The sequence below is a fragment of the Mycobacterium sp. SMC-17 genome (assembly GCF_045310915.1).
Lineage (GTDB): Bacteria > Actinomycetota > Actinomycetes > Mycobacteriales > Mycobacteriaceae > Mycobacterium.
On sequence record NZ_JBJIAK010000012.1, the window covers coordinates 56,227 to 110,370 of the forward strand.

At 67.6% G+C, this 54,144-nt stretch carries 65 protein-coding genes and 1 pseudogene (2 of these 66 cut by a window edge); 14 read left to right on the top strand and 52 right to left on the bottom strand.

All coding sequences use genetic code 11. From position 1 onward, the window contains the following. From ACJH7A_RS10460 to secY, 9 genes are all read right to left on the bottom strand, one after another. Nucleotides 1-133: the 5' portion of a histidinol-phosphate transaminase gene (locus ACJH7A_RS10460; RefSeq protein ID WP_064858370.1), read on the bottom strand. It extends 911 nt beyond the left edge of the window; the window shows 133 of its 1,044 coding nt (coding positions 1-133); it begins with the start codon at nt 131-133; its stop codon lies beyond the left edge, outside the window. Beyond that, nucleotides 130-1,149 carry a 3-oxoacyl-ACP synthase III family protein gene (locus tag ACJH7A_RS10465; protein WP_135356891.1) on the bottom strand — a complete coding sequence of 340 codons (1,020 nt, stop codon included), beginning with the start codon at nt 1,147-1,149 and terminating at the stop codon, nt 130-132. Before ACJH7A_RS10465 ends, ACJH7A_RS10460 begins: the two co-directional genes overlap by 4 nt. A gap of 7 nt (nt 1,150-1,156) precedes the next feature. Next, nucleotides 1,157-1,804, bottom strand: coding sequence for a hypothetical protein (locus ACJH7A_RS10470; RefSeq protein ID WP_061001782.1), 648 nt, complete (start codon nt 1,802-1,804; stop codon nt 1,157-1,159). Next, nucleotides 1,785-3,500, bottom strand: a complete 1,716-nt coding sequence (locus ACJH7A_RS10475) for a thiamine pyrophosphate-binding protein (RefSeq protein WP_135356890.1) — start codon at nt 3,498-3,500, stop codon at nt 1,785-1,787. The genes ACJH7A_RS10470 and ACJH7A_RS10475 overlap by 20 nt, the downstream gene beginning before the upstream one ends. A gap of 74 nt (nt 3,501-3,574) precedes the next feature. Next, nucleotides 3,575-4,297 (bottom strand): zf-HC2 domain-containing protein, encoded by a 723-nt coding sequence (locus ACJH7A_RS10480; protein WP_135356903.1) that lies wholly within the window; start codon nt 4,295-4,297, stop codon nt 3,575-3,577. 2 nt (nt 4,298-4,299) lie between these two features. Then, nucleotides 4,300-4,824 (bottom strand): sigma-70 family RNA polymerase sigma factor, encoded by a 525-nt coding sequence (locus ACJH7A_RS10485; RefSeq protein WP_406801911.1) that lies wholly within the window; start codon nt 4,822-4,824, stop codon nt 4,300-4,302. A 51-nt stretch (nt 4,825-4,875) separates the two neighbouring features. Then, on the bottom strand, nt 4,876-5,679 hold the full coding sequence (map, locus tag ACJH7A_RS10490) for a type I methionyl aminopeptidase (RefSeq protein ID WP_406801912.1): 804 nt from the start codon (nt 5,677-5,679) through the stop codon (nt 4,876-4,878). 29 nt (nt 5,680-5,708) lie between these two features. Further along, nucleotides 5,709-6,254 (bottom strand): adenylate kinase, encoded by a 546-nt coding sequence (locus ACJH7A_RS10495; RefSeq protein ID WP_318985765.1) that lies wholly within the window; start codon nt 6,252-6,254, stop codon nt 5,709-5,711. Further along, a complete protein-coding gene (gene secY / locus ACJH7A_RS10500; protein ID WP_029105216.1) occupies nt 6,251-7,573 on the bottom strand; it encodes a preprotein translocase subunit SecY in 1,323 nt (440 codons plus the stop codon). Before secY ends, ACJH7A_RS10495 begins: the two co-directional genes overlap by 4 nt. 327 nt (nt 7,574-7,900) lie before the next feature. Here secY and ACJH7A_RS10505 point away from each other — a divergent pair, with 327 nt between their 5' ends. Genes ACJH7A_RS10505 through ACJH7A_RS10520 form a run of 4 tightly spaced genes read left to right on the top strand, consistent with a single transcriptional unit; the run spans nt 7,901 to nt 11,645 of the window. Continuing rightward, nucleotides 7,901-8,827, top strand: coding sequence for a class I SAM-dependent methyltransferase (locus ACJH7A_RS10505; RefSeq protein WP_029105215.1), 927 nt, complete (start codon nt 7,901-7,903; stop codon nt 8,825-8,827). A 37-nt stretch (nt 8,828-8,864) separates the two neighbouring features. Continuing rightward, the gene (locus ACJH7A_RS10510; protein ID WP_406776174.1) at nt 8,865-9,767 is read left to right on the top strand and encodes a class I SAM-dependent methyltransferase; all 903 of its coding nucleotides are present in this window, start codon (nt 8,865-8,867) and stop codon (nt 9,765-9,767) included. Between the two features lie 13 nt (nt 9,768-9,780). Next, on the top strand, nt 9,781-10,692 hold the full coding sequence (locus ACJH7A_RS10515; protein WP_406776173.1) for a class I SAM-dependent methyltransferase: 912 nt from the start codon (nt 9,781-9,783) through the stop codon (nt 10,690-10,692). 5 nt (nt 10,693-10,697) lie between these two features. Further along, nucleotides 10,698-11,645 carry a class I SAM-dependent methyltransferase gene (locus ACJH7A_RS10520; protein WP_406776172.1) on the top strand — a complete coding sequence of 316 codons (948 nt, stop codon included), beginning with the start codon at nt 10,698-10,700 and terminating at the stop codon, nt 11,643-11,645. Nucleotides 11,646-11,649: 4 nt separating this feature from the next. On the opposite strand, the gene sppA is transcribed toward ACJH7A_RS10520, so the two are convergent. Beyond that, nucleotides 11,650-13,437: a signal peptide peptidase SppA gene (gene sppA / locus ACJH7A_RS10525; RefSeq protein WP_406801913.1), complete on the bottom strand. Its 1,788-nt coding sequence runs from the start codon at nt 13,435-13,437 to the stop codon at nt 11,650-11,652. 107 nt (nt 13,438-13,544) lie between these two features. Here sppA and ACJH7A_RS10530 point away from each other — a divergent pair, with 107 nt between their 5' ends. After that, a complete protein-coding gene (locus ACJH7A_RS10530; RefSeq protein ID WP_406776170.1) occupies nt 13,545-14,771 on the top strand; it encodes a serine hydrolase domain-containing protein in 1,227 nt (408 codons plus the stop codon). Between the two features lie 132 nt (nt 14,772-14,903). Here ACJH7A_RS10530 and rplO read toward each other — a convergent pair whose 3' ends face one another. The 14 genes from rplO to ACJH7A_RS10600 all read right to left on the bottom strand — a co-directional run bounded on the left by rplO (nt 14,904) and on the right by ACJH7A_RS10600 (nt 23,145). Further along, nucleotides 14,904-15,347 (bottom strand): 50S ribosomal protein L15, encoded by a 444-nt coding sequence (gene rplO / locus ACJH7A_RS10535; protein ID WP_020101429.1) that lies wholly within the window; start codon nt 15,345-15,347, stop codon nt 14,904-14,906. Further along, nucleotides 15,348-15,527 carry a 50S ribosomal protein L30 gene (gene rpmD, locus ACJH7A_RS10540; protein WP_020101428.1) on the bottom strand — a complete coding sequence of 60 codons (180 nt, stop codon included), beginning with the start codon at nt 15,525-15,527 and terminating at the stop codon, nt 15,348-15,350. 2 nt (nt 15,528-15,529) lie between these two features. Then, nucleotides 15,530-16,198, bottom strand: a complete 669-nt coding sequence (gene rpsE, locus ACJH7A_RS10545; protein ID WP_029105211.1) for a 30S ribosomal protein S5 — start codon at nt 16,196-16,198, stop codon at nt 15,530-15,532. Nucleotides 16,199-16,232: 34 nt separating this feature from the next. Beyond that, on the bottom strand, nt 16,233-16,634 hold the full coding sequence (gene rplR / locus ACJH7A_RS10550) for a 50S ribosomal protein L18 (RefSeq protein ID WP_020101426.1): 402 nt from the start codon (nt 16,632-16,634) through the stop codon (nt 16,233-16,235). 2 nt (nt 16,635-16,636) lie between these two features. Continuing rightward, a complete protein-coding gene (gene rplF / locus ACJH7A_RS10555) occupies nt 16,637-17,176 on the bottom strand; it encodes a 50S ribosomal protein L6 (RefSeq protein ID WP_226519478.1) in 540 nt (179 codons plus the stop codon). Between the two features lie 12 nt (nt 17,177-17,188). Beyond that, nucleotides 17,189-17,587, bottom strand: a complete 399-nt coding sequence (gene rpsH / locus ACJH7A_RS10560; protein ID WP_020101424.1) for a 30S ribosomal protein S8 — start codon at nt 17,585-17,587, stop codon at nt 17,189-17,191. Between the two features lie 512 nt (nt 17,588-18,099). Then, nucleotides 18,100-18,285: a type Z 30S ribosomal protein S14 gene (locus ACJH7A_RS10565; protein ID WP_005197641.1), complete on the bottom strand. Its 186-nt coding sequence runs from the start codon at nt 18,283-18,285 to the stop codon at nt 18,100-18,102. A 2-nt stretch (nt 18,286-18,287) separates the two neighbouring features. Further along, nucleotides 18,288-18,851: a 50S ribosomal protein L5 gene (rplE, locus tag ACJH7A_RS10570; RefSeq protein WP_020101422.1), complete on the bottom strand. Its 564-nt coding sequence runs from the start codon at nt 18,849-18,851 to the stop codon at nt 18,288-18,290. A 1-nt stretch (nt 18,852) separates the two neighbouring features. Continuing rightward, nucleotides 18,853-19,170 (bottom strand): 50S ribosomal protein L24, encoded by a 318-nt coding sequence (gene rplX, locus ACJH7A_RS10575; RefSeq protein ID WP_020101421.1) that lies wholly within the window; start codon nt 19,168-19,170, stop codon nt 18,853-18,855. Beyond that, complete coding sequence (gene rplN / locus ACJH7A_RS10580) at nt 19,170-19,538, bottom strand: 50S ribosomal protein L14 (protein ID WP_020101420.1); 369 nt, start codon at nt 19,536-19,538, stop codon at nt 19,170-19,172. Before rplN ends, rplX begins: the two co-directional genes overlap by 1 nt. Before the next feature lie 189 nt (nt 19,539-19,727). Then, nucleotides 19,728-20,792, bottom strand: a complete 1,065-nt coding sequence (locus ACJH7A_RS10585; protein ID WP_406801914.1) for an IS110 family transposase — start codon at nt 20,790-20,792, stop codon at nt 19,728-19,730. Between the two features lie 387 nt (nt 20,793-21,179). Further along, nucleotides 21,180-22,310, bottom strand: coding sequence for a YeiH family protein (locus ACJH7A_RS10590; RefSeq protein ID WP_406801915.1), 1,131 nt, complete (start codon nt 22,308-22,310; stop codon nt 21,180-21,182). Between the two features lie 4 nt (nt 22,311-22,314). Further along, nucleotides 22,315-22,440, bottom strand: coding sequence for a hypothetical protein (locus tag ACJH7A_RS10595; RefSeq protein WP_256370143.1), 126 nt, complete (start codon nt 22,438-22,440; stop codon nt 22,315-22,317). 96 nt (nt 22,441-22,536) lie between these two features. Further along, nucleotides 22,537-23,145: a TetR/AcrR family transcriptional regulator gene (locus ACJH7A_RS10600; protein ID WP_234785263.1), complete on the bottom strand. Its 609-nt coding sequence runs from the start codon at nt 23,143-23,145 to the stop codon at nt 22,537-22,539. A 76-nt stretch (nt 23,146-23,221) separates the two neighbouring features. Between ACJH7A_RS10600 and ACJH7A_RS10605 the strand changes: the two genes are divergently transcribed. Both ACJH7A_RS10605 and ACJH7A_RS10610 read left to right on the top strand, forming a co-directional pair. Beyond that, a complete protein-coding gene (locus tag ACJH7A_RS10605) occupies nt 23,222-23,875 on the top strand; it encodes an FMN-dependent NADH-azoreductase (protein ID WP_061001798.1) in 654 nt (217 codons plus the stop codon). Continuing rightward, entirely contained in the window at nt 23,872-24,192 is a 321-nt protein-coding gene (locus ACJH7A_RS10610) for a DMT family transporter (RefSeq protein WP_406801916.1), read from the top strand. The genes ACJH7A_RS10605 and ACJH7A_RS10610 overlap by 4 nt, the downstream gene beginning before the upstream one ends. Nucleotides 24,193-24,201: 9 nt before the next feature. Here the strand turns inward: ACJH7A_RS10610 and ACJH7A_RS10615 are convergent, their stop codons facing one another. From ACJH7A_RS10615 to rpsJ, 16 genes and pseudogenes are all read right to left on the bottom strand, one after another. Then, entirely contained in the window at nt 24,202-24,918 is a 717-nt protein-coding gene (locus ACJH7A_RS10615; RefSeq protein ID WP_234785273.1) for a hypothetical protein, read from the bottom strand. A 9-nt stretch (nt 24,919-24,927) separates the two neighbouring features. Beyond that, entirely contained in the window at nt 24,928-27,279 is a 2,352-nt protein-coding gene (locus tag ACJH7A_RS10620; RefSeq protein ID WP_061007425.1) for an arylsulfatase, read from the bottom strand. Nucleotides 27,280-27,394: 115 nt separating this feature from the next. Beyond that, nucleotides 27,395-28,081 (bottom strand): RskA family anti-sigma factor, encoded by a 687-nt coding sequence (locus tag ACJH7A_RS10625; protein ID WP_406801917.1) that lies wholly within the window; start codon nt 28,079-28,081, stop codon nt 27,395-27,397. Beyond that, on the bottom strand, nt 28,078-28,641 hold the full coding sequence (gene sigK / locus ACJH7A_RS10630) for an ECF RNA polymerase sigma factor SigK (RefSeq protein WP_138250453.1): 564 nt from the start codon (nt 28,639-28,641) through the stop codon (nt 28,078-28,080). The genes ACJH7A_RS10625 and sigK overlap by 4 nt, the downstream gene beginning before the upstream one ends. Nucleotides 28,642-28,671: 30 nt before the next feature. Beyond that, a pseudogene (locus tag ACJH7A_RS10635) lies at nt 28,672-29,844 on the bottom strand (cytochrome c biogenesis protein/redoxin); the annotation flags it as partial. A gap of 129 nt (nt 29,845-29,973) precedes the next feature. Continuing rightward, nucleotides 29,974-30,270, bottom strand: coding sequence for a 30S ribosomal protein S17 (gene rpsQ / locus ACJH7A_RS10640; RefSeq protein ID WP_020101408.1), 297 nt, complete (start codon nt 30,268-30,270; stop codon nt 29,974-29,976). Nucleotides 30,271-30,272: 2 nt separating this feature from the next. Further along, a complete protein-coding gene (gene rpmC, locus ACJH7A_RS10645; protein WP_020101407.1) occupies nt 30,273-30,503 on the bottom strand; it encodes a 50S ribosomal protein L29 in 231 nt (76 codons plus the stop codon). Then, a complete protein-coding gene (rplP, locus tag ACJH7A_RS10650) occupies nt 30,503-30,919 on the bottom strand; it encodes a 50S ribosomal protein L16 (RefSeq protein WP_020101406.1) in 417 nt (138 codons plus the stop codon). The genes rpmC and rplP overlap by 1 nt, the downstream gene beginning before the upstream one ends. Nucleotides 30,920-30,921: 2 nt before the next feature. Continuing rightward, nucleotides 30,922-31,737 carry a 30S ribosomal protein S3 gene (gene rpsC, locus ACJH7A_RS10655; protein ID WP_061002779.1) on the bottom strand — a complete coding sequence of 272 codons (816 nt, stop codon included), beginning with the start codon at nt 31,735-31,737 and terminating at the stop codon, nt 30,922-30,924. After that, nucleotides 31,737-32,201, bottom strand: coding sequence for a 50S ribosomal protein L22 (gene rplV, locus ACJH7A_RS10660; protein ID WP_212806912.1), 465 nt, complete (start codon nt 32,199-32,201; stop codon nt 31,737-31,739). The genes rpsC and rplV overlap by 1 nt, the downstream gene beginning before the upstream one ends. Next, nucleotides 32,201-32,482, bottom strand: coding sequence for a 30S ribosomal protein S19 (gene rpsS / locus ACJH7A_RS10665; protein WP_020101403.1), 282 nt, complete (start codon nt 32,480-32,482; stop codon nt 32,201-32,203). The genes rplV and rpsS overlap by 1 nt, the downstream gene beginning before the upstream one ends. An 18-nt stretch (nt 32,483-32,500) precedes the next feature. Then, nucleotides 32,501-33,337: a 50S ribosomal protein L2 gene (rplB, locus tag ACJH7A_RS10670; protein ID WP_061002785.1), complete on the bottom strand. Its 837-nt coding sequence runs from the start codon at nt 33,335-33,337 to the stop codon at nt 32,501-32,503. Between the two features lie 29 nt (nt 33,338-33,366). Next, nucleotides 33,367-33,669 (bottom strand): 50S ribosomal protein L23, encoded by a 303-nt coding sequence (gene rplW / locus ACJH7A_RS10675; protein WP_029119743.1) that lies wholly within the window; start codon nt 33,667-33,669, stop codon nt 33,367-33,369. Continuing rightward, nucleotides 33,669-34,322, bottom strand: a complete 654-nt coding sequence (gene rplD, locus ACJH7A_RS10680) for a 50S ribosomal protein L4 (RefSeq protein ID WP_212806913.1) — start codon at nt 34,320-34,322, stop codon at nt 33,669-33,671. Before rplD ends, rplW begins: the two co-directional genes overlap by 1 nt. After that, entirely contained in the window at nt 34,322-34,975 is a 654-nt protein-coding gene (gene rplC, locus ACJH7A_RS10685; RefSeq protein ID WP_212806914.1) for a 50S ribosomal protein L3, read from the bottom strand. Before rplC ends, rplD begins: the two co-directional genes overlap by 1 nt. Nucleotides 34,976-34,988: 13 nt before the next feature. Continuing rightward, entirely contained in the window at nt 34,989-35,294 is a 306-nt protein-coding gene (gene rpsJ, locus ACJH7A_RS10690) for a 30S ribosomal protein S10 (protein ID WP_003883485.1), read from the bottom strand. A gap of 678 nt (nt 35,295-35,972) precedes the next feature. On the opposite strand from rpsJ, the gene ACJH7A_RS10695 reads away from it, so the two are divergent. After that, a complete protein-coding gene (locus ACJH7A_RS10695) occupies nt 35,973-36,446 on the top strand; it encodes a hotdog fold domain-containing protein (RefSeq protein ID WP_212806915.1) in 474 nt (157 codons plus the stop codon). On the opposite strand, the gene ACJH7A_RS10700 is transcribed toward ACJH7A_RS10695, so the two are convergent. Both ACJH7A_RS10700 and ACJH7A_RS10705 read right to left on the bottom strand, forming a co-directional pair. Then, nucleotides 36,443-36,796 carry a nuclear transport factor 2 family protein gene (locus ACJH7A_RS10700; protein ID WP_212806916.1) on the bottom strand — a complete coding sequence of 118 codons (354 nt, stop codon included), beginning with the start codon at nt 36,794-36,796 and terminating at the stop codon, nt 36,443-36,445. The two genes, ACJH7A_RS10695 and ACJH7A_RS10700, sit on opposite strands and share 4 nt — an antisense overlap. Nucleotides 36,797-36,918: 122 nt before the next feature. After that, nucleotides 36,919-38,556 carry a carboxylesterase/lipase family protein gene (locus ACJH7A_RS10705; protein ID WP_212806917.1) on the bottom strand — a complete coding sequence of 546 codons (1,638 nt, stop codon included), beginning with the start codon at nt 38,554-38,556 and terminating at the stop codon, nt 36,919-36,921. Between the two features lie 125 nt (nt 38,557-38,681). Between ACJH7A_RS10705 and ACJH7A_RS10710 the strand changes: the two genes are divergently transcribed. After that, a complete protein-coding gene (locus ACJH7A_RS10710) occupies nt 38,682-39,932 on the top strand; it encodes a cytochrome P450 (protein ID WP_212806918.1) in 1,251 nt (416 codons plus the stop codon). Here ACJH7A_RS10710 and ACJH7A_RS10715 read toward each other — a convergent pair. Then, the gene (locus ACJH7A_RS10715) at nt 39,898-40,539 is read right to left on the bottom strand and encodes a TetR/AcrR family transcriptional regulator (protein ID WP_212806919.1); all 642 of its coding nucleotides are present in this window, start codon (nt 40,537-40,539) and stop codon (nt 39,898-39,900) included. The two genes, ACJH7A_RS10710 and ACJH7A_RS10715, sit on opposite strands and share 35 nt — an antisense overlap. An 83-nt stretch (nt 40,540-40,622) precedes the next feature. On the opposite strand from ACJH7A_RS10715, the gene ACJH7A_RS10720 reads away from it, so the two are divergent. Then, nucleotides 40,623-42,185: an MFS transporter gene (locus ACJH7A_RS10720; RefSeq protein ID WP_212806920.1), complete on the top strand. Its 1,563-nt coding sequence runs from the start codon at nt 40,623-40,625 to the stop codon at nt 42,183-42,185. A 42-nt stretch (nt 42,186-42,227) separates the two neighbouring features. Here ACJH7A_RS10720 and mftG read toward each other — a convergent pair whose 3' ends face one another. The 7 genes from mftG to mftA form a co-directional block, all read right to left on the bottom strand. Continuing rightward, nucleotides 42,228-43,637, bottom strand: a complete 1,410-nt coding sequence (gene mftG, locus ACJH7A_RS10725) for a mycofactocin system GMC family oxidoreductase MftG (RefSeq protein ID WP_406774382.1) — start codon at nt 43,635-43,637, stop codon at nt 42,228-42,230. Then, complete coding sequence (mftF, locus tag ACJH7A_RS10730) at nt 43,634-45,052, bottom strand: mycofactocin biosynthesis glycosyltransferase MftF (protein WP_406801918.1); 1,419 nt, start codon at nt 45,050-45,052, stop codon at nt 43,634-43,636. Before mftF ends, mftG begins: the two co-directional genes overlap by 4 nt. Before the next feature lie 13 nt (nt 45,053-45,065). Continuing rightward, nucleotides 45,066-45,839 carry a mycofactocin biosynthesis peptidyl-dipeptidase MftE gene (gene mftE, locus ACJH7A_RS10735; protein ID WP_234880772.1) on the bottom strand — a complete coding sequence of 258 codons (774 nt, stop codon included), beginning with the start codon at nt 45,837-45,839 and terminating at the stop codon, nt 45,066-45,068. Between the two features lie 136 nt (nt 45,840-45,975). Then, nucleotides 45,976-47,151, bottom strand: a complete 1,176-nt coding sequence (mftD, locus tag ACJH7A_RS10740; RefSeq protein ID WP_138250467.1) for a pre-mycofactocin synthase MftD — start codon at nt 47,149-47,151, stop codon at nt 45,976-45,978. 3 nt (nt 47,152-47,154) lie between these two features. Next, entirely contained in the window at nt 47,155-48,375 is a 1,221-nt protein-coding gene (gene mftC / locus ACJH7A_RS10745; RefSeq protein ID WP_138250468.1) for a mycofactocin radical SAM maturase, read from the bottom strand. Continuing rightward, on the bottom strand, nt 48,372-48,707 hold the full coding sequence (gene mftB, locus ACJH7A_RS10750) for a mycofactocin biosynthesis chaperone MftB (protein ID WP_138250469.1): 336 nt from the start codon (nt 48,705-48,707) through the stop codon (nt 48,372-48,374). Before mftB ends, mftC begins: the two co-directional genes overlap by 4 nt. 2 nt (nt 48,708-48,709) lie before the next feature. Further along, complete coding sequence (gene mftA, locus ACJH7A_RS10755; protein ID WP_020101386.1) at nt 48,710-48,805, bottom strand: mycofactocin precursor MftA; 96 nt, start codon at nt 48,803-48,805, stop codon at nt 48,710-48,712. A 101-nt stretch (nt 48,806-48,906) separates the two neighbouring features. Between mftA and mftR the strand changes: the two genes are divergently transcribed. The 3 genes from mftR (at nt 48,907) to ACJH7A_RS10770 (ending at nt 51,444) form a co-directional block, all read left to right on the top strand. Then, nucleotides 48,907-49,536: a mycofactocin system transcriptional regulator gene (gene mftR / locus ACJH7A_RS10760; protein WP_138250470.1), complete on the top strand. Its 630-nt coding sequence runs from the start codon at nt 48,907-48,909 to the stop codon at nt 49,534-49,536. Nucleotides 49,537-49,612: 76 nt separating this feature from the next. Next, nucleotides 49,613-50,170, top strand: a complete 558-nt coding sequence (locus tag ACJH7A_RS10765; protein ID WP_212806922.1) for an RNA polymerase sigma factor — start codon at nt 49,613-49,615, stop codon at nt 50,168-50,170. Between the two features lie 2 nt (nt 50,171-50,172). Then, on the top strand, nt 50,173-51,444 hold the full coding sequence (locus tag ACJH7A_RS10770) for a VOC family protein (RefSeq protein ID WP_212814627.1): 1,272 nt from the start codon (nt 50,173-50,175) through the stop codon (nt 51,442-51,444). 52 nt (nt 51,445-51,496) lie between these two features. Here the strand turns inward: ACJH7A_RS10770 and ACJH7A_RS10775 are convergent, their stop codons facing one another. Next, nucleotides 51,497-52,669 (bottom strand): NAD(P)/FAD-dependent oxidoreductase, encoded by a 1,173-nt coding sequence (locus tag ACJH7A_RS10775; RefSeq protein WP_212806923.1) that lies wholly within the window; start codon nt 52,667-52,669, stop codon nt 51,497-51,499. Between the two features lie 76 nt (nt 52,670-52,745). Next, nucleotides 52,746-53,207, bottom strand: a complete 462-nt coding sequence (locus tag ACJH7A_RS10780; RefSeq protein WP_212806924.1) for an Lrp/AsnC family transcriptional regulator — start codon at nt 53,205-53,207, stop codon at nt 52,746-52,748. Between the two features lie 121 nt (nt 53,208-53,328). Here ACJH7A_RS10780 and ddaH point away from each other — a divergent pair, with 121 nt between their 5' ends. Next, nucleotides 53,329-54,144, top strand: partial view of a dimethylargininase gene (gene ddaH, locus ACJH7A_RS10785; RefSeq protein WP_212806925.1) — the 5' portion only. It continues 63 nt past the right edge of the window; 816 of the gene's 879 nt are visible here — the first part of the coding sequence; the start codon lies at nt 53,329-53,331; its stop codon lies off the right edge, out of view.

Consider the following 54,144-nt stretch of genomic DNA (forward strand, 5'->3'; position numbering starts at 1 on the left):
CGATCGACGCGGTGAGCGCGGCCCGCACCGCAGGCAGTGGCGGGAACGGATTCTCGTTGAGCGCCAACGCCAGCGGGTCGTCCGCGGCGGGTAGCGAACCGACCGCATCGGCCAACGCGCACGTGGGCGTCATCGCTGTCCGCCCCAGCGCACGGCGGCCGCACCGGCGAAGTCACCGGCGTGCGCGAAGGCCGCCATCATCACGACGTCACCCTCGCCGACCTGTCCGTCGGTGATCGCCCGGTCCAGGTTGACGGGCACGCCGGCGGCGAACAGGTTGCCGCACTCGTCGAACGTGTCGCGGTGCTTCGACTCGGGCAGTTCCAGGGCCTCGCGCCAGTTCCGCAGGAACACGCGGTTCGGCTGATTGGTGACCAGCAGGCCGATGTCCTTGGGCGCCAGCCCGATCCGGTCGCACACCGCGTACGCCACCTCGGGCACCTGACGGTTGCCCCGGGCCAGCACTTTGGTGATCTTGCTCTCGGTGAAGCCGATGCAGCCCTCGCCGGGCCCGGCCTGCCACCATTTGCGCGGCGGGTCGACCGACATCGTCATGTCACCGGCGTATTCGCCGTAGGTGCGGCATTCGACGTCGAGGATCGGCGAAACATCAGAGGCCGCAACGAGTCCCACCGCGGCACCGTCACCGGGTACCGACGCCTGCGCCTTGGGTCGAATGGTGACCTGGTCGAAGACCTGGCCCGCCGCGTTCTGCGCCACCGCCACCAACGCGGTACGCCCCTCCCCGGAGGCGATCAACTGCTTGGCCAGCTTGAGGCCCAGGATGAAGGCCGCGCACCCGCCGTTGTGCAGGTCGATCACCCAGTTCGGCTTCATGCCAAGCCGATTGGCCATACCGCCACCGCCGCCGTAGAACGGCATGTCGGGCAACTGGGTGTGGGTGATCAGGATGTCGACGTCGGCGAGGGCGTCGGAGCCGTGCCGGTCGACGAGGCCCGCCGCCGCCCGCTCGACCATGTCGATGGCCGTCTCGTCGGGTGCCACGTGGTGGCGGAACTTCGGCGCCCGGAACATCAGGTTGTCCCGCAGGTCGTCGGAATCGGCGTACTGCGCGTAGTAGTCGGCGCTGATCGGCTCGCCCGGAAGATAGGTCGAGACGTCAAGAAGGCTGACAGCTGGTTGGCTCATGCGTCGCTCACTTCATCCAGGCCGGGGTGATCGGCAGACCGTTGCGGTGCCGGTATTCGGCAATCGCCTTGAGGTTGTCCAATTCCAGGCGGTGTCCCGCCCCGAACATGTCCCAGAAGTCCCCGACCCACACGGGTCGCTGTGCGGGCGCGGTCTCCGGGTAGGGGTTGTTGTCGTAGAACGGGTGGTGGCAGTTGGTCCACAGCACCACCGAACCCGGCTTGTTGAGCACGACCTGGGCGTCGACGACGCGCATCAGGTAGATCATCCAGAGGTGCCGGCCCTGGTCCCAGGCACAGTGGTAGTCGACGGTCATCGCCTCGCGGTTCGCCACTGTGCGCGTGTAGATTTCGGTCTCCGAGCCCAGCCGGTCGTAGGCCAGCCAGAGGCCCGGTTCCTCGGTCTCGGTGAATCCGCGCAGACTGTAGGTCCACTCCTCGAGGCTGCGGGTGTCCGCCAGGTACTCGAACAGTTCCTCCGGCGGGCAGTCGATGTAGTCGTTGACGGTGCAGTAGCCACCGAAGACGACGTCGTGCGGGTATACCGACCGCATCATCTCCATGATGATGGGCGTGGCCTTTTCCCGCGGCGCGTTCTCGATGCGGGTCACGCCGTCGATGGGTAGGGCGATGTCTTCAAGCGCGGGCAGCGACATGCTGGGAGCTCTCTTTCTGCGTCTGTTGTGTGGCGGTATCGAGAAATGGTGCGAACGTGGGGATTTCGTCGGCGGAGCATTCGACGCTGACGACCGATGGCCCGTGCCGGCTGAGCGCTTCGCTCAGCGCGCCGGCCAGCTGCGGCAGCTCGGTGACGTCCGTCGCGTGCAGGCCGGGGAACATCGCGGCCAGGCCGGCGCCCAGCCGGGCCGGGGTGAAGCGGTTGTAGCTGTAGCGGTCGCCGTAGAACAACTGTTCGCGGGTGACGCACATGGCGTGGGCGTTGTTGTTGAACAACACGAAGGTGATCGGGAGCCGGTACTCCAACGCCGTGTGCAGCTCCATGCCGTGCATGAAGAACGAGCCGTCGCCGGCCACCACCACGGTCCGGTATTGCGGCCCAGCGGTTTTCGCCCGCGCGAAGCACATGCCGATGCCGGCGCCGAAGCTGTATCCCATGCCGCCCATCCCGAGCGCCACCACGAAGCGGCCGGACCGGCGCACCGGCAGCCCGTGCACCGTCGAGGCACCGGTGTTGCCGGCGTCGACGACGATGTCGGCGCCGTCGGGCAGCAGTTCGTCGAGCAGGGCGACGGTGTCGCGGTACCGGATGCCGGGGCCGTCGTGCGGCGGCGGCTGAAGTTCGGTGTGCGGCAGCGGGTCGAGGACCCGTAGCCCGTGGGGCCGGCCGGCTCCGGTCAACGATCGGGTCAGCGCCGTCAGCGATGCCCGCAGGTTGGTCGAATTCACGTGTGTGCTCGGCACATACGGACGTTCCGCGCCGAGCGAGACCGTCTGCACCCCGGCCAGCGCGCTGTCGAGGCCGGCGCGCGCCGTCACCGCCAGGCGCGTCCCGATCACCAGACACACCGCGCTGCGGGAGATCGCGTCGACGACCCGCGGATGGCCCATCACGCCGGTGACGCCCAGCCATGACGACTGCCCCAGCCCGGGTGAGCCGCTGACGTCCTTGCCGTCAGGCACCGTGGCGACCCAGGCCCGCAGCACCGAGCGCAATTCCTCGAGCTCACGGCGGGCGTCGTCGCGGGCCACCTGCTCGCCGGCGATGATCGTGACCGGCCCCAGCGCCCGGCGCAGCACCTCGGCGATGGGACCCGGGTCTGCCAGCAACGAATCCTGCACAGCAGCAACCGGATTGACCACATCGATCATCGCCTCCTGGACGTCCTTCGGCAGCAGCAGTACCGCCGGGCCACCACCGGCCGCCGCGGTCAGCGCCTCCGCCAGCGCCGGCACGATGTCCTCCGGCTCCGTCACGCGACGGCAGTACACCGACACCGCCGAGAACAACGCCACCGCGTCCAGCGATCCGGACCGGCCACTGGTGTCCTGGAAGCTGCCGCGGCCGTCCATGCCGGTCGGCGCCTGCCCCACCAGAGCCAGCACCGGCACTCGGCTGGCCAGTGATTCACCCAGTCCCGCAACAAGATTCAGCGATCCGCCGCCCGACGTCGCGGCCACCACCCCGATCCGGGACACCGCACGGCTGTAGCCGTCGGCCATGGTGGCCGCGGAGAACTCATGCTTGGCCAGGATCGCGGTGACGTTGTCCGCGAGGAACGCCGCGTCGAACAGGTCCTCGATATTGGCCCCGTCGACACCGAAGAAATACTCGACGCCCGACGCCGCAAGTTGCGTGATGATGTGGTCCACCACCCGATGCCTGCTGACCATCTGCCACCTGCTTCCGCTCGTCTAACCACAGACACGAGGCGGATGGGCGAATGGTTCAACGCCGGTGGAAATTTTTAGAGATTGCGCTCCAGCAAAACCTTGCCGCTGTCGGCGGAAACCAGTTGTACCGCAGCAATTTCCGAAACCTGCATCGGCGTGTTACCACTCGGCAACGCGGTGGCACCGGACATGCCGAACCACGTGGCGATCTGGTTACGGCTGCCATCGCGGCCCACCACCACCATACCCAGATTGGTCGGTGGCGCGGCAGGTCCGCTGGACCAGTCGCCGTAGCTGCAGGCCATGTCGATCCGCGTGCCCCAGCCGAAGCTGCTCAGCGCGATGGTGGCGTTGAACGGTGTGGGTGCCACGTGCTCCATGGGCAGCTGCGCGACCTGCTCCTGGCTCTGGCCCCCGCCGAAGAACTCGGGCCGGACGACGGCCACCGCACCGACGGCCAGTACCGCCGCGGCCAGGCCGGCCACCGCCGTCGTCACCCAGCGGGTCCGGCGCCGGCGCCAGCGCACCTTGGCCAGTATCGAGTCGAGCACCTCGGGCCGCAACGGCGGTTCGGGCTGCTCGGCGCCGATCTCCTGCACGTCGGCCAAATCCAGTAGACCCAACAGGGCCGGCATACCGCTGAGCTCACCGACCGCGTCGCGGCACCGGGAGCAGGTCTGTAGGTGCGCTTCGTACTCACGGCGTTCGGCGCTGGACAGCGAACCCAGCACGTACGCGGCGTCCCAGGTTGCGTACCGGTCGCCGTCAAAGGGTCCGAGAGGTTCGACAATGTGCATGCTCACCGGGTAACCCCCATTTCCTGCAGATTCAGGCGCAGCGCCCGGACCGCATAATGCAGCCTCGATTTCACCGTGCCCTCGGCGATCTGAAGCTCCGCCGCGATCTGGGCGACGCTCAACTGCCGGTAGTACGCGCGCTCGATCACGGCGCGATGGTCGACGGAGAGCTGGCTCAGGGCACCCCCGAGCAACATCCGATCCAGGGCGGTATCCACCTCGTTGGTGGCGGCCGGGTCCGTCCGGTCCTCGGCCTCCACGACCTCCGACGACGTGGTTTCGTGCCGGCGCCGAGCACTGCGCTGCTCATCGATGATGAGGTTGCGCGCGACGGTGTAGAGCCAGGCCCGCGGGGACTGGTTGGCGTCGGACACGACGTCGGGGTGGCGCCACGCCCGCAGCAACGTCTCCTGCACCACGTCCTCGGCACGCGCCGAGTCCTGTGTCAGACGCAGGGCATAGCGCCAAAGGGCGCCTGCGTGCTCGTCGTAAAGCACCCGCATCATGGCGGCCTCCGGATCGCTCATGCACCAACCTCCGTCATTGACACGAGATCAGGGGCGATCCGGTTCACCGGATCAGTCGCGTAGCAGCGTCAAGATTCGGGGTCCGTCCTCGGTGACAGCAACGGTGTGTTCCCAGTGTGCGGCACGCGAGCCGTCCTTGGTGACAACTGTCCACTCGTCTTCGAGAATGACCGTCTTCGAGGTACCCAACGTCAGCATCGGCTCGATGGCCAGCACCGAACCGGGCTCGAGGAACGGGCCCCGGCCAGGAGATCCCTCGTTGGGCAGGAACGGGTCCATGTGCATCTCTTGACCGATGCCGTGCCCGCCGTAGCCTGCGACGATGCCGAACTTGCGGTCGTAACGGGCGGACGCCGCGTGGGTCCCCCGCTCGATGGCGTGCGAGACGTCGGTCAGCCGGTTACCGGGGACCATGGCGGCGATGCCGGCCTCCATGGACTCGCGGGTGGCGTCGGACAGCTTCTGGTCGGCGTCGATCAGCGGACCGACACCGAACGTCACGGCCGAGTCGCCGTGCCAGTTGTCCAGAATGGCGCCGCAGTCGATCGAGACCAGGTCACCGCTGACGAGCACCTCGTCGGCAGTCGGAATCCCGTGCACCACGCGGTCGTTGACCGACGCGCAGATGGTCGCCGGGAAGCCGTGATAGCCCAGGAACGACGGGATGCCGCCACCATCGCGGATGACGGACTCGGCGATCTGGTCCAGCTCGAGAGTGGACATCCCGGGCGCGGCGGCGTCACGAACCGCTTTCAGCGCTGCCGCCACCAGCGAACCGGCAGCCGCCATCGCGTCCAGTTCGCCGGGTGTCCGCTGCGGGACGACCTTGCGGCCGCGTCGGGGAAGACCAATCATCGATGACTACTTCAGCCGGATCGGCGGATTCAGCTGCCGAGCGCCTGCAGGGCGCGGGCGAAGACCTCGTCCAGGCTGCCGACGGCGTCGACCGAGACGAGTTCGTCCCGGTAGTAGTCCAGCAGCGGGGCGGTCTCGTCCCGGTACACCTTCATACGGTTGAGGATGACCTCTTCGGTGTCGTCGGCGCGGCCGCGGCTCTTCAACCGGGTCAGCAGCTCGGACTCCGACACGCGGAACTCCAGCACGGCGTCCAGCTTCAGGTTGCGCTTGGCCAGCATCTCCTTGAGCGCGACGGCCTGCTCGACCGAGCGGGGGAAGCCGTCGAGGATGAACCCGTCGGCAGTGTCGTCGGCGTCGAGACGGTCGTCGACCAGCGCGTTGGTCAGCTCGGCCGGGACCAGGTCGCCGGCGTCGAGGTACTTCTTGGCCTCGACACCGAGCGGGGTGCCCTTGCTGATGTTGCTACGAAACAGATCACCCGTGGAGATCTGCGGGATGCCGAACTTCTCGGCCAGCTTCTCGGCCTGAGTGCCCTTACCTGCTCCCGGCGGTCCCAGCAGAACCATTCTCATTTGAGGAACCCTTCGTAGTTGCGCTGCATCAGCTGGCTCTCGATTTGCTTCACCGTGTCCAGACCCACGCCGATCATGATCAGCACGGCCGTGCCACCGAATGGCAGGTTCTGCGCGCTGCTGCCGCCGCTCTGCAGGAACAGATTAGGCAATACCGCGATCAAACCGAGGTAAATCGAGCCCGGCAGGGTGATCCGGCTCAGGACGTACCGCAGGTAGTCCGCCGTCGGCTTGCCCGGCCGGATGCCCGGGATGAAGCCACCGAACTTCTTCATCTCGTCCGCCCGCTCATCGGGGTTGAACGTGATGGACACGTAGAAGTACGTGAAGAAGATGATCAGACCGAAGTAGATCGCGATGTAGACCGGGTCGGCCGGGTTGGTCAGGTACTTGGCGACAGCCTTGGACCACCAGCCGTTGGACGCGTTCGGGTCGCCGGCGGTGACCAGCTGGGTGATCAGGTGCGGGATGTAGATCAGCGACGACGCGAAGATGACGGGGATGACGCCGGCCTGGTTGACCTTCAGGGGCAGGTAGGTCGAGGTACCGCCGTACATCCGGCGGCCCACCATGCGCTTGGCGTACTGCACCGGGATACGGCGCTGGCCCTGCTCGACGAAGACGACACCGACGATGATGATCAGCGTTGCGGCCACGACGGAGGCGAACACGACGCCGCCGCGGCTCTCCAGGATGGACTGGCCTTCGGACGGGATGCGGGCGGCGATGCCGGCGAAGATCATCAGCGACATGCCGTTGCCGATGCCGCGCTCGGTCACGAGCTCGCCCATCCACATGACCAGGGCGGCGCCCGCGGTCATGACCAGCACGATCACGACGAGGGTGAAGATGCTCTGGTCCTGGATGATGTTCAGGGTGCAGCCCTGCAGCAGGTTGCCGCTGGCGGCCATCGCGACGATCGAGGTGCCCTGCAGAACCGCCAGCGCGATCGCGAGATAACGCGTGTACTGCGTCATCTTGGCCTGGCCGGCCTGGCCTTCCTTCTGCAGCTGCTCGAAGCGCGGGATGACCACGACCAGCAGCTGCACGATGATGCTCGCGGTGATGTAGGGCATGACGCCGACCGCCAGCACCGACAGGTGCAGCAGCGCACCGCCGGAGAACAGGTTGATCAGCGAGTAGACCTGCGCAGCGTCACCGCCGCTGACCTGCTCGATGCACTTCTGCACGTTCGGGTAGTTCACCCCGGGGGACGGCAACGCGGCACCGGCCCGATACAGGACGACTACACCCAGCGTGAAGAGGATCTTGCGTCGCAGATCGGCCGTCCGCAGGGACGAGATAAAAGCCGAAAGCACTCTTCCTCCTGCGCAGCCGAGCTCGGGCCGCGGCGTGCTGATGGGGCTGGTCAGGTCCAGCGTTTGGTTAATTCCGTGCGCGACCACAGCAGGTACCCGACCTGCCTGGACGCGCCGTCAAATCAGTCTCCGAGAATAACAGTTGCGGTCCCCGCGACCTGCATCCGCTCGGCGCCGGACCCTTCCTACCCAGCCCGGACACCTCGAAACGTGCCGCCACCCGGCATTTCTGCCGCGTTCAGGAACGGCGCGTACAGTCGCCGACAGGTTGTTACATGAGCTAACTACCGACCCGTTCACCGGGTGACCGACGACAGGAACGACGCGATGGCACGCACTGACAACGACACGTGGGACCTGGCATCGAGCGTAGGAGCGACCGCGACTCTGGTCGCCGCGGCCCGCGCTCTCGCCACCAATTCCGAAGACCCGATCATCGACGACCCGTTCGCCGCTCCCCTGGTCCGCGCCGTCGGGGTCGAGTTCTTCACCAAGCTGGTCGACGGCGCCGCCGATCCCGACCAGTCCAGCGCCGGCTACGGCCCGACCATGGCGCAGCTGACCAACGGCATGGCGGCGCGCACCCGATTCTTCGACGACTTCTTCCGGGACGCCGGCAAGGCCGGTATCCGGCAGGCCGTCATCCTGGCGGCGGGCCTCGACTCGCGCGCCTACCGCCTGGTGTGGCCGGCGGGCACCGTCGTCTACGAGATCGACCAGCCCGACGTCATCGAGTTCAAGTCCAAGACCCTGTCGGATCTGGACGCGGCACCGACCACCGAACGGCGCACGGTGGCGATCGACCTGCGCGAGGACTGGCCGGCCGCACTGCGCGCCGCCGGTCTGGACCCCACCAAGCCCACCGCGTGGATCGCCGAGGGACTGTTCGGCTACCTGCCGCCCGAAGCGCAGGACCGGTTGCTCGACCAGATTTCCGAACTGTCCGCTCCCGGTAGCCGCATGGGCGCCGAAGGCGTGCCGGCCACGCCGGACCTCGACGAGGACGCCGTGCGCGAGCGCATGAAGGCCGCATCGGAGCACTGGCGCGATCAAGGCTTCGATCTCGACTTCAGCGATCTGGTCTACCTCGGCGACCGCGCCGACGTGGACACCTACCTGCAGGGTCACGGCTGGCAGACCACCGCCGTCACCTCCAACGAACTGCTGGTCCGCAACGGCCTGCCGGCCGTCGAGGCCGACCCGAACGGCCAGCCCTCCATGGGCGAGGTCAACTACGTCACCGCAGTGCGCTGATCCTCATCTATCCCTACCGACGGACAGGACCAACCCGATGACCCGCACCGACAGCGACACCTGGGATCTGGCCTCGAGCGTGGGCGCCACCGCCACGATGGTGGCGACCGCCCGCGCCCTGGCGACGAAGGAAGCGGAGCCGCTCATCCGCGATCCGTACGCCGACCCGCTGGTGCGGGCCGTCGGGGTCGAGTTCTTCATCAAGCTGCTCGACGGGCAGATCGATCTCACCGGTGAGGTCGGGACGGCCGCCGCCATGATGACCAACCTGATGGCGGTCCGGACGAAGTTCTTCGACGACTTCTTCACTTCCGCCACCGCTGCCGGCATCCGGCAGGCCGTCATCCTGGCGGCGGGCCTCGACTCGCGCGCCTACCGGCTGGACTGGCCGGCCGGCACCGTCGTCTACGAGATCGACCAGCCCGAGGTGATCGCCGCCAAGACCGGGACCATGGCGCAGATCGGCGCCACACCGACGTGCGAACGCCGCACCGTCGCGATCGACCTGCGCGAGGACTGGCCGGCCGCGCTGCGCGCCACCGGGTTCGACCCTGCGGCGCCGACGGCCTGGATCGCCGAGGGGCTGCTGATCTATCTGCCGCCCGAGGCGCAGGACAAGCTGTTCGACAACATCACCGCGCTGTCGGCGCCCGGCAGTCGCCTGGCCACCGAATTCCACACCGACCACGGCGCCGGCATGCGTGAGCGCGGCGCGGCCATGAGCGAGCGGTGGCGCGGCGCGGGCCTCGACCTCAACCTGACCGACCTCTGGTACCAGGGCGAGCGCACCTCGGTGGTCGAGCACCTCGATGCCAGTGGCTGGAATACCACGGCCCGCCCTCGCCTTGAAGTTTTCGCCGAGTACGGCCGTCCCCTCGCCGAGACCGAAGACACGGCGGCACTGCGTAATTCACTGTCCGTGACGGCCATCAAGAACTAGGAGTTGGACCCACATGACACGAACTGACGGAGATTCCTGGGACCTGGCCTCGAGCGTCGGGGCCACCGCGACCATGGTCGCGGGGCAGCGTGCCATCGCCCACCGCGAGCAGCTGATCGACGACCCGTACGCCGAGCCGCTGGTGCGGGCCGTCGGGCTGGACTTCTTCACCAAGGCGCTCGACGGCGAGATCGACCTGAGCGACGTCAACCCGGCCTTCACCCCGCGACGCGCGGCCGAAGGGATGACGGTCCGCACCCGCTGGTTTGACCAGCTGTTCCTCGACGCGGCCGCCACCGGCGTACGGCAGGCCGTGATCCTGGCCGCCGGTCTGGACGCGCGCGCCTACCGGCTGCCGTGGCCCGAGGGCACCGTCGTCTTCGAGGTGGACCAGCCCGAGGTCATTGAGTTCAAGTCGACGACGCTCGCGAGCCTCGGCGCCGCCCCCACCGCGACCCGGCGCACCGTCGCCGTCGACCTGCGCGACGACTGGATGCAGGCGCTGCGGGACAACGGTTTCGACCCCGAGGCGCCCACCGCGTGGATCGCCGAAGGGCTGCTCATCTACCTGCCACCGGAGGCCCAGGACCGGCTGTTCGACAACATCACCGCACTGTCGGCGCCCGGCAGCTTCGTGGCCACCGAGCAGGTCGGCGATCTGAGCTCCGCGTTCGACGACGAGCGCATGCAGCAGATGCGCGACCGGATGAAGGCCCTCGGTTCGAACATCGAGATGGCCGACCTCATCTACGAGGGCGACCGCAACCACGTCACCGATTACCTGACGAGCCTCGGCTGGGACGTCACCGCGCGGTCGGTCGAAGAGGCACACGCCGACAACGGTTTCCAGTACCCGGACGACGAACTGTCCCGGGCCTGGACCCAGCTGAAATACGTCCGCGCAGTCCTGAACCGGAAGGCTTGACCGCGATGGCCCGGACACACGGAGACAGCTGGGACCTGGCCTCGAGCGTGGGCGCGACGGCCACGCTGGTCGCGACGGGGCGGGCGATCGCCAGCACCCACGAACACGGTTTGATCGACGATCCGTTCGCGGCGCCGCTGGTGCGTGCCGTCGGGATCGAGGCGTTCACCAAGATGGTCGACGGCGAACTGGACCTGGCCGTCCTCGACGCCGTCGCCCCGGATGCGGCGGCGCGGGCGCGCGCCAACATCGACGAAATGGCCGTGCGCACAAGGTTTTTCGACGACTACTTCATGGCCGCCGTAGGCGGCGATTCGGCGGGGGTCGCCGCGTCCTCGGAAATCCGGCAGGCGGTGATCCTGGCCTCCGGGCTGGACGCGCGCGCCTACCGGCTGGCGTGGCCCGAGGGCACGGTGGTCTACGAGATCGACCAGCCCGAGGTCATCGAGTTCAAGACCCGGACCCTGGCCGGCCTCGGCGCCGAGCCGACGGCCGAACGCCGGACCGTCCCCATCGATCTGCGTGAGGATTGGCCGGCGGCGCTGCGGGCGGCGGGCTTCGACCCGAGCCGGCCGACGGCGTGGTTGGCCGAAGGCCTGCTCATCTACCTGCCGCCGGAGGCCCAGGACAAGCTGTTCGACAACATTCACGAGCTCAGTGCCCCCGGCAGCGCCGTGGCCACCGAATTCGTGCCGGGCCTCAAGGCTTTCGACGCCGACAAGGCGCGCGAGGCCGCCGCGGGATTCCAGCAGCTCGGCTTGAACATGGATATGCCGTCGCTGGTCTACCACGGCGAAAGGCACTCGGCCGCAGACTATCTGGCGGCCAAGGGCTGGCAGACGACCGGCATCGGCCGGGTGGATCTGCATGCCCGGCACGGCCTGACGGCAACGGTCCTCGGCGACGACGACCCGATGCGCGAGATCATCTACATCAGCGGCACTCTCGGCTGAGCGGCTAAAAGCGGTAATCCCCCAGCCAGAGGGCGGTGACCCCGGTCATCGACCGCTCGGCCTGGCCGAGGGCACCGACCAGTGACCGGCCGAGCAGCGCCGCGACCGCCTCCGGCAACGATGCCGCGGCCGGCTGCGACGAGGCCTTGGGCCGGACATGATCCAGCAGTGACGAACCCGGGTAGTTGACGACCTTGGCGGTCGCGTCGGGATCGAGCCCGGCCAGCACCTTGGCCCGGCGGACGGCGGTCCGCAGCCCACCGAGTTCGTCGACCAGGCCGCGTTCCAGCGCGTCGGCTCCGGTCCAGATGCGGCCGCGGGCCACCTGCTCGACGGCTTCGACCGGCAGGTTGCGGCCGTCGGCGACGCGCTCCACGAAGTCGGTGTAGAAGAGGTCCGCCTCGGCCACCACGTGCGCGTGCTGCGCTTCGGTGAACGGCTGGTTCGCCGACCAGGCGTCGGCATTCTCGTTGGTACGCACGGCATCCGAGCCGACACCGAGCCGTTCCTTGAGGCCCCTGGTGACGAGCTTGCCCGTCACCACGCCGATGGATCCGGTGATGGTGCCGGCGTTGGCGACGATGTGGTCGGCCGCCATCGACACGTAGTAGCCGCCCGACGCGGCGACCGCGCCCATCGACGCGACGACCGGCTTGCCCGCTTCGCGTAGCCGCGCCACCTCGCGCCAGATGGTCTCCGAACCCGTGACCGCACCTCCCGGACTGTCCACGCGGAGCACAACGGCTGCGACGTCGTCGTCCGCGGCGGCCTCCCGCAGCGCCGCGGCGATGGTGTCGCCGCCGACGCTCGACGGTCCCGGCGGGAAGGCGCTCGGGCCGCCGCGGCCGCTGACGATTGGCCCGGCCATGGTGACGACGGCGATGGTCGGCTTGTGCTTGATGCCTGGCAGCGGCGGCACCTCGGGCAGCGTGTGTCCCGCGGTGGCCTTGGCGTACCGGGACAGGAACAGCCGCGGCGGCGCGTCCTTGCCGTCGGCTTCCGCTGCGCCACCGGTCAATTCGGCAACCCGGGCATACGCCTCGTCGCGGAAACCGATACGGTCGACCAGCTTGGCGGCGACCGCCTCGTCGCGCAGCAGCGGTGCCCGGTCGACGAGCACGTCGAGTTCGTCGGCGTCGACGCCGCGGGATTCGGCGATGGCGGTCAGCACCTGGGCGTGCAGGCTCTCGATGAGCCGGCCGTCGGCCTCGCGGTGCGGCTCGGTGTAGCGGTCCTGCGTGAACATGTTGGCCGCCGACTTGTACTCCCCGCGCGCGACGAACTGCGCCTCGATGCCGGCCTTGTCGAACGCGTCGCGCAGGAACAGCGCGTTGGTCGCGAAACCCACCAGCCCGACGGTGCCCGAGGGCTGCATCCACACTTCCCGGAACGCCGACGCCAGGTAGTAGGACATGGTGCCCGGATAGGTCTCGGCCCAGGCGATCGACGGCTTGACGGCGCTGAACGCGGCGATGGCGTCACGCAGCTCCTGCACGGGACCGGCTGCAGCAGCGGGCAATTGAACCCGGGCGATCAGTCCGGCCACCCGCTTGTCGTCGGCCGCGCGGTGGATGGCTGCCACGGCGTCACGCAGCACGAGAGGCCGCGCGTTGCCCATGACGAAGGCGATCGGGTCGAAGCCGGCGGTCTCGGGCGGCACGGCCTGCAGGTCGAGTTCCAGTACGCAGCCGTTGGGTACGCCGTGGTGACGCGCGGTGTCGACTTTGCGGACAAGGGCACGCAACTCATCGGGGCCGGGAAGACCGGGCAGGCTGGGCCGGAAAGCAAACATGCTCCGAGCGTACCGATTCACCGGCGAGTGCCGAGCAGACGCAAAACTGTCCATTTCGTGCCCGGTTTCGACAGTTTTCCGCGTGCTCGCGGGTGATGATCGACCCCATGGTGCTGAAGGTCTCTGTCTCTCCCGATCTGGTCCACGGCGATGCCGACGATGGCTACGGCAAGGTCGCCGACGCGTTCCGGGCCAACTTCGCGGCCGGCGGCGAGGTCGGCGCCGCGTTGTGCGTCTACCGTGACGGCCGCAAGGTCGTCGACATGTGGGGCGGCTACCGCGACGGGATCAGCCGGGCGCCGTGGCAGGCCGACACCATGGTCAACATGTTCTCGTCGACGAAAGGTGTTGCCGCCCTTGCTGTCGCGCACGCGGTGTCGAAAGGGCTCTTCGACTACGACGAGCGGGTCAGCACGTACTGGCCCGAGTTCGCCGCGCAGGACAAAGGCGACGTCACCGTCCGTCAGCTGCTGGCCCACCAGGCCGGGCTGTGCGTCCTGACCCCCAATCCCCTGCTGTCCGACATCGCCGACCCGGTGCGGCTGTCCGCCATCCTCGCGGCACAGAAACCCGCGTGGAAGCCGGGCACCCGGCACGGCTACCACGCCATCACGATCGGCTGGTACGAGTCCGAGCTGATCCGTCGAACCGACGGCCGTACGCTCGGCCGTTATCTCGCCGAGGAGATCACCGGGCCGTCGGGTCTCGACCTGTACATCGGCCTGCCGGACTCGGTCGACCGCAACCGGATTGCCACGCTGCACCATTGGCAGCGATACGAGTCGCTGCGGCACCTCGACGTCATGCCGGCCGGGTTCCTGATCGGCAGCCTCAACCCGCGCGGGCTGCTGGCCAGGACGGCCGCGATCCCCGCCGACATCGACCCCTACGCCGGCGACTACAACACCGACAAGGTGCGCCGCGTCGAGATTCCGTCGGCCAACGGCACCGGGACGGCCCGCGCCCTGGCCGGCCTCTACGGCGCCGCGGCGACCGGCGGCAGCGAAATAGGTTTCACCCCAGAGACTTTCGATGCGTTGATCGCACCGCCCCACAACCCGTCAGGCGGCACCCGGGACAAGGTGATGCACGCCGAGATCGCCTACGCGCTGGGCTTCTGCAAGCCCATCCCGACGTTCGCCTTCGGCTCCTCCGGAAAGGCATTCGGCACGCCCGGCTTCGGTGGTTCGTTCGGCTTCGCCGACCCCGACACCGGCGTCGGATTCGGCTACGTGATGAACCGGCTCGGCTTCCATCTGGTCAGCGATCCCCGCGAACTCGCGGTGCGCCAGGCCCTCTTCCACGACGTCTTGGGCGCACGGCCGCAGAGCTAGCTGCCGGACCAGGGCCGCCCAAACTGAGCTTGTGTGCCAATTCCGCGACGAACTTGGCACACAAGCTCAGTCTCGGCGGACACAAAAAAGGGAGCCCCGGCCGAAGGCCGAGACTCCCCTTTTGCGAAACAGTTACAGCTCGGTCGCGCTACCACCGGCAGCGGTGATCGCCTCACGGGCGCTACCGCTGAACTTGTTGGCGGTGACGTCGACCTTGACGGCCAGCTTGCCGTCGCCGAGCACCTTGACCAGGGTGTTCTTGCGAACCAGGCCCGCGGCCACCAGCTCGTCCACACCGACGGTGCCGCCCTGCGGGAACGCCTTGGCGAGGTCGCCGACGTTCACCACCGCGTACTCCGTGCGGAAGCGGTTGCGGAAGCCCTTGAGCTTCGGCAGACGCATGTGGATCGGCATCTGGCCACCCTCGAACGTCACGGGGACGTTCTTGCGGGCCTTGGTGCCCTTGGTACCACGACCAGCGGTCTTGCCCTTGGAGCCCTCACCACGACCGACGCGGGTCTTGGCCTTCTTGGACCCCGCGGCCGGCTTGAGGTCGTGCAGCTTGATGACGCTCATTTACGCCTCCTCAACCGTGACGAGGTGGTTGACCACCGCGAGCAGACCACGGGTCTGCGCGTTGTCCTCGCGAACGACGGACTGGCGGATCTTGCGCAATCCCAGCGTCCGCAGGCTCTCGCGCTGCTTCCACCGGGCACCCACGGTGCCACGCACCTGGGTGATCTTCAGTTCAGCCATGATTATGCCGATCCTTCACGCGCTGCCGAGGCGGCGAGCGCTTCTGCCTCACGCCGGGCCCGCAGCATGCCGGCCGGCGCAACATCTTCGATGGGCAGGCCACGACGGGCCGCCACTTCCTCCGGACGCTGCAGCTGCTTCAGCGCGGCAACGGTGGCGTGCACCACGTTGATCGCGTTGTCGCTGCCCAGCGACTTGGCCAGGATGTCGTGCACGCCGGCGCATTCCAGCACCGCGCGAGCCGCACCACCGGCGATCACACCGGTACCCGGGCTGGCCGGGCGCAGCATCACGACACCGGCAGCGGCCTCGCCCTGAACCGGGTGCACGATGGTGCCACCGATCAGCGGGACGCGGAAGAAGCCCTTGCGAGCCTCCTCGACACCCTTGGCGATGGCGGCCGGAACTTCCTTGGCCTTGCCGTAGCCGACGCCCACCATGCCGTGGCCGTCACCGACGATCACCAGCGCGGTGAAGCTGAAGCGCCGACCACCCTTGACCACCTTCGAAACGCGGTTGATGGTGACAACGCGCTCGATGTAGTTGCTCTTCTCACCGCGGTCATCGCCACGGCCACGGCCACCACGGTCGTCGCGACGGCCACGGCCGTCGCGGTCGCCGCGGCCACCACGGTTGTCCTGCGCCGAACCGGCGCCAGCCTGGTCGGCCATCATGCAGTCCTTCCGGTCATCTTCAAGTAAGTCATTAGAACGTCAACCCGCTTTCACGAGCGGCGTCGGCGAGCGCGGCGATCCGGCCGCCGTAGCTGTAGCCACCGCGGTCGAAAACGACCTCGGAGATGCCGGCAGCCTTGGCACGCTCGGCGATCAGCTGACCCACGCGGGTGCTGACGGCCTTCTTGTCACCGTCGACGGCACGCACGTCGGCCTCGATGGACGACGCGGCGGCCAGCGTGGTGCCGGTCAGGTCGTCGATCACCTGGACGTGGATGTGCCGCGAGGAGCGGTTGACCATCAGACGCGGACGCTCGGCGGTGCCGGCGACCTTCTTGCGCAGACGGGCGTGACGACGCAGACGCGCCACCCGACGGGTCTCAGAGATGTTCTGGCCCAACGGCTTACGCTTGTCAGTCTCAGTGTTGGCCATTGCTACTTACCTGTCTTTCCGACCTTGCGGCGGATCTGCTCACCCTCGTAGCGAATGCCCTTGCCCTTGTACGGGTCGGGGCGACGCAGGCGGCGGATGACTGCCGAGATCTGGCCGACTTTCTGCTTGTCGATGCCGGACACCGAGAACTTCGTCGGGGTCTCGACTGCGAACGTGATGCCCTCGGGGGCCTCGATCAGCACCGGGTGGCTGTAGCCGAGCGCGAACTCCAGGTTCGAGCCCTTGGCCTGCACGCGGTAACCGACGCCGAAGATTTCCATCTTGGTGGTGTAGCCCTGCGTCACACCGGTCACCAGGTTGGCGATCAGGGTGCGGGACAGTCCGTGCAGCGAGCGGTTACGACGCTCGTCGTTCGGACGGGTGACCACGACGGCACCTTCGTCGTTGCGCGACACCTCGATGGGCTCGGCAACATCGAGTGCCAGGGTGCCCTTGGGGCCCTTCACGGCGATGTTCTGGCCGTCGATGGTCACATCGACGCCGGCCGGAATGACAACCGGCTGCTTTCCAATACGCGACATGTTCTCTGCCCCCTACCAGACGTAAGCGAGGACTTCGCCGCCCACGCCCTGTCGAGCTGCCTGGCGGTCGGTGAGCAGGCCGGAGGACGTGGAGATGATCGCCACGCCCAGGCCACCCAGAACCCGCGGCAGGTTGGTGGATTTCGCGTACACCCGCAGACCGGGCTTGGACACCCGGCGGAGGCCGGCGATGCTGCGCTCGCGGCTCGGGCCGTACTTGAGGGAAACAACGAGGCTCTTGCCCACGCGGGCGTCCTCGGTGCGGTAGTCGGTGATGTAACCCTCCTTCTTGAGGATCTCGGCGATGTTCGCCTTGATCTTCGAGTGGGGCAGGGTCACCTCGTCGTGGTACGCCGAGTTGGCGTTGCGCAGACGTGTCAAGAAGTCTGCGATCGGATCCGTCATTGTCATGACAGCGTTGATCAACCTTTCTCGCTGCGGTTCCCATGCATCACGCCCGTGTCGGTCCCACCTTGCGGTGGCTCGGCACGTCACATCGTGGGCCTGCTACGAAGTGTTTTCCCTTATCTGACCGAGGTCGGTCAGGGGTCGTGCATCAGTAGTGCAATCCAGTTTCAGAAGGCACATACCGATCGGCCATCGGACGAAAACGCCCATGGCAACCTGCCCAGTGTAGACAATGCGCAGCTCAGGGCCAAATCCGTGCTACTCAAGGGTTTGGCGTCCACGAATGTGCAGACAGATCGCCCGAACGGCACTTTTGACGATCTCTGTGCACGCTCGCGAAGTCGCCTCGCCACACATCGCCACGAATGTGCAAAGAGCGCGTGGATCCGCCGTTCTGGACGATCTGTGTGCACGCTCGACGAGCCGCTACCGATGCGCACCGCTGCGCGAACGAAAAAGCCGCCCCGGTCACGAGGACCGGGGCGGCTTTCTACAGCGTCATGAGACGGGCAGAGTCACCAGCTGGACTTCTGCACGCCGGGCAGCTCGCCGGCGTGGGCCATCTCCCGCAGGCAGATTCGGCACAGGCCGAACTTGCGGAACACCGAGTGCGGGCGACCGCACTTGTTGCAGCGGGTGTAGCCACGCACCGCGAACTTCGGCTTCTTGTTGGCCTTGTTGACCAGAGCCTTCTTTGCCATTGTCAGTTCTCCTTGAACGGGAAGCCCAGGGCCCGCAGCAACGCACGGCCTTCGTCGTCAGTGGTGGCCGAGGTGACGACCGTGATGTCCATGCCACGGGGGCGGTCGATCGAGTCGACGTCGATCTCGTGGAACATCGACTGCTCGTTGAGGCCGAAGGTGTAGTTGCCGCTGCCGTCGAACTGCTTGGCCGACAGACCGCGGAAGTCGCGGATACGGGGCAGTGCGATGGAGATCAGACGGTCCAGGAACTCCCACATGCGGTCGCCACGCAGGGTGACGCGGCAGCCGATCGGCATGCCCTCACGCAGCTTGAACTGCGCGATGGACTTGCGGGCCTTGCGGATTTCCGGCTTCTGACCGGTGATCAGCGTCAGGTCGTTGACCGCGCCGTTGATCAGCTTGGCGTCGCGGGCGGCGTCACCGACACCCATGTTGACGACAACCTTGACCACGCCGGGGATCTGCATGACGTTGGCGTAATTGAATTCGTTGTTGAGCGCGTCGCGGATCTCTTCGCGGTAACGCGTCTTCAGCCGGGGCTGAGTGTTTTCCACAGTGGTCATCTCAGATGTCCTTGCCATTGCGCTTGGAGATACGGACCTTCTTGCCGCTCTCCTCATCGACGCGGTAGCCGATGCGGGTCGCGTTACCGTCGGAGTCGACCACCATCACGTTCGAAACGTGGATCGGCGCCTCCTGGGTGACGATGCCACCCGACGATGCACCACGCTCGTTCTGAGACTGCGCGGTGTGCTTCTTGATCCGGTTGACGCCCTCAACGAGCACCTTGTTGCGGGTCGGGTAGGCCTCGATGACCTTGCCCTTGGCACCCTTGTCCTTGCCGGCGATGACCAGCACGGTGTCGCCCTTGTGCACCTTCATCACAAAACCTCCGGGGCCAGCGAGACGATCTTCATGAACTTCTTCTCGCGCAGTTCGCGACCGACCGGCCCGAAGATGCGGGTACCGCGGGGGTCATTGTCGTTCTTGATGATGACGGCGGCGTTCTCGTCGAACTTGATGTAGCTGCCGTCCGGCCGGCGGCGCTCCTTGACGGTGCGCACGACGACGGCCTTGACCACGTCACCACGCTTGACGTTGCCGCCGGGGATGGCGTCCTTGACGGTCGCCACGATGATGTCGCCGATGCCGGCGTAGCGCCGCGACGAGCCACCGAGCACGCGGATGCAAAGGATTTCCTTTGCGCCCGTGTTGTCGGCGACCTTGAGTCGCGATTCCTGCTGAATCACTCGATCTCCTGACCTGGGGTTTGTATGCACGCCAGATACCGACCTGGGCGTGCGCGGTCTTGTTGTCCAAGGGCACGCAGAGTCGGCGTGTGACCGGGGTCTGCCCTGGGCAACCCCTACATAGTAGGCGAGCAGCCATAACGCTCCAAATCGCTGCTCAAATCCCCGCGAGCGTCCATTGCTCCTATGTCAAGCAGCGAGTGGTGTTTCGGGTTTTTGGTGTGATCGGTTGAGGTGCAGGTCGGTGTGGAGGCTGCGGTATACGGTTCGGCTGAGGTGGCGTTTGAGGCATCGTAGGGCTTCTTTGGTGGCCTTGCCGTCGGCGATGCGACCGCGGTAGTACTGCTGGCCGGCGCTGCCGGGGATGCGCAGCTGGGTGATGGCGATGCGGTGTAAGGCCGCGTTGAGTTGGCGGTTGCCGGACCGGTTCAAGCGGACGCGTCCGGCGGTGTTGCCCGACCAGACTGGGATCGGTGCGGTGCCGTTGTGGCGGCTGAAGGCGGCTTCGCTGCGGAAGTGGCTGATGCCGGCGGTTTCGGCGATGATCTTGGCGGCGGTCAGTTCACCGCATCCGGGCACCGTCAGTAGCGTCGGGGCGATTTTTTGGACGCGTTCGCCGATGCGTGCGGCCAGGGTGTTGATGGCCTCGGTCAGGCGCATGACGTCGGCGAGTTCATCGCGGGCCAACTCGGCCAGCAGGCCGTGCTGGGTGTCGAGCCATTTTGCGAGCGCGGTGCAGGCCTTGGTGCGGTGTAGTGAGCCCGGTTTGGGTTCAGCCGCGGGGTCGAGTTCGTGGATCCGTTGACGTAGCCGGTTGATCGTCGAAGTGCGTTGTGCCACAAGGTCTTCACGACGATCAATCAATAGTTTCAGTTCGCGCGAACTCTGATCATGAGAGGCGACGGGCAGATCAGGATTGCGCAGCACAGCCTGAGCGACGGCCAGCGCATCGATGGGATCGGACTTACCGCGGGTCCGTGCCGAGGCCCGGGCCTGCGACATGAGTTTGGGGGCCACCCGTACCACGGACTGGCCGGCGGTGAGCAGATCGCGCTCCAGGCGAGCTGACAGGTTGCGACAGTCCTCGATACCCCACAGCAATTCTTCCCCGAACTGCTCGCGGGCCCAGGCCAACGCCTTGTGGTGTCCGATGGTGGTGGCTTTGACGACCTTCTCACCGAGCTTGCGGCCGACCTCGTCGACCGCAACAAAGGTGTGGGTGCGCTTGTGGACATCGGTTCCAACGACGACCATGAACGGTGCCTTCTTTCATCAGAGGTGGATGAGGCGAAGGTCGGGCCGGCCGGCAGGACACATCTCAGTGGGGGCGGTGCCACGCTCCTATCAAGTCACGCCGGTCGGTCCTTCCCGCCTGGTATCGGCACAACGGCCGAATGCCAGCCCGCAGGCGGCAGTGTTTGCAAGAGCCAAATACCAGGTGAGAAGTAACCCAACCACCGCAACAGCGGCAACTCGAGAATGACACTGAGTGTTTGCACACCGACACACCGCCCCAGGCGCGCATTTCGGGCACGCTCGCGCGCGACGACCGTCCGCGGTCAGTTCACCAGCAGCCAGATGTACGTGATGGTCTCGGACAGTGCGGCAGCGACCATCACGTCGGTCTCGGACAGCCCGGTGTCAGCCCCCGATGCCCCAGCCCAGAACGCGCGACGTCAGCAGCACCAGTGCCAGTGACACCGTCGCCACCACGACCAGGCCGATCACCGCGACGACGAGTGGGCGCCAGCCGGTGCGCGCGATCTGCCGGAAGTCGGTGGAGAGGCCGACGCCGGCGAAGGTCAACAGGAAGGCCCACTTGGAGACTGCGGCCAGGTTCGCGATCTGCCCCTTGCTCAACAACCCCGCGGTGACGACGGCCGAGACCGCCAGGAAGCCGAGCACGAACTTCGGGAACTTCTGCCAGACGAACGCGGCCTTGGCCTTGAGTCCCGGCGCGACGGCGTCGGCCTCTCCCCTGGCGGCCCAGTAGATGGCGAAGCCGAGGACGACGAAGCCGATCAGCGCGTTGCGCACCGACTTCACCAGCACGGCGGTCTTGCCGGCCTCGTCGGAGAACAGGTAGCCGGTGGCTGTGGTCTCGGCGGTGTTGTCCACCGCGAGGCCGGCCCACAATCCGAATTCGTGGTCGGTCAGCCCGATGGCGTGACCCAGTGGGGGCAGAATGAACAGCGCGACGGCGCCGAGCGCCAGGATGGAGGCGATCGCGTAGCTGACGTCGGAGTTGCGAGCGCGGATGGCGCCCTTGGCCGCGATGATCGCCGACACGCCGCAGATCGACGTCCCGATGGCCAGCAGTGAGCCGAGCTTGCCGGACAGGCCGAACCACCGGGCCGCGGCGAGAATGATCGCGCCCGCGACGGTCATGTCGATCAGGATCTGCACCAGGCTGGCGGCGCCGAGCTTGAGGACGTCGCCGAGGACGAACCGCGCCCCCAACAGGACGATGCCGACCTTGAGCCAGAATTCGTACGTGGCCACACCGGGACGGAAGATCCGGTGCAGGCCAACGGTGTTGGTGATGATCAACCCGAAAACGATGGCCCACAGCACGTATTCGATGTCGGGCACGTGCCAGTGCTGATGCTTGGCCAGCGCCAGCCAGCCGATCTGGGCATATTTTCCGGCCAGGCCCACCGCGATCAGCAGCAGCAGACCGGGCACGTAGTCGAGGAACCTGCGGGCGCCCGTGGCTTCGGTGTGATCGCCCGATTCGACGTGGTCGGCGGTGTCAGCCGCATCGACGGTCATCGCGTCACCAACCGATCTTCGGCAGCACGCCGGCCACGGCCAGTGCCGTCACGGCCAGCCCCAAAATCGTTGCCCACCAATCAGTCCCGACGCGGCTTATCCAGCCTTGCGTCGCGTCGCTCTCAGTCATCACGCCTCTCCCGTCACCGATGTTGGGCTCATGGTGGCGGGTGCCGCGCCGCGTGCACAGGGATCTGCTCGCGCTGAATCTGAACGGACCGGCGGGTCAGCCGAGGATCGCGTGTGCCAGCCGCGTCAGCGCGCCACTGATCTGCGCGACGGACAGGCCACGGTCGCGTTGATGCAGGAAGTTCTCGGCGGCCAACGGCGCCAGCAGGATGTCGACCAGCGCGTCCGGGTCGGCGACGCCGGCCTGCACCAGCAGGGCGCGCACGTGGGCGGCCCAGAAACCATAGGCCCCGGTGCTGAAGCGGGCGCCGCCGACCTCGGCGCCGAGCGCGAGATCCACGTGCCGGTCGAGCAGCCCGACCATGGCGGCATAGAACGCCGAAAGCCGTTCGGCGGGAGCAGCTCCCGGCCCGAGCGGGGGCGCTCCGGAGATCAGTTGGCGCTGCAGGTCGCGTTCATGTTCGTCGAGCAGCGCAACGGCGATGGCCGCGGTGTTGGGGTAGCGCCGGTACAGCGTGCCGCGCCCGACGCCGGCCGCGGTGGCGATGTGTTCCATCGTGACGGTGCGCGGGTCACGAGCGGCGAAGACGTCCGCGGCCGCGGCCAGGATCCGGGCGCGGTTGCGCGCGGCGTCGGCACGCTCGGCGCCGGCGTCGTCACCGCCGAGCAGGTCCGCGCCGATGTCCACCACTGCACGATAACTCACGTCCGGAATAAGTGGACACATTGTCCGGTTGTCTGCATCATTAACCGGACATTATGTCCACTTTGAGAGGATCGCCATGACCACGCTGCTTCACCTGGATGCCAGCGCCCGGAACCCATCGATCAGTCGGCAGGTCAGCGCCGCGTTCGCGCAGGCCTGGCGTGCGGCTTCGCCCGACGGCACCTACCACTACCGTGACCTGGCAGCCGATCCGGTGCCGTTCATCGACGCCGGCTGGACAGAGATCTGCGATGCCGCACTTGCCGCCGGTGTCACCGACCTCGACGAGCTGGCGGGGCTGGCGCGCACACCCGCCCAAACCGCGGCCTGGGCCGTCGTCGAACCGTTGCTGGCCGAACTGCGCTCGGCCGACGTGGTGCTGATCGGCACGCCGATGTACAACTACTCGATTCCGGCGGCCCTGAAGGCCTGGCTGGACCAGGTGACGTTTCCGCGAATGTCGTTGGCACCCCGACGGTTCGTGGTCGCCACCGCACGGGGCGGTGCCTACTCGCCGGGCTCACCCAAGGCGGCCTTCGACTATCAGGAGCGGTTCCTGCGCGACTTCTTCGCCGGGCATTTCGCCGTCACCGACACCGTGTTCATCAACGCCGAACTGGCCAACTCCCGAGTGGATCCCACGCTGGCCCAGTTCCGGACCGGGCACGACGCGTCCCTGACGGTGGCACTGAGCACTGCGCGCACGTTGGCCGCGGAGTATGCGAAATGAGTTGGCTGATCCTCGCTTTGGCGGGCGGGGTGGAGATCGCCTGGTCGCAGAGCATCAAACCGACCGACGGGTTCACCCGCCTGCTGCCGACGATCGTCTGCGTGCTGGTCGGCGCATTGTCGGTGTACCTGTTGTCGCTCGCGATGCGGACCCTGCCGGTCGGCACCGCCTATGCGGTGTTCACCGGTATCGGCGCCGTCGGGGCCATCACCATCGGGGTTCTGGTCCACAAGGATCCGCTGAACATCGGCCGGGCGGTGGCCTTGTCGATGATCGTCGGCGGAATCATGTTGGCGCGCTTGACCAATCCCGAATGACGGCCCGGCTCAACCCAACCGGATACCGAAGTCCCCCAGCAGGACCGGCTTTGCCGCATCGAGTCCTTTCGAACCGGCGGGTCCCTGCAACTGCAGCGCGATGAGGTAGTCCCCGTTGTTGGTCCACACATGCACGATGCGGTCGACGTAATCGCTGCCGGAGCCGGGCTTGTCGGCAAGCACACCCATCAGCTTCTGCCCGCTGTAACCGCACAATTCGTCGGGCAGGATGCTGATGCTGTTGAATTCGTGGCCCGCGGTGCGCGCGTCGGCGTATCCCTGGAACGCCGCGGCGGCATCCCGCAGCGTGGGAGTGATCTTCACGGTGCCGGTCAGGCCGTCGGGGCCGGTCAGGTTCAGCGCGACATCCCCGGACGGCGGCGCGCCCGGACTGAATCCGTCAGGGACCGCGACGACGACGGTCGGCGAGCCGGGCGCTCCGGTGGTCGCGGTCATTGTCTGCGCGGGCGGGCTCGGCGGGTCGCAGACCTGCTCCCCTGCCGTGACAGGGCGTTTGGTGGTTTCGACCACTCCGTACGTCGGCAGGTCGGGCATCTTCGACCCGGACGCCGCCGTCGACGACGACGGAGCAGACGTACTGGTCGTGGTCGTGGTGCCGTCGGATTTGGTTGTAGTGGTGGGCTTCTCGTCGGCCTTGCCGCCGCAGGATCCCAACAGCACCGCCGCCGACATCGCGGCGACGCACCGGATGATCGGTCCGCTCATCTCAGTCCCCTAGTCCTTGCAGAACGCCTTGGCCAGTTCCTGTTCGACGTCAAGATACGGCGTACCCGAGATGTCGACGACGACTTTGGCGATGGTGCCGCCGACAAAGGGGAACGGGGCCCGGTAGCGGTTCGACACCGGCTGGCCCGCGTTGCGCCCGACCGCGACGCCACCCCCGGCGAGACCGAAGGTGCCCGGGTGGGCGCGGATATCCGGGCGGGTTGCCACCACCGCGTCGTCGATGCGCAGTTCGACGGTGCCGAGCGGCGTGTGACTGCCTTCCACGGTGCCGGTGCGGTCGTAGTGGACGCCGAACACGTGCCGCCCCAAGGGCAACGGATCGAGCGCGGACACCACCTGCTCGTCCTCGCCCATGAAGTTGTAGACGTACTGCAGCCGGCCGTCCTGGACGAACAGCACATGTCCGCCGTGGCCGGCGCCCTGCTTGAAGAGCACCCCTTCGGCGGCCGCCGATTCGACGTCGACCTCGGCCAGCACCGAGACCGACTGTCCCCGCAGTTCGACGCCGGCGCCGATACCCACCTCGGCGGTGCCCGGGTAGTAGGTGAAGGTCTGGCGGTCGCGCATCAGGTAGGGGCGGTCGCGCAGCAGCGTCTCGAACACGTTGAGGTCCGCCAGCGGCAGGCCGTTGTACTTGGCTGCCTCGGCGAACCAGAGTTCCTGCATTTCAGCAAGTTTCGCGGGATTCTGCGCGGCGAGGTCATGGCATTGACTGCGGTCTGATGCGATGTGGAACAGCTCCCAGCGGTCCTTGTCGAAGTGCGACCACCCCGACGGGGTGGCGGCGTGCACCGTGTTCGCGAACCAGCCGTCGTGCCAGATGCCGCGCGTGCCGAGCATCGCGTAGAACTGCGTGGTCTTGCCGGTGTCGGCCGCCGAGTCTGCCAGGGCCGCTTTGAAACTCACGCCTTCCAGCGGCCGCTGCGGCACGCCGCGCACCTCGGTGGGCGGTTCGATGCCCAACAGTTCGTAGACCGTCGGGGTGATGTCGGCGACGTTGACGTAGTTGTCGCGTACCTCGCCGTGTGCGGCGATTCCATTGGGCCAGCTGATGATTGCGGTGTCGGCGATGCCACCCTCATGGGACGCGTAGCGCTTGAACAGCTTGTAGGGCGTGTTGAAGGCCATCGCCCAGCCGATCGGGTAGTGGTTGTAGGTGTCCGGTGAGCCCAGGGTGTCGAAGTACCGCATGCTCTCTTCGACGGTGTCGATGTAGCCGTTGAAGAACTTGTTCTCGTTGACCGAACCGTTCGGGCCGCCCTCGCCGCTGGCCCCGTTGTCGGAGATGACGACGATGAGGGTGTTGTCCAGCTGGCCCGACTCTTCCAGGTAGTCGAGAATCCGGCCGATCTGGGCGTCGGTGTACGACAGGAAGCCGGCGAACACCTCGGCCATGCGGGCGAACAGCCGCTTCTCCTCGTCGCTCAGCCCGTCCCAGGGCCGCACGGTGTCCTGCAGCGGCCATGGCTCATCGTTCGGCCCTTTGACGTCCAGATACGGATTCATCGGCGAGAGCTCGGTGTCCGGCGGCACGATGCCGAGCCGCTTCTGGTTCTCCAGCACCAGATCGCGGTAGGCCTCATAGCCCATGTCGAACTTGCCGGCGTACTTGTCGGCCCATTCTTTGAACACGTGGTGCGGCGCGTGCCCGGCGCCCGGGCAGACGTAGGAGAACCAGGGCTTGTCCGGCGCGATGACCTTGGCGTCGCGGATGAACTCGATGGTCTTGTCCGCCAGGTCTTTTGACAGATGGTAACCCTCTTCCGGAGTGGCCGGCGGGGCGACGGGGTGATTGTCGTAGACGAGTTCCGGGTACCACTGGTCGGTCTCGCCGCCCATGAAGCCGTAGAAGCGTTCGAAGCCCCGTGACAACGGCCAGTGCCGTTTGGTGGACGCGAGGTTCGACTCCTCCAACGGCGTCAGATGCCACTTGCCGACGCAGTAGGTGTTCCAGCCCTTCTCGGCCAGCACCTCGGACAGCAGAGCGGTCTCAAAAGGTATGCGGCCGTGGCAGTTCGGGAAGCCGTCGGTGAACTCCTCGATGGTGGCCATTCCCACTGAGGTGGCATTGCGACCGGTGAGCAGCGACGCCCGCGTCGGCGAGCACAACGCGGTGGTGTGGAACTGCGACAGCCGCACGCCGCGATCGGCGATGCGGCGCATGGCCGGCATGTCGACGAGGCCGCCGAAACAGTCCCAGGTAGCGATGCCGGTGTCGTCCCAAACGAGGTAGAGCACGTTGGGAGCGCCCGTCGGTGCGACCGGTGCCGCGTAGGGAGTCCAGTCGGCCTCGGAGTCGCGGATGTCGAGTTTGATCTTGCCCTGAAATTCAGTTGCCATGACGCCTCGTCCCGGTCTGCGCACGCCGATGTCGGCGGTCGCCCGGAGATTACACCCGGGAGCCGAGGCCCGCCCGCGATATTGACGTTCACGACGAGCTGCCGCCGGCGGCGGCCTATGGCAGCACCACCCGCCCGACCATGTCGCCGGGCAGCGCATCCGTAGCGCGGCCCACCGGCTCAACCGTCACGCCCAGCGCCGTCGCCCGCCCGATATCCGGCACCATCACGGTGCGCAGATCACGCATGGCCGGCCCGGCGGCCACCGGAACGCCGTCCTTCATCAGCCACACCCGATAGGCCATGCCCGGTGGCGGCGCAGCAGCCCCGTCGAACATCAACATCCCGTCGCCACGCTCCCGTGAATACACGACGGTCGCGGTCCCGCCCGAGCGCAGGGCCGTGGACACGCTGCGGACGTCGGGCGCCGTCATGACCTGTTCGGCGACCGGCGGTGCGGGCGGCGGGCGCAGCATCCAGCCCGCCGCGAACGCGCTCCCGCCGACGGCGAGCACCGCCGCTGCGACCAGAACCGCATTACGCCAACGACGTTCGTGAGCCTGACTCCGGTTGCCGTGCAGCACAGCAGCTCTCAGCGCCGCCGGTGGCGGCACGGCCGTGGCGTCCGACAGGGTCACGAGCGTCTCGCGGGCCTCGGCCACCTGACTGCGGAACGCCTCCGCCACGGCGTCGGGCGCCGTGGCCAGCCGCCGCTCGATCTCGGCACGTTCCGCGTCGGTGACGGCATCGAGCGCATACGGCACCGCCAACTCCAGCAGATCGAATTCGGACGAATCGGTCATGGTGTCCCCAGACAATCACGGAGCTTGCGTAGCCCTTCGCGCATCCGCGATTTCACGGTGCCGAGACTCGTGGCCAGTCGCTCGGAGACCTGCGCGTAGGTCAGGCCGTCGTAATAGGCCAACTCGATCGCCGCACGCTGCGGATCAGTGAGAGCGCCGAGGCAGCCCACCACGCGCCGACTGTCGTCACCCCGTACCGCCGCCTCCGCCACCACATCGGACGGTCGATCGAGATGCGTTGTGCCGTAGTCCCATTCACGACGACGGCTCGCCGCTTCCGCGCGTACCCGATCGACCGCCCGGCGGTGCGCCAGCGTCAGCACCCAGGCCACCGCCGAACCCTCGGCGGGGTCGTAACCGGCAGCCGCGCGCCACACCTGTGCGTACACCTCCTGCGTCGTCTCCTCGCTGTAGCCCGGATCGCGCAGCACCCGCAGGATCAGGCCGAACACCCGGGCACACGTCGCGTCATAGAACGACGCGAACGCGTCGGCATCCCCTTCGGCGACACGCTCCAGCAAGGCACCGAGATCGGGGGCGTGCTCAGACGATACGGCCATCGTCGAGCAGCCTAGCCTCACCCGTCAGTGCTTCGCCTGCGCCAGCAGCTCACGGATCATGCCTTCGGTGACGTCGTAGTCACCCTCGCCGAACTTGAGGTGGCGGACGACGCCGGCGTCGTCGATCAGGTAGCTCGCCGGCCAGTACTGGTTCTGGTAGTTGTTCCAGGTGTCGTACGAGTTGTCCAGGGCGACCGGATACTTGATGTGCAGATCTGCCGCACCCTTGATGACGCCGGCGCGGTCGTGTTCGAACTGGTATTCCGGCGTGTGCACGCCGATCACGGTGAAGCCCTGGTCCTTGTAGCGGTCGTACCAACCGGTGACGTGCTCGATGGCACGCTGGCAGTTGATGCAGGTGTAGGTCCAGAAGTCGACGAGAACCACCTTGCCGCGCAAGGCTTTCAGGTCCAGCGGGGCGTCACCCGGGGTGTTGAACCAGCTGTCGATGCCGACGATGTCCGGCGCGGTACCGCAGTCCTGCAGGACGGTCGCGCCCTCCGCACAGTTCGACAGGCCGACGCCGGCCGGCGCGATTCGGGCCTGCAGTGTCGCGGTGTAGTCGGGAATCTTCCGCTGGACCGTGGCGGGCACATTCAGCGCCAGCGCCACCGCGGCGACCAGCATGACCACCCCGGCACCAACCCGGACCTGCCGCTGCCGCTGCTGAAATGCCTTGACCCGCTCGGCAACTCGCTGACCACCCACCGCGAACAGCAGCAACGGCAGTGCGGTGCCGACCGCGAACGACGCGGTCAGGGCCACGGTATCGAGCCCGATACGGCCGGTCGCACCGGCCACCACGATCGCCGCCAGCACGGGTCCCGCGCACGGCGCGTAGAGCACACCCAACGCCAGGCCGAGCCCGAAACCCTTGCGGTTGCCGGCGATGTCACGTTGCGGCAGGCGTGCGAACGGCGCTTCCAGCAGGCGTTCGACGCGCGGGAAGATCAGGCCGACACCGATGGCCGTGAGCGCCACCAGACCGACCCAGCGGATGATGTCGGCCGGCAGGTGCAATTGCTGCAGCACGACGGTGCCGAGCAGGGTCACGACGCTGAAGCTCAGCACCAGCCCGGCGACCACCCGGTAGGGCGCGCGGCTGGTACCGGAAAACAGGACCACGGGCAGGACCGGCAGGATGCACGGCGAGATACCGGTGATCAGCCCGCCGAGGAATCCGATGAGGACGAGTGTGTACATGTCCCGTATTCGGAGCCGACGCCGATCCGGATTGGGTTGCGACGCACAAATTTCCCACCGAACAGGCGCCGAACACAAAACTGCCCCTCTTCCGGAGAAGAGGGGCAGTTTCGATGTCTGTCGAAAGCCTTACTTGGCCTTCTCGAGCACCTCGACCAGACGCCAGCGCTTGGTGGCCGACAGCGGACGGGTCTCCATCAGCGAGACGCGGTCGCCGATACCGGCATCGCCGTTCTCGTCGTGCGCCTTGACCTTGGTGGTGGTCCGGATGATCTTCCCGTAGAGCGGGTGGCTCTTGCGGGATTCCAGCTCGACCACGATGGTCTTTTCCATCTTGTCGGACACCACGTAACCGATGGCGGTCTTGCGGCTGCCACGCTCGGTCTCGGTGGCCGGCGTGTGCTTGGGGCCTTTAGTTTCTGCCATGACTAATCCTTACCAACCGGCCCGGACGCCAGGCCCAACTCGCGTTCGCGCAGAACGGTGTAGACCCGCGCGATCTCCTGCCGCACGGTACGCAGCCGGCGGTTGTTCGACAGCTGACCGGTGGCCATCTGGAAGCGAAGGTTGAACAGCTCTTCCTTCGACTCGCGCAGACGCGTGGTCAGCTCTTCCTCGGTGAGCTCACGCAGTTCACCAGGCGTAACTCCAACTGCCATCAGAACTGCTCCTCTCGAGTCACGATGCGTGCCTTGATCGGCAGCTTGTGGATGGCGCGGGTCAGCGCCTCCCGGGCGATCTTCTCGTCGGGGTAGCTGAGCTCGAAGAGCACGCGACCCGGCTTGACGTTGGCGACCCACCACTCCGGCGAACCCTTACCGGAACCCATGCGGGTTTCGGCAGGCTTCTTGGTCAGCGGGCGGTCCGGGAAGATGTTGATCCAGACCTTGCCGCCACGCTTGATGTGCCGGTTGATGGCGATACGAGCGGACTCGATCTGCCGGTTGGTGATGTAGGCGTGGCCCAGGGCCTGGATGCCGTAGTCACCGAAGCTGACCGAGGTGCCGCCGCTGGCGATACCGCGCTGCTCCGGGTGGTGCTGCTTGCGGTGCTTGACCTTGCGGGGAATCAGCATGCTTAGCTCTCCGTTGCTTCCGACGGCGCATCGCCGGCGGGGGCCTCAACAGCGACGTCCACAGCGCGGCCGGCCTCGGTGCTGGTCGCCGTGGTGCCCGACGAACCGCTGCGACGCGGACGGGTACCGGACGGACGATCCCGACGGGGACGGTCGGCGGCGGGAGCGGCGGCGGCGAGCTCACGCTTGCCACCGACGATGTCGCCCTTGTAGATCCACACCTTCACGCCGATACGGCCGAATGTGGTCTTGGCCTCGTACAGGCCGTAATCGATGTCGGCGCGCAGCGTGTGAAGCGGCACGCGACCTTCGCGGTAGAACTCCGAGCGGCTCATCTCAGCACCACCGAGGCGGCCCGAGCACTGCACCCGGATGCCCTTGACGTTGGGCTGACGCATGGCCGACTGGATGGCCTTGCGCATGGCACGACGGAACGCGACACGGTTGCTCAGCTGCTCGGCGACACCCTGCGCCACCAGCTGGGCGACGCCCTCGGGGCTCTTGACCTCGAGGATGTTCAGCTGAACCTGCTTGCCGGTCAGCTTCTCCAGGTCGGCGCGGATGCGGTCGGCCTCGGTGCCACGGCGACCGATGACGATGCCCGGACGTGCGGTGTGGATGTCCACCCGGACGCGGTCACGCGTGCGCTCGATCTGCACGTCGGCGATGCCGGCGCGCTCCAGGCCGGTGGCCAGCAGCTTGCGGATGGCGACGTCTTCCTTGACGTAGTCCGCGTACTGCTTGTCGGCGTACCAACGGGACTTCCATTCGGTGGTGATACCGAGGCGGAAGCCGTGCGGGTTGATTTTCTGGCCCACTACTCCGAGCCTCCCTTCGTCTCGGTCTTGGCAGCGGCGGCCTTGCTGCCCTGGGCACGACGAGCGCGCGCGGCACCGGCCGAAGCAGCCTTCGAGCCCTTGTCCTTCGCGGGACGGCTCTCGACGACCACGGTGATGTGGCTGGTGCGCTTGCGGATCCGGTACGCACGCCCCTGGGCGCGCGGCCGGATGCGCTTGGCGGTCGGGCCCTCGTCGGCGAAGACCGTGGCGACCACGAGGGTCGTCGGGTCCAGGCCCTCGTTGTTCTGCGCGTTGGCGGCAGCGCTGGCGATCACCTTGGCGACCGGCTCGCTGGCAGCCTGCGGTGCCCACCGCAGGATGTCGAGCGCCTCTTCGACGCTCTTGCCACGGACCAGGTCGATGACCCGGCGGGCCTTGCTCGCCGACACACGCACGAAGCGCGCCTTGGCGCTCGCGGACGGGTATTCAGTAACGGTAGTCATTAGCGGCGCTTGCTCTTCCGGTCGTCCTTGATGTGACCCTTGAAGGTCCGCGTCGGGGCGAACTCGCCGAGCTTGTGCCCAACCATCGCTTCGCTGACGAACACCGGCACGTGCTTGCGACCGTCGTGGACGGCGAAGGTGTGACCGATGAAGTCGGGGATGATGGTCGACCGACGGGACCAGGTCTTGATGACCTGCTTGGTGTTCTTCTCGTTCTGCGCGTCGACCTTCTTCAACAGATGGTCGTCGACGAACGGACCCTTCTTGAGGCTACGAGGCATCGTCTATTCCTTTCCGGCCTAGCGCTTCTTGCCGGTGCGCCGGCGGCGGACGATGAGCTTGTCGCTCGGCTTGTTCGGCTTGCGGGTGCGGCCCTCGGGCTTGCCCCACGGGCTCACCGGGTGACGACCACCGGAGGTCTTACCCTCACCACCACCGTGCGGGTGGTCAACCGGGTTCATCACGACACCACGGACGGTCGGGCGCTTGCCCTTCCACCGCATACGGCCGGCCTTACCCCAGTTGATGTTCGCCTGCTCGGCGTTGCCGACCTCGCCGACGGTGGCGCGGCAGCGCACGTCGACGCGACGGATTTCGCCCGACGGCATACGCAGCGTGGCGTAGGCGCCTTCCTTACCGAGCAGCTGGATGCTGACACCGGCCGAGCGGGCCAGCTTGGCGCCACCACCCGGACGCAGCTCCACAGCGTGGATGACGGTACCGGCCGGGATGTTGCGCATCGGCAGGTTGTTACCCGGCTTGATGTCGGCGTTGGGGCCGGACTCGACAACGTCGCCCTGCTTGAGGTCCTTGGGGGCGATGATGTAGCGCTTCTCGCCGTCCACGAAGTGGAGCAGCGCGATGTTCGCGGTGCGGTTCGGGTCGTACTCGATGTGCGCGACCTTGGCGTTGACACCGTCCTTGTCGTGGCGACGGAAGTCGATGACGCGGTAGGCACGCTTGTGACCGCCACCCTTGTGACGAGTCGTGATGCGGCCGTGCGCGTTACGACCACCAGTGCCGTGCAGCGGACGGATCAGCGACTTCTCCGGAGTCGAACGAGTGATCTCGGCGAAGTCGGAGACGCTCGAACCGCGACGACCCGGGGTCGTCGGCTTGTACTTGCGAATTCCCATTATCAGTTAATCCCTTAACTCCCGGCCGATCAGGCCGGAGCTCCGAACAGTTCGATCGGCTTGCTGCCGGCAGACAGGGTCACGATCGCGCGCTTGGTGCTCTTGCGCTGGCCGTAACCGGTGCGGGTGCGCTTGCGCTTGCCCTTCCGGTTCGCGGTGTTCACCGAGTCGACCTTCACGTCGAAGATCTTCTCGATAGCGATCTTGATCTGCGTCTTGTTGGACTCCGGCGCCACGATGAACGTGTACGTGTTGTCCTCGATGAGCCCGTAGGACTTCTCCGAGATGACCGGGGCCAGGATGATGTCGCGAGGATCAGTCACGGTAGCCATCAGGCCGACACCTCCTCTTTCGTGTTGGCGGTGATGTAGGCGTTGAGCGCCTCCACCGAGAACACCAGGTCATCGGCGTTCAGGACGTCGTAGGTGTTCAGCTGATCCGGCGAGATCACGTGCACACCGGGCAGGTTGCGGACGCTCTTGGCGCCGACCACATCGCTGCGGCCGATCACGACGAGCACCTTCTTGTTGTCGGTCAGCGACGACAGGAACGACTTGGCGCTCTTGGTCGACGGGTTCTGACCGGCCACCAGCTCGGTGATCGCGTGGATGCGCTCGTTGCGGGCCCGGTCCGACAGCGCGCTGCGCAGGGCAGCAGCGATCATCTTCTTCGGGGTCCGCTGGCTGTAGTCACGCGGCTGCGGGCCGTGGACGGTGCCACCACCGGTGAACTGCGGGGCGCGGGTCGAACCCTGACGGGCGCGGCCGGTGCCCTTCTGGCGGTACGGCTTCTTGCCACCACCGGAGACCTGGCCACGCGTCTTGGTGGCGTGGGTGCCCTGGCGAGCGGCGGCCAGCTGGGCCGTCACAACCTGGTGCATCAGCGCGATGTTGGGCTCGACGTCGAACAGCGCGGCGGGCAGCTCGACAGAGCCGTCCTTCTTGCCGTCCGGGGTCTTGACGTCAATAACCTTTACAGAAGTCATTACTTCTCGCCTCGCTTAATTGCGGTGCGGACAACCACCAGTCCACCGTTGCGGCCCGGGATGGCGCCCTTGATGAGCAGCACACCGTTCTCGGCGTCGACCTTGTGAACCTTCAGGTTCTGGGTGGTGACGCGGTCGCTACCCATACGGCCGGACATGCGGGTGCCCTTGAAGACACGGCCCGGGGTGGCGCAGCCACCGATCGAGCCGGGACGACGGTGCACTGCCTGGGCGCCGTGCGCGGCGCCCTGGCCACGGAAGCCGTGGCGCTTCATGGTGCCGGCGAAGCCCTTGCCCTTGCTGGTGCCGGTCACGTCGACGTACGCGCCGTCGGCGAAGATGTCGGCGGTCAGCTCCTGGCCGACCTCGTACTCAGCAGCGGCGGCCTCGTCGTCGAGACGAAGCTCGGCCAGGTGCCGGCGCGGGTTGACGCCTGCAGCGGCGAACTGACCGGTGACCGGCTTGTTCACCTTGCGAGGGCTGATCTCGCCGTAGGCGAGCTGCACGGCGCTGTAGCCGTCGCGCTCGGTGGTACGGATGCGGGTCACCACGTTGGGGCCGGCCTTCACGACCGTGACCGGGACGACTTTGTTGTTCTCGTCGAACACCTGCGTCATGCCCAGCTTGGTGCCCAAAATGCCTTTGCGTGCCATTTTTCTGGGTCTCCTACTGGATGTTGACGTCGACGCTCGCCGGCAGATCGATGCGCATCAAAGCGTCAACGGTCTTCGGCGTGGGGTCGAGGATGTCGATAAGGCGCTTGTGGGTACGCATTTCGAAATGCTCCCGCGAGTCCTTGTACTTATGGGGAGACCGAATGACGCAGTACACGTTCTTCTCGGTCGGCAGCGGCACCGGGCCGACCACGCTTGCCCCCGTACGGGTGACCGTCTCAACGATCTTGCGCGCCGAGGCGTCAATCGCCTCGTGGTCGTAGGCCTTGAGCCTGATGCGGATCTTCTGTCCCGCCACGCTTCTCCTACCTAACTTCTCACGGGCCCGTGCTCGGGCCTGGTCTTCGATGCGCACGCCCCGGGACACCCGATGACGCGCGCTGGCTATGCCGCCGCTCTTTACGTTTCTGTGGTTCACCGACCCCCGCGCTCGGGCGTGTCGCCTTTGCGCACAGTCGTCCGCGTTGGAAATTCCATCGTGGGCGATGCTGGGACCGGATGCGCCCGAGATGGGCGCCGGTCGTATGCCCGCAGCGGGCGAACCCGGCGCAAGGCAACCCGAACAGTATGCCCCAGATCCGGGCTCGCTCCAAATCCGCTGCGGAGCAGTTCGACGCGCCCGGGTTCTACCGCCGGTCCTGCGGTGATTCTACGGCGCGGGCCTGGTTGTTCGAGTGGACGCCGCTCTGGTTTCTCGGTCAATGGAGGCTGTTCAGTCGATCCGGTATGCATGGCGCAGAAGTACGAGTGGAGAGCGCCCCAGCCACAGGGTCAACGCGTATGCAGCGACGCCAGTCGTTGACCCTGTACTGGTGGCACAAAAGTGCGAGTGAGGAGCGCCCTGGGTACAGCCTCAACGCACGCCTGGCCGGTCCTCCCGTTGACTTTGAGCTGGTGCTGCAAAAGGGCGAGTGGACCGGGCCGCCGAAGCAGAATTGGCGACGGCGCCTAACTTACTTTCAAGTAAGATCGAGACATGTCGACACTGAGCCCCACGTACCGCGCCTGGAAGCAGCTCTCCGGACGGCCCGGCGGCAGCCTGCTGTTCTCCGCGGCCGCGATGGTGCGGGTGCCGTACTTCGCGTCGGTCCTGCCCCGGGTGCTGACGATGGAGCCGGGCTACGCCGAGGTGGCGGTGCCGAAGTGGTTCTTCGTCTACAACCATCTGCACACCGTGCATGCCATCGCGTCGTGCAACGCCGCCGAGGCCGCCATGGGCATGGCGATGGAAGCGACCGTGCCGACGAGCCACCGCTGGATCCCGAAGGCCATGAACGTGCGGTACCTGGCCAAGGCCACCACTTCACTGCGGGCCCACGCGCGGGTCGACGTCCCCGACTTCGAGACGCTGACGAGAGGCACCGATGTCGTCGTATCGGTCTCGGTGGTCGACGCCCGGGGCGAAGAGGTCGTGCACGCCGACATCACGACGTGGGTGACGCCCGCCTAATCGAGATAGGTGCCGTGACCCTCGCGCACCAGGTCACCGTCGAAGATCAGCACCTCGTTGACCAACTGACCGCGGTGGTTGCGGTAATTGATGACGAGCGCCTGCGTCCCGATATAACTGGCCACGATCTCGAAGTGCAGCTCCGGCACCGCAGCCAGCGCGGTGGTCCAGTACCGCCGCAGCGCGTCCTTGCCCCGCACCACTCCCCCGGATTCGGGCACCACGCGCGCCGCGACGGGTGAGGTGAAGACGACGTCGTCGTGAAAATGCGCCAGGACGGCCTCGACGTCGTGGGCGTTCCAGGCCGCACACCACTCACGGGCGAATCGGTCCGCATCGGGAAGCGTCATGCCGCCCTATCGAAGTGGACGCACACCTCGGCGGGCAAGGCATTTTCCGTGCGTCGAGCGTGCGACCCGCCGAGACGCCACGCCGCTGACGGCACCAGAATCCCCCACGTTCGACGTAGTAGTCAGTGCTGCAGAGTCGCCCAGAACGCGCACTGGTGTACCTGGTCGTAGTCCGTGACCAATCGACTGCCATCGGGGCGCAGCGACATGCGGCTGTCATGCTCTTCGCCGGCCAGCTGCGGCCATTCCGGCGCGCCGTCGGCACTCGGCCGGCCATCACGGACGAACGAGCTCCAGTAGTCGATCATCTGATCCGACAGGGCGACCTGCGGCGGCGTCGGCGGCGGCGCGCCACCCATGTTGAAGATGTAGCGCAGGTCCAGAGAGTGGCTGGCACCGACAGGGAAAGGCAAGTGGCGCAACGGATCCGGCGTCGGTGGCGCCGGGTCGGCGAACTCGTAGCCATAGACCGGCGCATCGCCCACCAGCGCGTCGCCGATGCGGTCGGCCACGCACGCGAACGCGGCGTCGGTGACTGCCGTCGAATAAGCGACCGCGGCGCTGCCCCCGTAGCGGTCCAGCGGGTAGTGCGTCGCCACCGCGCCGGCGTCGGCGCCGAACGTCGACTCCAGGAGGCGCGGGTAGGCGTCGGCATGGAACCGCTTGCCCGCGCGGAGATACTGCAGCGCGACGAAGAGGGTGAATTCGTCGCGGGTGGTACCGATCATCACCGGCACCCGGGCCGCAGCGCCGTCGCTGATGGCCCGCATCGGGTCGACCGGCAGCAGCGTTGTCCCGGAGACGGGCCCGCTGAGCATGTTCTCGCCGATTCCGTAGTACCACACCGGTTTTCGCAGTTTGTCGACCGGCAGACGGCGCAGACAATCGGCGGCGTCCGCCACATCCCCGCACCCCGCCGCCTGCGCATAGGTCAGGCTCGCCCGCGTGGCCTCCGGTAGTGCGCCCTGCGCCTGGCACGGCCCACTCGCGATGATGGCGCCGCGGAAGAGACCGGCCGAGTCGGGGGCGACGAGATGGTCGCACACCGACATCCCGCCGGCGGATTCACCGGCGATGGTCACCTTGTCGGGATCGCCGCCGAACGCGGCGATGTTGTCGCGCACCCAGCGCAGCGCCGCCTGCTGATCGGCCAGCCCGTAGTTGCCGACGTCGGGACCGCTACCCAGTGCGGGGTGGGCCAGGAAACCCAGCGCACCGAGGCGGTAGTTGACGGTCACCACCACGACGTCGCCGCGTGTGGTCAGCCGAGTCGAGTTGTAGATGCTGCTGGAGCCGTTGATGAATCCGCCGCCGTGCAGCCACACCAGCACGGGTCGACGTTCACCGGAGGCCCGCACCGGCGGCGTCCAGACATTGAGCGTCAGGCAATCCTCGCTGGTGTTACGGCCCATCTCGAGGTCGCCCTTGGGATCCTGGATGCAGCGCGCGCCCGGCTTGCTGCCGTCGAGCGCGCCGTCCCACGCGAGCGCGGGCGCCGGCGGCCGGAAGCGCAATGGTCCCAATGGTGGTGCGGCATAAGGAATTCCACCGAAGAACCGTAGGTCCGGATTGACCGTCCCGCGGACGGTCCCCGATGCGGTGTGCACCAGCGCCGGATCGGCGGTCACCGCGTCGGGCGCGACGACCGTCGCACCTTCACTGTGCGAGTCCAGGCCACAGCCGGCCACCAGCAGCACCGCGGCAGCCACTGCCGCAGCGCGCTGCAGCAGTCTGGGCGAATGGGCGGACGACACGACCACCCAGCGTACTGAACGCCCACCGAATGCAGCTCAGAAATATTTCGCGCGACCCCCTCCCCAACGGACATCGAACGACCTACACTCCACTTGACAGCTGTCAAGTTTGCGTCTGCGTGAGGAGTTCAATGACTGCACCCACCACCGACGAGGCCGCGAAGGTCCTCGCCGACCCCTCCGCCTACGCCGACGACGATCGGTTGCATACCGCCCTGACCCGCCTCCGCGCCACCAATCCCGTTGCCTGGGTAGACAATCCGCCGTACCGGCCGTTCTGGGCGATCACCAAGCACGCCGACATCATGGCCATCGAGCGCGACAACAACCTCTTCATCAGCGAGCCCCGCCCGCTGCTCATGAAGGCCGACGCCGAAGATCTGCTGAAGGCACAGGCCGAGGCGGGGATCGGGCTGCGCACGCTCATCCACATGGACGACCCGCACCACCGGAAGATCCGCGCCATCGGCGCCGACTGGTTCCGCCCCAAGGCCATGCGCGACCTGAAGGTCCGGGTGGACGAGCTCGCGAAGCGGTACGTCGACCGGATGCGCGACATCGGCCCCGAGTGCGACTTCGTCGAGGAGATCGCGATCCAGTTCCCGCTCTACGTGATCATGTCGCTGCTCGGCCTCCCCGAGGAGGACTACGACCGCATGCACACCCTCACGCAGGAGATGTTCGGCGGCGACGACGAGGAGTACTCACGCGGCCAGACACCGGAAGAGCTGTTCGCCGTGCTGCTCGACTTCTTCCAGTACTTTGCCGCGCTGACCGCATCCCGGCGGGCCAACCCGACCGATGACCTGGCGTCGGCGATCGCGAACGGCCGCATCGACGGCGAACCGCTCAGCGACATGGACACCGCGTCCTACTACGTGATCGTGGCCAGCGCCGGTCACGACACCACCAAGGACGCCATCTCGGGTGGGCTGCACGCGCTGATCCAGAATCCCGGCGAGCTGGCCCGCCTGAAGGCGAATCCCGAGCTGATGTCCACGGCCGTCGAGGAGATGATCCGGTGGAGCACGCCGGTGAAGGAATTCATGCGCACCGCGACCGCCGACACCGTCGTGCGCGGGGTGCCGATCGCCGCAGGCGAATCCGTCTATCTCGCTTACGTTTCCGGTAACCGCGACGAAGAGGTGTTCACCGATCCGTTCCGGTTCGACGTCGGGCGCGAGCCGAACAAGCACCTGGCGTTCGGCTACGGCGTGCACTTCTGTCTGGGTGCCGCACTGGCGCGCATGGAGATGAACAGCCTGTTCTCCGAACTGCTGCCCCGGCTGGACTCGATCGAATTGGCCGGTACCCCGGAGCTTTCCGCGACGACGTTCGTCGGCGGCTTCAAGCACCTGCCGATCCGGTACTCGCTGCGCTGATGCGATGAGTCGCGAGGAAGCCGTCGACGGCGGCGACGGCGATCTCGCGATAGTCGAAGTCGGGCAGGGTGCTGAGCTTGCCGAGCACGATCGGGCCGAGTAACAACGCCGCGGCGCGGACCCGGTCGACGTCGCCCAACTCGGCGACGGCCTCGGGACTGGACAGCACTGCCTCGAACGGGGCGGCGTACTGCTCGGCCACGCGTTCCCGCAAGTTACGGACCTCGATGCTCTCGGTCCCCGCCGTGCCCCACGGCAGGTGTTCGAGGTTGCCACCGAGCGTCAGCCACGACATGGCCGCCAGGCTGACCGGCGCCTCGGCGATCAGTTCCGCCTGCGCGTGCACGAGCGCGATCAACCGCTCGCGCAGGTTCCCGTCGGCGAGCGGCACGGGAGCCGGCGGGATGAGCGCGTGAAATGCCGCTGCCAGCAAGTCATTTCCGCTGGCATAGTGCCGATAGAGGGTCGCCCTGGCCACGTTGGACGCCCGGACCACCGCATCGATGGTGACGGCGCTGGGACCGCCGGCGCGCAGGAGGGCGGTCGCCGCCTCGAGGAGCCGCGCCCGTGACCGGGCCGGCCGGGGGTCGCCGTATTCGCTGGACAACGCAGTTCACCTTCCGGACGACAAACAAGACTGTTAGTCTTGTTTGAAGATCATCAGTCTTGAAACTACCGGAAGGTGGCCGCATGGCCGACAAGGCGAGCGTGGTGAGCCCCCGGGCCGGTACCACGCCGCCGACGGCCGCCGCGCCCATCGCGCGGAACCGCACCTGGACACTGCTGGTGGCGTGTTCCGGTGTGCTGGTGGTGATTTCGTCGATGGTCGCGCTCAACACCGCGCTCGGTGACATCGCCATGGCAACGTCGGCGAACCAGACCCAGCTGACCTGGATCATCGACAGTTACACACTGACACTGGCCTGCCTGCTGCTGCCCGCCGGCGCCCTCGGCGACCGCTACGGCCGGCGCGGTGCCCTGCTGTTCGGTCTGGCCATCTTCGCGGCGGCCTCGATCGTCCCGGCGGTCAGCACCGATCCCTTGCACATCATCGGCGCCCGCGCGGTCGCCGGAGTGGGCGCCGCCTTCATCATGCCGGCGACGCTGTCCCTGATCACCGCGTCGTACCCGGCCGACCAGCGCACCAAGGCGGTGGGCATCTGGGTCGGGATGGCCGGCTGTGGCGGCGTGTTCGGCATGCTGGGATCCGGTGTGCTGCTGCACTTCTGGCCCTGGCAGTCGATCTTCTGGGCCTTCGCCGGCGCCGGACTGGTCCTGATGGTCATGAGCACGACCATCACGACGTCGCGCGATGCGGAGGCCCGCACCTTGGACGTCGCCGGCGCGATCGTCATCGCCGCCGCGGTCGCCGCGCTGGTGTACGGCATCCTCGCGGCACCCGATCGGGGCTGGACACATCCGGTGGTGCTGGGTGGTATCGCCGGCGGCCTGATCCTGGCCGGGGCGTTCACGATCATCGAGCTCCGGGCCCGGTACCCGCTGCTGGATGTCCGGCTGTTTCTCGATCGCCAGTTCGGCACCGGAGCCGCGGCCATCACGGTGCTGTTCCTGGTGATGTTCGGTTTCTTCTACCTGGCGATGCAATTCATGCAACTGGTCATGGGCTACAGCCCGCTGGGAACCGCACTGGCACTGTCCCCGCTGGCGGTGCCGATGCTCATCCTGTCCCCGCTGTCGTCGTGGTACCTGCCGAAGCTGGGATTGCGCCTCGTGGTGCTCATCGGCCTGGGGCTGCTGTCCGCCGGCCTGCTGTCACTATGTCTGGTGCGCATCGACTCGTCGTACTGGGCCCTGGCGTGGCCGCTGCTGGTGGTGAGCACCGGAGTCGGAATATTCACCGCGCCAACGACTTCAGCGATCATGACATCGGTACCGGACGGCAAACAGGGGGTGGCGTCGGCGGTCAACGACACCACCCGGGAGGTGGGTGCCGCCCTCGGCATCGCGCTGACCGGCTCCCTCCTGGCAGCCGGATACACCAAACAGATCGGGCCCGCCGTGGCCGGTTTTCCGGCTCCGGTACAAGACGCCGCACGCGGCTCGCTGGCCGGTGCGGTGGCCGCGGCGCCCCATCTGGGCCCGGTCGGTGGTCAGCTCCTGGCCGTGGCCCGCGTGGCGTTCCTGCACGGCATGCAGACAACACTCGTGGTGCTGGCGTCGATCACCGCGGTCGCGGGCGTACTGATCGCATTCTGGGCGCCCGGCCGCGACCGCACACCGCCCAACAACTAGTCACCACAGGCATTTTCATGCGACGTCTCCGCCGCGCGGCGGTCACGCCGCGATGAACCCGGCGGCCCGGTGCGCCAGCATGACGATGGTCGCGTGCGGGCCCCGGCCGGTGATGCCCGGCAGCGCGGCGCCGTCGGCCACCCACAACCCGTCGACGCCGCGCACCCGGCACTGCGGATCGAGGACGGCACGCTCGTCGCCGTCGGCCCCCATCGGCGCCGTGGCCGCCAGATGCTGCGCCGTGGACCAGGCGGGCTCGCCACCGGCGACGGCGTCACCGAACAGGTCGCGGCACAGTTCGTGACCGGCGTGCAGCGCGGCGGCATCGGCCGGGTCGGCGTCATAGCGATGTTCGATGATGGGACGGACGTCGGGATCGTCCGACACCAGCAGGACCCGGCCCAGCGCGCGCGGCCGCATCAGGGAGATGCCGAGGTGCACCGGGTCCGCACCGGCGGCGACCCCGCCGGTCATGGCCGCGAAACCCCACGTGTACGGCCGGATCTCCAATTCCTCAGTGGTGAGCAGCAATTCGAGCGGCGGGCGCCCGGGCTCGGCGGGCCAGGTGGTCGGCACCACCCATTCCGGATGATCGGCGCACGCGGCCCCCACCGGCAGGTCCGCCACCACCGGCACGCCGACGCCCCGCAACTGCGCGGCCGGGCCGATCCCGGACAGCAGCAACAGATGGGCAGATTCAATTGCCCCGGCGCACAACACGATCCGGTCGGCATACCGGTCCGCCACCCCCTCGGGACCGAGACACCTGACCCCCACCGCACGGTCACCGTCGAACAACACCCGCAGACCGCGGGTACCGGCGAGCACCGTCAGGTTGTCCCGGCCCCGCGCGGCCGTCAGGTAGACCTCGCCCGGACCGTGCCGGTGGCCGGTGTCATCGATGTTGAGTGGCACCGCACCCAGGCCGGGCCGGACCCCGGCCGCGGCGTTGAGATCGTCGATCCAGGGGTACCGGCCGCCCGCCGCATCACGGAAAGCCTGTGAGGACGCTGCGAATTCGCTGAGACGGCGCACCGGGACCGGGCCGGCCGCGCCGTGCTCGGCACCGTCGCCGAAGTCGTGGTCCGTCTCGATGGCGCGATAGTGCGGCAGGACGTCGGGCCACGACCAGCCCGGCACCGCCCAGGCCGCGAAGTCCGCCGGCCAAGCCCGGCAGAAGTAGCCGCCGTTGATCGCCCCGGACCCGCCCAGCACCCGCCCGCGCACGATGTCCGCGGACCGCACCGGATTCTGCGTCAGCGTCGTGCGGTGCTGTCGCGCCACCGTGCTGTCGACGCCGATGGGCAGCACCCAGCCCGGTTCCGGGCGGATCGTGCCGCCGGTCTCCAGCAGCGTCACCCGGCAGCCGGGGTCGGCCGAAAGACGCTCGGCCAGAACGCAGCCGGCGCTGCCGGCCCCGACGATCAGGACGTCATCGCGACGTGGGCTCAAGTCCGGATCTGCGGCTTGAGCGCACCCAGATGCCGCTCGCGCACCACGCCGCCCCACAGCCCGAGACCGTAGGCGATGTCGTCGAGGCGCTTCAGCAGCAGGTAGGCCAGCAGGCCCACGCGCTGGGTGTTGTCGTCGACCGTGTGGTGGCGGCGGGCCCAGTCGACGACGCCGTCCACGATCGCGGCGATCAGCACCACTTGACGCCAGCGCCGGAAACAGACCGCCAGCACGAGAGCCACCGGCCAGTAGTGCCGGCACAGCGCCGCGGCGAGTTGCAGGGCCGCGGCCCACAGTCCCTGCGCGGCGACGGCGGCGACCTCACGCGGCTCGGTGTCGACCGACCGCAGCGAGTTGGCGATGCGCCGGCCGGTGATCGCGGCGGCGATGGTCGACGCCAGGTAGCCCACGCCCGACCCCATGGCCAGCAGCACCCAGACCACCAGCGTCCAGCCGGAAATGACCAGCGGCGCCGTCTTGCCCGGGTGCCGCACCGACAGCGGTGCGGCCGAGGAGCCGTAAAAGGCCTTGCGGGTGAACCACTCTCGCAGTGCGGTGCGGTGATCGTGGCCGACGAGCGCGATCGGTTCGTACCGCAGCCGGGCCCCGGCCTCGATGAACCGCCAGCACAGGTCCACGTCCTCGCCGGACTGCAGCGACTCGTCGAAACCGCCCACCTGGTCCAGCGCCGCCCGCCGGCAGATGATGGCCGCGCTCGGCACGTAGGCCACCATGCCGTACGGCACCACCGGCGCTTCCCGCATTCCGAGGTCGAGCGACGAGCGCACGGCCTCGTAGCGCGCGATCAGATTGTCGGGCTCGTGCAGGCCGACGATGCGCGGCGCGACCAATGCGACGGCCGGATCGCAAAAGTGCCCCAGCAGCGCTTCCAGCCACCCGCGGCGTGGCACCACGTCCGAGTCCAGGAAGGCCACGAAGTCGGTCTCGCAGGCGGCCAGCCCGGTGTTGCGCGCGGCGGCCGGTCCCCGGCTGACGTCGTGCCGGAGCACGCGCACGTCGCAGTGGCCGGCCAGGTCGCAGAAGTCCGCGGCCTGCAGCGGCACCACGGAGCCGTCGTCGACCACCACCACGCGCATGCCGCACAGGGACCGCACCAGTCGGGCGACGCCAACGGCGTTGTCGCGTACCGGAACAACGACGGTCACGTCGAGGTGCGACGGCCCGGTCGCCGGCCGCGGGTGGGCCACCGTGGCGTCGAGCAGCGTGCGTGCCAGCTGCGCGCTCTGCGCGTCGTGGACCTCCAGCCGGCCGCGGTCGAGCATGGTCTGCGCCGCCGGAGCCAGCCGCAGCAGTCGCGTCGGCGAGCCACCGAGCAGCGCGGCGCCCTCACCCAGCACCTTGACCCGGCGGTCTACTTGGACGGCAAAGCCGTCAGGCAGCCGCGGCCCAGTCACTGTCCCACCCCCGTCACGCGAGCATCCCCCCAGAGCTCGGCTGCCATGCGCTGATCCGGCGCACGGAGCTTTCGACCATTTCTGCAAAGATACGGGACCCTTCGAGGGCGGATGCCGTGGTGGCGTCCCCCAGCACCCCGACCGGGCTGACCGCCGCCATACCGCCGCGACGCAAGGCCGGCAGCAGCTCGGGCAGCGGCGCGGTATTGCCGACGACGCTTTCGTCGACCCAGACATCGGCGGGTGAAAGGTGCAGCAGTACAGACGTTTCGGTATGGCCCGCGTGGGCGTCCGCACCGGCGGCGACGCACGGGCACCAGGCCACGTCGCGCCCCTCGGCCCGCAGCAGCGTGGTCGCCGCCGTCAGCGCCGCCACGTTGCCGCCGTGACCGTTGACGAACACGATCCGGCCGGCCCAGTTACAGGCCGAGCGCCCGAACTCGACCAGCAAATGTTCCAGTGCGGCCAGGCCGATCGAGATGGTGCCGGGAAAGCCCTCGTGCTCACCGCTCGCGCCGTAACTGATGGCAGACGCGACCAACCACGTGGGCTGATCGACGCCGGGGATCGTCTGCGCGCGCAGTTCCTCCGCGACGGACCGCGACACTGCCTCGGCGATCCGGGTATCGGTATCCAGCGGCAGGTGCGGCCCATGCTGCTCGGTGGAACCAATCGGGACGATCAACGAAGGCCGCATGGCTTGCAACTGCCTCGACGTCGAGTTCCCGAGCTCGCTGGGAAAAGGCACCCGCCGATGGTAAGCCGAATTTGCCTGCTGTGCGCCAATTGTTGCCGTATACGCAACAATTCGTAGCGAATGGTCAAATCGCCGCGGTTGTCAAGACCCCGGCGACCATCACGTCAGTCCCGTCAGCACCGCGCGTATCAGCGGACCCGTCGAATCACCCGGTCCGCCCCGCGGCTCAGCCGCCCAGCCGCCGGGTGAAGCCTTCCGGCACCAGGATGTCGTCGGGTCCGAGGTCGTGGATCGAGGCCTTGCCCAGGCCACGCAGCGCGGAGTCGATACCCCCGTGCATGATGTCGAGGACGTTCTCGACACCGGCCTGTCCCTCGGCCGCGAGCCCCCACAGGTAGGCCCGGCCGAGCATGACCGCCCGGGCCCCCAAGGCCAGCGCCTTGACCACGTCGCTGCCGCGGCGGATACCGCCGTCCAGCAAAACCTCGACCTGGTCGCCGACGGCCTCGGCGATCGCGGGCAGCGCCCGGATCGACGCCGGCGTGCTGTCCAGGTTGTTACCGCCGTGGTTGGACACCGAGATTGCTGAAACACCGGCGTCCACAGCACGTTTGGCGTCGTCGATGCGCATGACGCCCTTGAGCATGAACGGTCCGCCCCACAGCTCGCGCAGCCAGGCGATGTCCTCCCAGGTCGGCGCCGGGGTGCCCATCCACTCGCCGTAGGCGTGGAAGAACGGTGGCGGGGCCTGACCGTTGATGGCCTGGTTCGGCACCGACAACTCCGGCGGACGCAGGGTCTTGCCCCAGGTCCACATGTAGCGGGGCTTGGTGATGACCTCGGGGCTCATCCTGAGGATGGTCTTGAGATCCATCTTCTCCGGGATCTTGGGGCTGCCCCAGTCCCGGCCGTGGCTGAAGCTCCAGTCGGTGGTGACGATGAGGCCCTTGGCGCCGGCCGCGCGGGCGCGCTCGGCCCGGGCCGCGATGTCGTCGCGGCTGCCGAGCCAGTAGATCTGGAAGAACGTCTTGTCGTTTGCCGCGATGACCTCTTCCATCGGCTTGCTGGCGAACGACGACAGCCCCATCGCGGTGCCGCGGGCCGCGGCCGCGCGCGCGACAGCGACCTCGCCGTCGGGGTGGATCGCCTGCACACCGGTGGGAGAAATAATCACCGGCAGCGAAATCTCTTGACCCATAACCGTTGTGGCCATCTCACGCTTGTCCAGCGCGCCGATGACGTGCGGGGCGAAGCCGAGCTCGCCGAACGCCGCGACGTTGTCGGCGACCGTCAGGCCCTTCTCGCTCGCCGAGATCAGCGAGGAGTAGGCGGACTTGGGGAGCCGCTTCTTCGCACGCTCCTGCGCGATGGCGACGGTTTCGAACCAGGTATCACGGGCCATGATTTAGACAGGACTTTCGTTACAGAATTTCTGGGGCGCCTTGGCCGGCATGGCCAACAGCTTGAGCGGGATCGGCCCCTTGGCAGGGCGAGCGGAGCGACGGGAAGAATCACCGCTGCCGCCCCGGGAGTGGTCGATATGCGACTTGGGCTTGTCGCGATCGAGCGCCAGGGCGGGCTCGCCGTAGCCCTGCACGCACTCGGGATCCGGCCCGTCCATGGGCAGACCGGTGAAGAACTTGGCCGCCATGCAGCCGCCGCGGCAGCTGTCGTAGTGCCCGCAGCTGCTGCAGGCACCGGCGGACTGCGGTTCCCGGAGCTCGCGGAACAGCGGGGCGTTCTGCCAGACGTCCTGGAAACCGTTGTCGCTCAGGATGTTTCCGGCCAGGAAGCGCTCGTGGATGGCGAACGGGCAGGCGTACACATCGCCCACGGGGTCGATCAGGCACACGACGCGCCCCGCGCCGCACAGGTTCAGCCCCGCGAGCGCTCCGGGCTCGCCGAGGCCCGACAGGTGGAAGAACGAGTCACCGGTGAGCACCCGCTCGCCCTTGGCGACCAGCCAGTTGTACAGCTGCACCTGCTGCTCGGCGGTGGGGTGCAGGTCGTCCCACACGTCGGCGCCGCGGCCGGACGGACGCAGCCGGGTGATACGCAGGGTGGCGCCGTAGTTGTCGGCCAGGGCCTTGAAGTCGTCGAGCTGGTCGACGTTGTGGCGCGTGACGACGACCGAGATCTTGGCGTCTCTAAAACCGGCGTTCTTCAAGTTCTCGAGCGCCCGGATCGCCATCGCGAAGGAGCCCGGGCCGCGCACCGCGTCGTTGATCTCGGCGGTGGCGCCGTCGAGCGAAATCTGAACGTCCACATAGTCACTCGCGGCCAGCTTGGCCGCGACCGCTTCGTCGATGCGCACGCCGTTGGTGGAGAACTTGACACCGACGTGGTGCTCGGTGGCGTAGTCGACGAGTTCCCAGAAATCGGATCGCACGGTCGGCTCGCCGCCGCCGATGTTCACGTAGAACACCTGCATGCGCTCGAGCTCGTCGATGATGTCCTTGCACTGCTGGGTGCTCAGCTCGCGCGGGTCGCGCTTGCCCGACGACGACAGGCAGTGCACGCAGGACAGGTTGCAGGCGTAGGTCAGTTCCCAGGTGAGGCAGATGGGCGCGTCGAGGCCGTGCTCGAACTGCTCGATCAGCCGGGGCACGGGTGCCGTTGCGGTCATGAAACGGTAGATCCTTCGGGGCTGTTCTGGTCGGCCGGGATCAGCATCTTGGACTGGACCAGCACGCCGAACGCGTGCAGATACGGCCCCTGCTGGTCATCGTCGATACCGGCGGCGCGGCAGGCGCTGCGGACGTCCGGATGGTCGGCGAGCGAGTTGACGATCTCGACGATGATGCGATTCTTCAGGAACGAAAGTTTGCGCGTACCAAAGTGATACAAGAGGGCGCCGAACGGTTCCGGGCGGACGGCGACCTGGTGGTGCAGCCGCCAGCCACGGTCCGGATCGAAGGCCGCCTCGGGCCCGGTCCGGGCCGCGGCTGGTGCAGACACGGTCAGTAGACCCCGCACATACCGTCGATCGAGACCTCTTCGACCAGAGTCTCGGTGACCAGTTCGGTATCGGAATTCGCCTGCTGATTCGAGTCCATGGATCGCCCCTTTCGCTACCGTGGCAGTTGTCGGGACTCGACAACTGTGATCCAAGTCGCAAGAATATGGCATCGAGTGCCGAAAAGGAAGGGCGGGTCTGATGAAGACCGAGACGGAGCGTCCCGCGCGCGATGCCGGGACCGCCCAGCACGGCCGGGTGGGCCGTCGCCGCTCCACCACGCGCGACCACATCACCCACGTGGCCCTCGAGCTGTTCGCGACCCGCGGCTTCGACGACGTCAGCGTCGACGACGTCGCCCATGCCGCCGGAATCTCCCGGCGCACCCTGTTCCGCTACTTCTCGTCGAAGAATGCCATCCCCTGGGCCGACTTCGACGCGAGTCTGACCGATCTGCGGGACCTGTTGAACGCCGTCCCCCACGACGTGCCGCTGGACGCCGCCCTGCGCTCGGCATTGTTGGAATTCAACAGCTTTGACGAATCCGAGACACCCCGGCACCGGCGCCGCATGCAGGTCATCCTGCAGACCGACGCGCTGCAGGCCTACTCGATGACGATGTACGCAGGCTGGCGCGGCGTGATAGCGGCGTTCGTCGCGCGCCGGCTGGACACCAAGCCGACGGCTCTGGTGCCGCAGACAGTGGCGTGGACGGTTCTCGGGGTGGCGCTGACGGCCTACGAACAGTGGCTCGCCGACGAGACCGTCTCGCTGCCCGACGCCCTGGGCGAAGCCTTCGACATCGTCCGCGAGGGCATCGGCGCCGTGTGATTTGTGCACGGTTTTCCGCGGTCAGCGCGGAAAACCGTGCACAAATCACAAGAAGTTGCGGTTGGGGCGTCGGAAAATGAGCGCCCGGCGCGACGATAAGGGTGTGAGGGGCGAATCAGACGGTGATGCTCCGCAGACGCTGCTGGCGCTGTACGACACGGCGCTGCCCGTGGTCTACGGGTACTTCGTGCGGCGCTGCGGTGACCGGGGCACCGCGGAAGACCTGACGTCGGAGACGTTTCTGGCGGCGATGGACGCCGCCCGCCGGGATTCGCCACCGGCGATCTCGGTGCCCTGGTTGATCGGTGTGGCCCGGCACAAGCTGGCCGACCACTACCGGCGCAGGCACGACCGCTTCACCGTCCCCGTACCCGAAACACCCGAGCCCGCAGAGCCTTTCGACGACTGGGACGCCGAGCTGGACCGGATCGTCGCCGAGGCCGCGCTGGCCCGGTTACCCGAACAGCACCGCATGGTGCTGACACTGCGATATCTGGATGACCGCCCGGTGCCCGAATGCGCCGAGTTGATCGGACGCACCGTGCACGCCACCGAGGCCCTGCTGGTACGGGCCAAGCGGGCATTCCGGAGCGAATACCAGGACACCGAATACCAGGACGGAGGTGCGTCATGACCATGCACAACAGTCACGACCCACTGACGGTCCTGGCCGGCGGCGAAAGCCCCGTACAACCGGACCCGGCCTTCGCGGCCCGGTTGCGGGCGCGTCTGGAAGCCGCCGTCACCCTTCCGAAAGGAGTTGTCATGAGTGGAACCGACACCGCCATCGCCGATCTGAACGCACCTGCCACCGCCCCGGTCGCGGCGCCCCGGCCCGCGGCCCTGCCCTATCTCGCGGTGGCCGACGCCCGGGCCGCGCTGACCTGGTACGTCGACGCGCTGGGTGCCGTCGTCGTCGGGGACCCGATCGTCATGGACGACGGCCGGATCGGGCACGCCGAGCTGACGCTCGCCGGTGGCGTGCTGTACCTGGCCGACGAGTTCCCCGAGCTCGGCCTGAAAGCGCCAGCAGCCCAATCTGTTTCGGTGAGCCTGATGCTCAACGTGCCCGATACCGACGCCGCGCTCGCGCAGGCCCGGCAGCACGGCGCGCAGGTGCAGCGGGAACCGTACGACGCCCACGGCTCGCGGACCGCGGTCGTGATCGACCCGTTCGGGCACCGCTGGATGCTCACCGGACCGGTCCCGGTCACTGTGCCGATCGAGCACGGCGACATCGGCTACATCTCGGTGCAGACACCGGACGCCCAGCGGGCCGCCGCGTTCTACCGGCACGTGCTCGGCTGGGACTACGACCCCGACACCCGCAAGGTGACGGGCAACCGCATGCACACCGGCATCTTCGAGACCACCGGCCCACAGACGGTGTTCTGCTGCTACGCGGTGCGTGATCTCGACGCCGCCCGGCAGGCGATCCTGGACGCGGGCGGCCGGGTGGGCACGCCCGAGGAGCACGAGTGGGGCCCGACGCTCGACGCCACGGATGCGCTCGGCACCGACTTCGCGGTGTTCCAGCCGGCGCCGGGAATCGCCCGGCCCGAGCTGAACGGCGCAGGGCCAGGCGAACTTTCGTATATGACGTACTACGTCACCGACTCGGCCGCGTTCAAGGATTTCTACGGCGCGGTGCTGGGCTGGACGTTCGAGCCGGGTCGCATCGAGGACGGCTGGGCAGTGCAGGGGTGCCACCCGATGTCCGGCGCGGCCGGCGGCGCCGCACAGTCCGTCGCCGTCCCGATGTGGACCGTGACCGACATCGACGCCGCGGTGGCGCGAGTCCGCGAGGCCGGGGGCACCGTCATCGACGAACCGTCCCGGCAGCCGTACGGCATGTCGGCGGAGTGCACCGACGACCAGGGCGCCCGGTTCTACCTCGGCGCTTTCTGAGGGATTTGTGCACGATTTTCCGCGCCCCGCGCGGAAAATCGTGCACAAATCCCTAGAGGACGTCGGCGATCGGGACGGCGGCCGCGACCTTGGCGCGGTTCTTCATCACCTTGCCCGGCATGCCGCCGCCGACGACGCCGCTGACGGCGCCGTCGCGCTCGTAGAACGCCAGGAACTTGCGGCCGTCGTCCTCGACGATGTGCACGGTGTCACCGGCCTTGGGCTCGCCCAGGCACTGGATTTTGACGTCGTACTGGTCGCTCCAGAAGTAGGGCACCACCACGGCGGCGGTGGCGTCCTGGCCCAGCATCGCCGGCACGATCACCCGCGCCTGCTCGGCCACATTGCTCCAATGTTCCACGCGCACTTGGTGTCCCGCGGCGTCACGCCAGGAGGCGACATCACCGATGGCCCACACGTTCGGGGCACTGGTGCGGCCGGCGGCGTCGCACACGACGCCGTTGTCGACGGCGATGCCGCTACCTTCGAGCCAGTCGGTCGACGGGCGCGACCCGATACCGACGACGACGACGTCGGCGTCGAGTTCGGTGCCGTCCGCCAGTTGCACCTTCTCGACGTGGCCGGTGCCCGTCACCCCGGTGACCCCGACGCCGCACCGCACGTCGACACCCTCGGCGCGGTGCAGCCGGGCCACCAGTTCACCGATCTCGGTACCGAGCACCGACGCCAGCGGCGTGGGCTGCGGCTCGACGATCGTGACCTCGACACCCATCTTGCGCAGGCTCGCCGCCACCTCGCAGCCGATGAAGCCGGCGCCGATCACCACGGCGCGCTTGGCCGAACCGGCGTGCTCACGCAGCGCCAGCGACTCGTCGTAGGTGCGCAGCACCCGGATGCCGTCGAGAGCGGGCAGCGACGGGATGGTGCGGGGCACCAGGCCGGTGGCGATGACCAGCTCGTCGTACGCGACGACCTCGCCGTTGGCGCGCGTCACCGTCTGGGCCTCGGTGTCCAGCTTGACCGCGCCCGAGCCGAGCAGCAGCGTGATGTCGTTGTCGGCGTAGAACTCGGCGGGCTTGAGCGTCGTGTCGTCGACCTCGGCGCGCAGCACGTCCTTGGACAGTGGCGGCCGGTCGTACGGCAGATGGACCTCGTCGCTGATCAGCGTGATCGGCCCGGCGTACTCCGCTTTGCGCAGTTGCTCAGCGGTGCGTGCAGCGGCCAGACCGCCACCGACGATGACGATGCCTCCGTTTGTAGTCACGTCGGCTTTCTTACACGATGCGGCCGGTGCGAGGTAGGCCACCCTGTGCTTACCTGCTCAGCATTACGGCAGGGGTTCAGGCGTGGCCCCGGCCACCGACCCGGCGCTCGACGATGTTCGACAGCACCACGATGCTCTCGCTGCGTTCGATCGCCGCACTGCCCCGGATGCGCTCCAGCACCGCCTCCAGATGCCGCATGTCCCGGGTCATGAGATGCAGGATCGCGTCGGACGTGCCGGTCACCGTGGCGGCCGAGACCACCTCGGGGATGCCCTCCCAGGCCTCCCGCAGCTGCGCCGGCGTGATGGTGCCGTGGCAGTACACCTGAACGTATGCCTCTGTCCCCCAACCGATCACGTTCCGGTCGACGACCGTCGTGAAGCCCCGGATGACGCCGGTGGCCAGCAGCCGGTCGACGCGGCGTTTGACGGCGGGCGCCGACAGGCCCACCCGTTCGCCGATCTCGGCGAACGTGGCGCGCGCGTTGTCCGCCAACTCGGCCAGGATGCGCTCGTCGGTCTCGTCGACGCTTTCCACCGGCCGCACACCTCCCTCACGCAATAGATTGTCGAATCGCGAGTGATCAAACAATAGATCTGTTACATATGCGCAACAAGCATCGATTGCTTGCGCGCAATAGTGCTCCTACCATCGAATTATGACGATTACTGATGTCGTCAAGATGGCGACACCGAATTCAGGCTGGCGACCGGACCGGGTGGCCCGCCCCCGGCACTATGTGATGACCCGGCCCACGCATTTCGCCGTCGAATATGCGATCAACCCGTGGATGGACACCTCCACCCCCGTCGATACGGCGCTCGCGGTGCGGCAGTGGGAGCATCTGGTCCGGACGTACCGCAGCCTCGGGCACACCGTCGAACTGGTCGAACCGATTCCCGGACTGCCCGACATGGTCTACGCCGCGAACGGCGGGCTGGTGCTCGACGACGGGTTCGAGAAGGTGGCCATCATCGCCCGCTTCACCTACCCGCAGCGGACCGGAGAATCGGTGGCCTACGCCGGATGGCTGATGGACCACGGCTACTGCCCGCTGTACACCGAGCACACCAATGAGGGCCAGGGCGACCTGCTGATCATCGGGTCAAAGATCCTGGCCGGCTACGGATTCCGCACCGACCGACAGTCGCACGACGAGGTCGCCAAGCTGTCCGGGCTGCCGTTGGTCAGCCTGCAGTTGGTCAACCCCCGCTTCTACCACCTCGATACCGCGCTGGCCGTGCTGGACGACGAGACCATCGCGTTCTATCCCCCCGCCTTCGGTGCCACGTCGGTCGCATTGCTGCGCAAGATGTTTCCCGGCGCCATCGAGGTGTCCGATGCCGACGCCCACGTGCTCGGCCTGAACGCGGTGTCCGACGGGCTGAACGTCGTGCACCCGGCCGCGGCCACCGGGTTCGCCGCGCAGCTCGCCGACGCCGGTTTCCGGCCGGTCGGTGTCGACCTGTCCGAG

Bases quoted from the DNA above. Each gene is read 5' to 3' on its own strand.
- rplW (WP_029119743.1), bottom strand. From the start codon at position 33,669: ATGGCTACCGTGACTGATCCTCGCGACATCATCCTGGCCCCGGTCATC.
- ACJH7A_RS10615 (WP_234785273.1), bottom strand. From the start codon at position 24,918: ATGAGCGGACCGATCATCCGGTGCGTCGCCGCGATGTCGGCGGCGGTG.
- ACJH7A_RS10565 (WP_005197641.1), bottom strand. From the start codon at position 18,285: ATGGCAAAGAAGGCTCTGGTCAACAAGGCCAACAAGAAGCCGAAGTTC.
- ACJH7A_RS10480 (WP_135356903.1), bottom strand. From the start codon at position 4,297: ATGCACATTGTCGAACCTCTCGGACCCTTTGACGGCGACCGGTACGCA.
- rplC (WP_212806914.1), bottom strand. From the start codon at position 34,975: ATGGCACGCAAAGGCATTTTGGGCACCAAGCTGGGCATGACGCAGGTG.
- ACJH7A_RS10475 (WP_135356890.1), bottom strand. From the start codon at position 3,500: ATGGTCAGCAGGCATCGGGTGGTGGACCACATCATCACGCAACTTGCG.
- rplB (WP_061002785.1), bottom strand. From the start codon at position 33,337: ATGGGAATTCGCAAGTACAAGCCGACGACCCCGGGTCGTCGCGGTTCG.
- rplE (WP_020101422.1), bottom strand. From the start codon at position 18,851: ATGACCACTGTGGAAAACACTCAGCCCCGGCTGAAGACGCGTTACCGC.
- ACJH7A_RS10585 (WP_406801914.1), bottom strand. From the start codon at position 20,792: ATGGTCGTCGTTGGAACCGATGTCCACAAGCGCACCCACACCTTTGTT.
- rplX (WP_020101421.1), bottom strand. From the start codon at position 19,170: ATGAAGGTGCACAAGGGCGACACCGTGCTGGTCATCGCCGGCAAGGAC.
- ACJH7A_RS10765 (WP_212806922.1), top strand. From the start codon at position 49,613: ATGAGCGCCCGGCGCGACGATAAGGGTGTGAGGGGCGAATCAGACGGT.
- ACJH7A_RS10770 (WP_212814627.1), top strand. From the start codon at position 50,173: ATGCACAACAGTCACGACCCACTGACGGTCCTGGCCGGCGGCGAAAGC.
- rplV (WP_212806912.1), bottom strand. From the start codon at position 32,201: ATGACTACCGTTACTGAATACCCGTCCGCGAGCGCCAAGGCGCGCTTC.
- mftD (WP_138250467.1), bottom strand. From the start codon at position 47,151: ATGGCCCGTGATACCTGGTTCGAAACCGTCGCCATCGCGCAGGAGCGT.
- rpmD (WP_020101428.1), bottom strand. From the start codon at position 15,527: ATGGCTGAACTGAAGATCACCCAGGTGCGTGGCACCGTGGGTGCCCGG.
- rplO (WP_020101429.1), bottom strand. From the start codon at position 15,347: ATGAGCGTCATCAAGCTGCACGACCTCAAGCCGGCCGCGGGGTCCAAG.
- ACJH7A_RS10720 (WP_212806920.1), top strand. From the start codon at position 40,623: ATGGCCGACAAGGCGAGCGTGGTGAGCCCCCGGGCCGGTACCACGCCG.
- rpsE (WP_029105211.1), bottom strand. From the start codon at position 16,198: ATGGCCGACCAGGCTGGCGCCGGTTCGGCGCAGGACAACCGTGGTGGC.
- mftA (WP_020101386.1), bottom strand. From the start codon at position 48,805: ATGGACTCGAATCAGCAGGCGAATTCCGATACCGAACTGGTCACCGAG.
- ACJH7A_RS10485 (WP_406801911.1), bottom strand. From the start codon at position 4,824: ATGAGCGATCCGGAGGCCGCCATGATGCGGGTGCTTTACGACGAGCAC.
- map (WP_406801912.1), bottom strand. From the start codon at position 5,679: ATGATTGGTCTTCCCCGACGCGGCCGCAAGGTCGTCCCGCAGCGGACA.
- ACJH7A_RS10610 (WP_406801916.1), top strand. From the start codon at position 23,872: ATGAGTTGGCTGATCCTCGCTTTGGCGGGCGGGGTGGAGATCGCCTGG.
- ACJH7A_RS10710 (WP_212806918.1), top strand. From the start codon at position 38,682: ATGACTGCACCCACCACCGACGAGGCCGCGAAGGTCCTCGCCGACCCC.
- ACJH7A_RS10605 (WP_061001798.1), top strand. From the start codon at position 23,222: ATGACCACGCTGCTTCACCTGGATGCCAGCGCCCGGAACCCATCGATC.
- ACJH7A_RS10700 (WP_212806916.1), bottom strand. From the start codon at position 36,796: ATGACGCTTCCCGATGCGGACCGATTCGCCCGTGAGTGGTGTGCGGCC.
- ACJH7A_RS10620 (WP_061007425.1), bottom strand. From the start codon at position 27,279: ATGGCAACTGAATTTCAGGGCAAGATCAAACTCGACATCCGCGACTCC.
- rplF (WP_226519478.1), bottom strand. From the start codon at position 17,176: ATGTCGCGTATTGGAAAGCAGCCGGTTGTCATTCCGGCCGGCGTCGAT.
- sigK (WP_138250453.1), bottom strand. From the start codon at position 28,641: ATGGCCGTATCGTCTGAGCACGCCCCCGATCTCGGTGCCTTGCTGGAG.
- ACJH7A_RS10470 (WP_061001782.1), bottom strand. From the start codon at position 1,804: ATGTCGCTGCCCGCGCTTGAAGACATCGCCCTACCCATCGACGGCGTG.
- ACJH7A_RS10530 (WP_406776170.1), top strand. From the start codon at position 13,545: ATGGTGCTGAAGGTCTCTGTCTCTCCCGATCTGGTCCACGGCGATGCC.
- ACJH7A_RS10495 (WP_318985765.1), bottom strand. From the start codon at position 6,254: ATGAGAATGGTTCTGCTGGGACCGCCGGGAGCAGGTAAGGGCACTCAG.
- ACJH7A_RS10625 (WP_406801917.1), bottom strand. From the start codon at position 28,081: ATGACCGATTCGTCCGAATTCGATCTGCTGGAGTTGGCGGTGCCGTAT.
- rpsQ (WP_020101408.1), bottom strand. From the start codon at position 30,270: ATGGCAGAAACTAAAGGCCCCAAGCACACGCCGGCCACCGAGACCGAG.
- rplP (WP_020101406.1), bottom strand. From the start codon at position 30,919: ATGCTGATTCCCCGCAAGGTCAAGCACCGCAAGCAGCACCACCCGGAG.
- rplR (WP_020101426.1), bottom strand. From the start codon at position 16,634: ATGGCCAACACTGAGACTGACAAGCGTAAGCCGTTGGGCCAGAACATC.
- ACJH7A_RS10515 (WP_406776173.1), top strand. From the start codon at position 9,781: ATGACACGAACTGACGGAGATTCCTGGGACCTGGCCTCGAGCGTCGGG.
- ACJH7A_RS10465 (WP_135356891.1), bottom strand. From the start codon at position 1,149: ATGAGCCAACCAGCTGTCAGCCTTCTTGACGTCTCGACCTATCTTCCG.
- sppA (WP_406801913.1), bottom strand. From the start codon at position 13,437: ATGTTTGCTTTCCGGCCCAGCCTGCCCGGTCTTCCCGGCCCCGATGAG.
- ACJH7A_RS10505 (WP_029105215.1), top strand. From the start codon at position 7,901: ATGGCACGCACTGACAACGACACGTGGGACCTGGCATCGAGCGTAGGA.
- rpsS (WP_020101403.1), bottom strand. From the start codon at position 32,482: ATGCCTCGTAGCCTCAAGAAGGGTCCGTTCGTCGACGACCATCTGTTG.
- ACJH7A_RS10520 (WP_406776172.1), top strand. From the start codon at position 10,698: ATGGCCCGGACACACGGAGACAGCTGGGACCTGGCCTCGAGCGTGGGC.
- ACJH7A_RS10695 (WP_212806915.1), top strand. From the start codon at position 35,973: ATGTCGACACTGAGCCCCACGTACCGCGCCTGGAAGCAGCTCTCCGGA.
- ACJH7A_RS10510 (WP_406776174.1), top strand. From the start codon at position 8,865: ATGACCCGCACCGACAGCGACACCTGGGATCTGGCCTCGAGCGTGGGC.
- mftR (WP_138250470.1), top strand. From the start codon at position 48,907: ATGAAGACCGAGACGGAGCGTCCCGCGCGCGATGCCGGGACCGCCCAG.
- rpmC (WP_020101407.1), bottom strand. From the start codon at position 30,503: ATGGCAGTTGGAGTTACGCCTGGTGAACTGCGTGAGCTCACCGAGGAA.
- ACJH7A_RS10590 (WP_406801915.1), bottom strand. From the start codon at position 22,310: ATGACCGTCGATGCGGCTGACACCGCCGACCACGTCGAATCGGGCGAT.
- rpsH (WP_020101424.1), bottom strand. From the start codon at position 17,587: ATGACAATGACGGATCCGATCGCAGACTTCTTGACACGTCTGCGCAAC.
- ACJH7A_RS10595 (WP_256370143.1), bottom strand. From the start codon at position 22,440: ATGACTGAGAGCGACGCGACGCAAGGCTGGATAAGCCGCGTCGGGACT.
- mftC (WP_138250468.1), bottom strand. From the start codon at position 48,375: ATGACCGCAACGGCACCCGTGCCCCGGCTGATCGAGCAGTTCGAGCAC.
- rplD (WP_212806913.1), bottom strand. From the start codon at position 34,322: ATGACTTCTGTAAAGGTTATTGACGTCAAGACCCCGGACGGCAAGAAG.